Raw genomic sequence first — 55,837 nt, 5'->3', positions numbered from 1 at the left:
CGACCCGATCGACCCGCTCACCGGCCGCCCGCTCGCGGGCAAGAAGGCCAAGGGCTGGACCGCGGTGTTCTCCGAGGAGCTCATCGAACACGGCTCGCGTCGCGAGGACATCGTCGCCATCACCGCCGCCATGCCGGGCCCCACCGGCCTCGCCGCGTTCGGTGAACGCTTCCCGGAGCGCATGTTCGACGTCGGCATCGCCGAACAGCACGGCATGGCCTCGGCCGCCGGGCTGGCGCTGGGCGGCATGCACCCGGTGATCGCCATCTACTCCACCTTCCTCAACCGGGCGTTCGACCAGCTCTTGATGGACGTGGCGCTGCTGAAGCAGCCCGTCACGGTCGTGCTCGACCGCGCGGGTGTCACCGGTCCCGACGGCGCCAGCCACAACGGCATGTGGGACTTCTCGCTGCTCGGCATCATCCCCGGCATCCGCGTCGCCGCCCCCCGCGACGGCGCCACCCTCCGGGAGGAATTCGCCGAAGCGCTCGCCGTCTCCGACGGTCCGACCGTGCTGCGTTTCCCGAAAGGCAGTGTCGCCGAAGACATCACGGCCGTGGAACGGCTCGACGGCCTTGATGTGCTTCGACTGGCGGTGCCCAGTGCGGGGTCCGCGCAGTCCCAGCACGGCGACGTCCTGATCGTCGCCATCGGCCCCTTCGCCGAAACCGCCATGCGGGTCGCCGAACTCCTGGAGCCCCAAGGTATTTCGGTCACCGTCGTCGACCCGCGCTGGGTCATCCCGGTCTCCGACACCCTGGTCAAGCTCGCCGAGAACTACCGTCTCGTCGTCACCGTCGAAGACGGCGGCCTGCACGGCGGCATCGGCTCCACCGTCTCCGCCCGCCTGCGCGACGCGGGCCTCGACGTCCCCACCCGCGATCTCGGTGTGCCCCAGCAGTTCCTCGACCACGCCTCCCGCAACGAGATCCTCGAAGAGCTCGGCCTCACCCCCGACTCCATCGCCCAGCGGATCGGCGGCTGGCTGCAGTCGCGCTAGGCATCGTCGCTGTCGTCGCCCGGCCGCCGGGCGACGACAGCGAAGTTGAGCGGGATGCGTGGTTTGCCTTCCGCCAGCTTCCATCCCTGCTCGCAGGGCACCAGATCGGGAAACGCGGGCCAGTCCATATAGGGCAGTTCCGCCATCGACTCGATGACGAGCCCGGCCCCGATCAGCGCTCCGACGATCTCGCCCAGATCGTGGCGCCACTCGTGGTTGATGGTGTGCGCGACCTGCCCCGCCGAATCCTCGGTATAGGTACCCGAATCCGAGTAGATACGAGCACCGCCACCGCCGAGGTAGTCGTCGTCGATTTCCCACGGTTCGAACTGCATCGCGCCCAGAATCGGATGGTCGTCGCGGATCACGAACACCCCGCCGGGCTCGAGCAGGTCATGGATCGACCGCGCCCACGCGGTGAGCTCCGGCAACCAGACGATGGTTCCCGCGCTCGTCACGATGGTGTCGAAACGCCGGTCGATCAGAGTCGAGGCGAACCGGGCATCCCCTTCGATCCAGGTGATGTGCCGACCGTCGGCCTCGGCGATCCGCGCGGCGTGGCGCAGCGAGTTCGGCGACAGATCCAGTCCGTGCACGTCGACTGCACCCAGCCGCGCCCAGGACACGGTGTCCGTGCCGATGTGGCACTGCAGGTGCAGCAGGGACCGCCCCGTGATCCCGGATCTCGGCAGGTGCGGCGCGAGTACCGCGAGATCGTTGCGCACCACCGAGGAGATATCGCCCGGATCGGCCAGGAAGGCATCGACGTCGTACATCTGCGACCGCGCGTGCACGTCGGCCCGGTCGTCCCAATTCGCGCGGTTGGCGGCGATCGCTTCGGCTTCGAGCACGGCGTGACCCTTCGACGGCAGTGTGATGGCGAGGATCGACGCTACCGATGGGCACCCCGCCGGGTCGACTGGTTTTCGTGCCGCGCCCGCAACGTGACCCGGCGACACGTCGCCGAGACAACCGGGCCAGGCAGGACTAGTCGGACGCGGGAGTCAGTGCGCTTGTCAGAGCGGGGACCGCGAGGGCGCGCTGCCATGGACGGGCGCCGCCGGCGCGGAGGAAGGCTTCGATCCTCGCGGACAACTCTTCGGGAGTACCGACGTTCTTGTAGTCGGGGAGTCCGTCCCAGCACAGTCGGCGAACCAGCTCGGGAGACAGCAGGTTCTCGACCGGGATGGCGTGTGTGGTGGAGAGTTCGCCCATGGCACCGCGGGCGGTGGTGAGGCGGGCGGCGGCGATGGGGTCGCGGCGTTCCCAGCGGTTGACCGGGGGTGGGCCGTCGAAGGGGAGGGTCAGTGGGGGCAGTTGTTTGTCGGGGAGGGAGCGGCCTCGTTCGACGGCGGCGAGCCAGTCTCGGGAGTAGCGGCGCTGGCGGGGACCGCCGAAGACGGGGAGGGTGCGCAGTTGGGCGATCGAGCGGGGTTCGCTGGTGGCGGCGGTGACGATCGCCGAGTCGGGGAGGATGCGGGCAGGGGCGACGTCGCGGGCGCGGGCGAGTTCGTCGCGGGTGGTCCACAGTTCGCGGACGATCGCCAGCTGGCGGGTGCGGCGCAGGGTGTGGATGCCGGAGGTGCGGCGCCAGCGGTCGGCCTTGGGGGCGGGCGGGTCCATCGTGCGGACGTGCTCGAATTCCTCTGCGGCCCAGTCGAGTTTGCCCTGGGCGGTGAGGTCGGCGGCGACAGTGTCGCGCAGTTCGAGCAGCAGTTCGACGTCGAGGGCGGCGTAGTTGAGCCATTCGTCGGGCAGCGGGCGGCTCGACCAGTCGGCGGCGCCGTGGCCCTTGCGCAGGGTGCGGCCGAGCAGGTTTTCGACCATCGCGGCCAGGCCGACGCGTTCGTAGCCTGCGATGCGGCCGCCGAGTTCGGTGTCGAACAGGCGCGCGGGGCGAAGGCCGAGTTCGGCGAGGCCGGGGAGGTCTTGATCGGCGGAGTGCAGGACCCATTCGAGGTCGTTGATCGCCTCGGCCAGCGGGGTGAGCGCATCGGTGATGGGTATCGGGTCGATGAGGAACGAGCCCGCGCCCTCGCGGCGGAGCTGGATCAGGTACGCCCGTGCCGAATAGCGGAAACCGGACGCGCGTTCGGCGTCGACAGCGAGGGGACCGGTGCCCGCGGCGAGAGTTTTGGCGGCCGCGGCGACCTCTTCGGCGGTCGCCAGCACAGGTGGAACCCCCTCGGCAGGGACGAGCAGTGGCTCTGCTGCGGTGGGTTCCTCGGCGACCGACATAAACGTGAACTCTACGTGGCGATCAAGGGTGTTCGGTGCGGGTATAGGAGTCCGGTCGTAAATGGGTGACCCCGGCGGGCGGCAACCCGGCGGCAAAGGCCAGCACTTCGCAGAACGCTTCGACGTGTCGTCGCATCTCGGTGGTCGTCGGTGTCCACGAGGCGCGCAGTTCGAGCTGGTGCGCGCGAGGCGGGCCCGCGATATCGCCGTAGCGGACCGAGCTGGTCGCGGTGACCGTGCCGCCGAGGGCGGTGAACGGTTCGCCGCGCGATTCCAGGGAGTCGACCAGCCAGCTCCATGCCACCTCGGGTAACAGCGGGTCGGCTGCCAGCGCGGCGTCGATATCGGCCTGGATGTAGGCGACGAGCCGGAAAACACCGTTCCAGGCCTCGTCGCCGTCGGGGTCGTGTAGCAGGATCAGCCTGCCGAACGCGTCGCCCTCGGAGTCGATGGGCACCACCGGGCTGTCGGGGTGGCTGACCTCCGCTCCGAGCGCATAGGAGAACGGCGCCAACCGTTGCGGAGGACGGATAGGCGCCAGCTCGATTCGAGGGTGCACTGTTGCGGTGCCCATCGCATCGACCGCCGCCCGAAAAGGAGCAGGCTCGCGGGGCGTTCCCCCGGTCGGTGCGGCGCCGTCGCGGATGTCGAGCGGTGTCACGAGGAGGAACGGTAGACGGTGGGTGCCCGGCGCCGTCGGAGGCGCGCCGCCGTGCGCGTTGCGTGCGGGTCACGTTGCGTAGGGCGCATTCTCGAGGTCGGTGCGATGCACGATGTGCGACAGAAGTGCCACGGGAGTCCTGTGTGGCCGCCTCGTCCACGATGCATCGGCGAGGAGACCGCGCAGCGGTGCCCGGTGCGCTCAGGAGCGCGTCCACAGCACTGTGTCGGGAAGACACGGCTTCCGGGTCACTACCCGCTGAAACGTGTTGTCGGTCCCACACCCGCCAGGGGGTGAGGTTTGTCCGGGCTCGACGCTTAGGATGAACGGCGATGAGCACTTACACCCGCCGCCGGTTGACCGATGCCCCTTTCCTGGCCGCCGCCACCGGCGCGACGCCCAGCAGGCGCCCGGTGTGGTTCATGCGTCAGGCCGGCCGGTCGCTGCCGGAGTACCGCGAACTGCGCAAGGGCATCGGGATGCTCGAGTCGTGCTTCGACCCGGAGCTGGTGTGTGAGATCACCATGCAGCCGATCCGCCGCCACGGCGTCGACGCGGCAATCCTGTTCTCCGACATCGTTGTTCCGCTCAAAGCGGCAGGCATCGACCTCGACATCGTGCCCGGCGTCGGCCCGGTCATCGCCTCGCCGATCCGCACCGAGGCCGACGTGCGCGCGCTGCCGCGGCTGCGCCCCGAAGAGGTCGGCGCGGTCGCCGAAGGCGTGCGACTGCTCACCGCCGCGCTCGGCGACACTCCGCTGATCGGCTTCGCAGGCGCACCGTTCACCCTCGCCTCCTACCTGGTGGAAGGTGGGCCGAGCAAGCAGCACGAGCGCACCAAGGCGATGATGCACGCCGACCCGAAGACCTGGCACGCCCTGCTCGGTGCCCTCACCGACATCACCATCGCCTTCCTGCAGGCCCAGCTGGCGGCCGGGGTCGACGCGGTGCAGCTGTTCGATTCCTGGGCGGGCGCGCTCTCGCTGGCCGATTACCGCGAGTATGTGCTGCCGCATTCGGAGCGGGTGTTCGCCGAAGTCGCCTCGGCGGGGGTGCCGCGCATTCACTTCGGTGTCGGCACGGGCGAACTGCTCGGTGCCATGGGTGAGGCCGGTGCGGATGTGGTCGGGGTGGACTGGCGAGTGCCGCTTACCGATGCCGTGCGACGGGTCGGCGCCGGAAAAGGCTTGCAGGGCAACCTGGATCCCGCGATCCTGTTCGCCGGATTCGACGCGGTCGAGGCCGAGACGCGCCGGATCGCCCGGGAAGCGGACGAGGCGATCACCCTCGGCGCGACCGGGCACATCTTCAATCTGGGCCACGGCGTGCTGCCCGACACCGATCCCGGCGTATTGACCGCGCTGGTCGAGTTGGTGCATTCGCTGTAGAGCTCGATCCCCTCGATGCCGCCGGCGGCGAGGGGAGTCCACGGACAGTGACTCGGCCGACATCGGTCAGGGCGCGCGTCGGCAGCCGGTGCGCGCGCGGCTACGGTCGAGGCATGAGGATCGCGATCGTCGGTGGCGGAATCAGCGGGCTAGTCGCGGCGTACCGGTTGCGACAGCGGCTGGGGGAGGACGCCGACATTGTCGTGCTCGAGCAGGGCGGTCGGGTCGGCGGGGTGCTGCACACCCGTGAATTGGCCGGGGACCCAGTCGATCTCGGGGCCGAGGCATTCGTCGGGCGCAGACCCGAGGTGATCGAGTTGATGAGTGAACTCGGCCTGGACGACCAGTTGGTGCGGCCTGCGGGGAAGCGGCCGCTGATCTGGTCGCAGGGGGCGGCGCATCCGCTGCCGGGGCGCACTCTGATGGGGATTCCGTCTGATGCGGAGTCGCTGCGCGGGCTGATCGACGATGCGACGCTCGACCGGGTCGCGACCGAGCCGCAGCGGCCGCTGCATTGGGAGCCGGGCTCCGACGTCGACGTGCAAACCCTGGTGGGCGACCGTTTCGGCAGGCAGGTGGTCGAGCGGAGCGTCGATCCGTTGCTCGGCGGGGTGTATGCCGGGATCAGCGCTTCCATCGGCGTCCGCGCCGCGCTGCCCACCCTCGCCGAAGCACTCGACAACGGCGCTTCGAGCCTCACCGAGGCTGTCTGCGCAGCGATGCCGGCCCCCAGTTCGGCCCCGGTATTCGGTGGACTGCGCGATGGCTACGGAGCCCTGCTCGCCGCACTGACCGAAGCGTCGGGAGCACGTTTCGTCACCACGATGGCCGCGACGCGGGTGGCCCGCGCACCCCGTGGCTGGGTGGTCGACCCGCTCGGCGCCGTCGACGCCGTGGTCATCGCGACGCCCGCGCCGATCACCGCCCGCCTGCTGCACCACGTGGCACCCGTAGCCGCGCAGGCTGCCGCCGGTATCGAGCTGTCCTCCTCGGCGCTCGTCGCCATGGCGATCCCGCGCGACACCCCACTTCCGGACAACTCCGGCATCCTCGTCGCCACCGGAGAACCCTTGCGCGCCAAGGCCTTCACCCTGTCCAGCCGTAAATGGCCGCATCTGGCCGAACGCGACGTCGCCCTCGTCCGAGCCTCGTTCGGCCGCCTCGGCGACGACCAACCGCTGTCCTGGACCGACGACGACCTGATCGCGGCCGCCGTCGCGGACCTGTCCACCGTCACCGGCATCCCGATCACCCCACTCGAAGCCGTCGTCCAACGCTGGCCCGGCGGCCTCCCGCAGTACGCCCCCGGCCACACCGACCGCATCGCCACCCTCGAATCCGCTCTCGCCCCCCTCGACGGCCTCGCTGTAGCGGGCGCCTACCTCCACGGCGTCGGCGTCCCCGCCTGCGTCGCCTCGGGCACCGCCGCCGCGGAACGTGTGGCTGACGCTTGTATCCAGAGCACACAGCGCTGATCCGGATGCTGGATGGGCGATCTCGAAAGCACCGATCGGGGTAGCGCGCACTGACCAGCGGCGTGTCGTGGAGCGTCGGCGATAGCGATATTGCATGATCGCTCGCTGTGGCCATCAACGGCGAGCAGAACAGCGGACGGATCCTGATTCTCGATCCCGATCTCGGGCCCGTCGAACTTCACGACGGTGCGGTGACGACGGTTACCTCGGTGTTCGGGAGTGACGAATCGTCGCCGTGGCGGGCGAGCAGGCCGAACCTGGACTGAGCCCGAGCGGTACGCGAAAACGCCGCAGTGGCACCATGGATGCCATGGCGCGACTCGACTACCAGGCTCTCAACTCCACCATCCGTTACCTGATGTTCTCGGTGTTCCAGGTTCAGCCGGGCGTGCTCGGTGAGGATCGGGCGGAGGCGATCAAGCAAGCGCGGGCGTTCTTCGACGGGCTCGCTGACAAGGGCGTGGTGTTGCGGGGGATCTACGACGTGGCGGGGCTGCGGGCCGACGCCGATTTCATGCTGTGGACCCATGCCGAACGGGTCGAGGATCTGCAGGCCGCGTACGCCGATTTCCGGCGGACCACCGAGCTGGGACGGGCGAGCGCGCCGGTCTGGAGCAATGTCGCGGTGCACCGGCCCGCGGAGTTCAACAAGAGCCACATTCCGGCGTTCCTGGCGGGCGAGGACGCGGGGAATTACATCTGCGTCTACCCGTTCGTGCGGTCCTACGAGTGGTACCTACTCCCCGACGAGGAGCGTCGCAAGATGCTCGCCGACCACGGCAAGGAAGCTCGCGGATATCCGGACGTTCGCGCGAACACCGTGACTTCGATGGCACTGGGCGATTACGAGTGGATCCTCGCGTTCGAGGCGCCCGAACTGCACCGGATCGTCGATCTGATGCGTGACCTGCGGGCGACCGAGGCTCGCCTGCATGTGCGCGAAGAGGTGCCGTTCTTCACCGGACCGCGGGTCGAGGTCGAACAACTGGTCACCGCACTGCCGTAACGCCCGGGAAGGGCGATTCCGCACACTGTCCAGCTCGGCCGCCGACCGTAGTCAGTCCATCCGCACCCCTGCCGTTCGCATCGCGTGTAGTAAAGCGGTGTGAGAAGTCGGAGGACGAGCATGGAACGCGAGATCACCACGCCGGTCGATCTGTGCCGACCCGGCGGTCGGCTCGACCCGGCTGCCGTCGGGTGGACGCGGCAGCCGTTGCATCGGACCGATCTGCGTGGCTGGGGGCGGTGTAAGCGCTGGGAGTACTGGGGCATTGTCACTCCCCGTCATATTGTCGGCGTTGTCGTATCGTCGCTGGATTACGCTGGGGTGCACGGGATTTACGTGCTCGACCGGGAGAGCGGCGAGGAAATCGCGCGCGATGCGGTGGTGCCGCTGGCGCGCGGCACGGTGATGGCCGCGCGCAGCGGTGTGGGTATCACGTCCGCGCGCGGTGGTGGTGTCGAGATCGACATTTCCGAGGACGAGGGCGGTAGCGCGATCGAGGCCAGTGCCTCGGGCGTACGGCTCTCGGCGCAGTTGCCGTTGCCTCCCGGTCATGAGTCGCTCGGCGTGGTGGTGCCGTGGAGTACGCGGCGCTTCCAATACACGGTCAAGGATGTGGGGCGTCCGGTGTCCGGGACGCTGACCGTGGGCTCGCAGGTACATCGGATCGAGGAGGGTTTCGCGGTACTCGACCACAGCCGGGGAAAATGGCCGTACTCGATGACCTGGAATTGGGCGGCCGGTGCGCGGCCCGGATTGGGAATCCAGTTCGGTGGCAAGTGGACCGCCGGGACCGGTAGCACCGAGAACGCCCTCATTGTCGACGGTCGCCTCCAGAAGATCAGCGATGAGCTGCGCTGGGACTACGACACCGCCGATTGGCTGCGGCCGTGGTCGATCACCGGCGATCGGGTCGAGGTCGAGTTCCGGCCGTTCCATGAGCGCGTCGCGGTGTCGAACCTGCTGATCGTCGCCGGTGAAACGCATCAGTGTTTCGGGGACTTCGCCGGCCGTGTGCGCGGCGAGGACGGTCGCTGGCTCGACCTGGACGGTGTCGTGGGATGGGCAGAGGAAGCCCGGAACCGGTGGTGACTCGCAGGCGGTAACCAGGGCAGGGGTATTTACCCGATGATTCAAACAGTGATTGAAATATCGATTGAAACGTGTTTCACTTCTGTGTATGGTCGATGAGGTCAAGACGGGGACACGGCAGCGACTGCTGATCGCCGCCGAATCACTGCTGCTGACCGAGCCGTACGACGAGGTCTCCGTGCGCGGCATCTGTGCCGCCGCCGGTGCGAACACCGCCGCGGTGCACTACCACTTCGGTTCGAAGGAAGCCCTGGTCGGTGCGCTGATCGAGGACCGGTTGGGACCACTGTGGGCCGATGGTCTGGCCCGCGCGAGCGCCGGACGCGATTCGCTCCCCGCTGTCGTCGACACGATCCTGGCCCCCTTCGTCCAGCTCGCGGGAGATCCCTTGGGCCGCTTGCATCTTCGACTGCTGTCGAGGTTCGTGCTCGGACGGCATCTCACGACGTGGCAAGGCCCGTGGTTCCGAATGTCCACCTGGGTCACGCTGCTCCCGGAGCTGAGTGGCCAGGAGGGCCGCCGCCGGTGGATGCTCGCCTTCGATCTGATCATCATGCGTTTCGGCAGCCCCGAAATCGAGGAACACGGAATGACGCAGCCGGACCTCGAGACACTGCGAGATTTCGTGGTGGCCGGTTTGACCGCGCCGACGGGAGAACAGTGATGAACGACATTTTCGCACCTGCCACCCTGGGTCCGATCACCTTGCGCAACAGGGTGATCAAGGCCGCGACCTTCGAAGGCCGCACGCCGGACGCCCTGGTCACCGAGGAGCTGATCGACTTCCACCGGGAGGTCGCCGCCGGCGGTGTCGGCATGACCACCGTCGCGTATTGCGCGGTCGCACCGGGCGGTCGCACCGATCGGCATCAGATCTGGATGCGCCCGGAAGCCGTTGCGGGACTGCGGAAGCTGACCGACGGCGTGCACGCGGAGGGCGCCGCCGCCTGCGCGCAGATCGGTCATGCCGGACCGGTGGCCAACGCCGCTTCCAATCGAGTGCCCGCGCTCGCGCCGAGCCGGATGTTCAACCCGCTCGGCATGCGATTCACCAAGACTCCCACCATCGCCGAGATCGCCGACACCGTGGCCGCGCACGCCGAGGCCGCACGCCTGGCCGAGCAGGCCGGATTCGACGCGGTGGAGATTCACTTCGGCCACAACTATCTGGCCAGCTCGTTCCTGAGCCCGGTGCTGAACCGCCGCAAAGACGCCTACGGCGGATCACTGCTCAATCGGGCTCGGATGGCACGTGAAATCGCCTGTGCGGTAAAGGATGCCGTGGGTGATCGGATCGCGGTCACGGCCAAGATCAATATGGAGGACGGTCAGGCCGGTGGCCTCACCATTCCCCAATCGCTCCAGTTCGCCGCCTGGCTCGAGGCCGACGGCGCGCTCGACGCCCTCGAATTGACCGCCGGTAGTTCGCTACTGAACCCGATGATGTTGTTCCACGGCACACCCCCGCACCGCTCGTTCGCGAAAGTCTTGCCCGCCCCCGCCCGCATGGGCTTCCGCCTGGTCGGGAAGTCCTTCTTGAAGGAGTACCCGTACAAGGAGGCCTACCTGCTCGAGCGGGCTCGCCACTTCCGGCGCGCACTGTCCATGCCGCTGATCCTCCTTGGCGGCATCACCAACCTCGACACCATGCAGCTGGCACGGACCGAGGGCTTCGAATTCGTCGCCATGGGGCGGGCCCTGCTGCGCGAACCGGATCTACTGCACCGCATCAAGGTAGATGAATCGACGCGCTCGGCGTGTGTGCACTGCAACGAATGCATGCCCACCATCTACTCGGGCACGCGCTGCGTATATCGCCCCACCCTTTCGCACGAGCCGATCCAGCTGACCCTCGGCTGACACACCCGAGGGAGGAGACATCATGAGTAGACCGCTGTCCGCGACAACTGGGAGATCGCGCAGGCAGATCGAGGGACGCGTCTTCGTCGTCACCGGAGCGGGGAACGGCATCGGACGATGCGTCGCCTTGGAGCTGATCGCCCGCGGTGCGGTCGTGGTCGGCGCTGATCGTGATGAGCAGGCGCTGGCCGCCACCGCCGCACTGGTCGCGGACCGCGAGCGCTTCACCGCCCACCCGATCGATATCTGCGACCGCGCCGCCGTGGCCGCCTTCCCGGACAGCGTGATCGCCGCCCACGGACAGGTCGACGGTCTGTTCAACATCGCGGGAATCGCCCAGGAACTGCAGACCGTCGCCGACCTCAGCGACGCTCGCATCGAGACGCTGATGCAGGTGAACTTCTTCGGCGCGGTGTGGATGTCGCGGGCTTTCCTCCCGCACCTGCTGCAACGACCCCGGGGCGTCATCATGAACACCTCGAGCCTGTCGGCGATCGTTCCGGTGCCCGGCTCAGCGGTGTACGGCGCGTCCAAGGCCGCGCTCGCCCTGTTCAGTTACGGTCTGGCGCAGGATCTGCGTGGCCGCTCGAATGTCACGGTGACCACGGTGCTTCCTGGTTCGGTCTGGACCGACCTGGTGCGCAAGGTAGCCCAGCAAATGGGTGCGCCAGAGTGGCTCGCCAAGGGATTCTCCGCCAAGCCCGAGCAGGTGGCGCGCCGCATCGTCGATACGACTGTGAAGGGTAAGGGCCGTGTCGTGATCGGCAAAGACGCCCACGGCTACGACGCCCTCCGACGGCTCAGCACCCGGCTGGCCGATCGGCTGTCCTACTTACAGGTCGGCCACGGTGTCTACCCCAAGCGCACCGCACCCACCCGCGGCAACTGACCACACCTGGCCGCGGTGGGCTTCCCGAGCGATTGAGCTTCAGGTGTTTCAGCTGGTAGACCCCTCCGTGGGCTGCAAGCGCAACGAGATCGAGTTGATGCAGTAGCGCTGGTCGGTGGGGGTGGGGTAGCCCTCGCCCTCGAACACATGTCCGAGGTGGCTGTGGCAGTTGGCGCAGATCACCTCGACCCGGCGCATGCCGAGCGTGTCGTCGGCCTTGAGGATCACCGCGTCGGAATCGGCGGGATCGAAGAACGACGGCCAACCGCAGTGCGAGTCGAATTTCTCTGTGCTGCGGAACAATTCGGCGTCGCAGGCACGACAGGTGTAGACACCTTCGGTCTTGGTGTCGGTGTATTCGCCGATGAACGGGCGCTCGGTGGCCGCCTCGCGCAGGACGGCGTATTCCTCGGGGTCCAGTTTCGCCCGCCATTGCTGCGGCGTCAGCTGGATGCGCGGCGTGGGCAACGAAGTATCGGAACTCATGGCTCCACGCTAATGGTTTCGGGCGGTGCGCGCCGTGAGCGGTGCGTCACCAGCCGAAAACTACTTGAGCGCGGGCTCGCGATCCTCGACCGGCGCCACCGGATCCTCGCGGTGCGGCGGGGTATCCGCGACCGGCGCGACCGGCGCGGGCTCATCGGTGCCGTCGCGCGAATCGGGCGCGTCCTTCATCCACGTCGGGTCGATCCCGAACTGCAGCCTGCCCTCGCGACGCGCGGCCAGATAGCGATCGCCGAGCACGCAGAACACGACGATGAGCAGCAGCCCCCAGCCGAAGGTCACCCGCAGGTATTCGAGGTTGCGGCCGACACCCTGCCAGCGATCCGAGAGCCACTTGTCGTAGGTCATGAACCCGAAGATCGCCAGCCACGCGGGCCAGTTGCGCAGCACGGAATTGCGCAGCACCACTGTCATCAGGAACGGGAACAGCATCATCGAGTAGTACATCTGGCCCAGCGAGGGCAGCACGAACCACGCGGTGAGCAGCACGCCGGAGAACGTGGTGACGAAGAACAGTTCGTCGTGGCGGTAGTAGCGCCACAGCAGCCACAGCGAGACTGCGACCACACCGGCGATCAGGACCTGGGTCAGCAGGATCATCCAGTGCGGCAGCCCGTAGTAGAGCCCGATGCCGCCGACCGAACTGTTGAAGTAGTCGCGCGTCTCACCCAGATACGGCACGACATGGGTGAAGAATTTCTCGGGGTCGGCCGACAGCGGCCAGGCGATCGCGGTGAGCGCCAACGGCACACCGAGCGCGGTGATGAACACCTTCCACTGGCCACGAACGGCCGCGACCAGCAGTAATGGTGCCAGCGTCGGTTTCACCGCGATGCTCAAACCGAGCGCCACGCCGGCCCAGAGGTCCCGACGCGCCAGTAGCAGCGTGATGAACAGCAGCTCGGCCAGTAGCAGGCAACCGTTGACGTTGGTGAAGACCAACGTGTTGGTCACGGTCTCGGAGGTGAACATCGCCAGCAGCAGCGCGGGCGCGGCGATGGAGCCGAGACCGAACTTGAACAGGCGCAGCAGCAGGTACCACGCGAGCAGAATCGCGACAGCGTTGAGCCCGATGAACAGCCATCGCGACAGTTCGTAGTCGATGATCGCGACCGGCGCGATCAGCAACGTTCCACTCGGATAGTAGAGATAATGCGGGTCGACCGACGAGAAGTCGGCGGTGTACAGCGGCCTGCCGTTCAGGAACTCGAACGAGGCGTTGTAGACCGGCCGGTAGTCGTCGGTGACGAAACCGTTGATCGCCTTGATGAAGACGCGGTTCAGCACCATCATGACCGCGAAGGGCCAGAGCGCGAACTTGATCACCTCGGCGGAGGTGCGAGCGGTACGAGGCTCGAGCTGTCGGAACAACACTGGGGCACGGTACACCGGATCGGGTAGCGATGGTGTCGCCGGACCCGGATGACGCGCCGGAACCGGGTGGTTGCCCCGACCCGGATCAGGCCGGGCAGGCGCCGCCGTCGGCGGGGAGTTTGCCCTCAGCGAGGTAGTCGGTGACCGCCTTCTGCGCACAACCGGAGTGCCCGACGACCGGATGACCCCAGCCCTGCCAGGTCATCGTGGCGTGCCGGGCCCCGGCCGAGCCGAGCGCGCCGGTCACCGAGGCGGCGGCCCCGCCGACGATCGGATCGGCGGCACCGGCGAACACCAGCACCGGCAGTGCGAGTTTCGACGGCAGCGGCGCCGCGGTGGAGACCGGCCAGGCCGAGCAGACCATCAGCCCGATGGCCGCGGTGCGCCCGAACACCGGATATTTGCCGGACCAGGTCTCAGCGAGTTCACGGGCCTTGTCCGCGGTCGGTGGCTGCTGGCTGTCGGTGCACCGGTTGACGAACTCGCCGTCGGAGGTGATCGCGGCGGCCTCGCGCACGATCATGGCCGACAGTGGTCCGCGGTCACCGCGGTCGGCGGCGGCCAGGATATCGGCCATCGCGGTGACCCGATTCGCCTGGTCACCGCGGGGACTGGACAGGAATCCGGTGAGCGCGGTCGACAGGTCCGCGGCCGAGATGTCGCCCAGCCCGCCGCTGTTGGCCTTGTTCATCAGCGCGGTGATCGCGGCGCGTGGATCGGCCCCGAGCGCGCAGTCGGCCGCCTTGCAGCGCTGCGCGAACGCGGTGAGGGCCGCTTCGGCGCCGGTGACGCGCGCCTCGGCCATGGTGGCGGCGTCGGCGCCGACCGGCTCGGGGGCGTCGAGCACGAGCCGGGCCAGGTGGTCGCCATAGCGGCGGGCGTAGCTCAGGGCCACCTTGGCGCCGTTGCCCGCGCCGAGCACGTTGATCTTGTCGACCTGCCACTGCTTGCGCAGCTGTTCGATGTCGTCGGCGGCGTGCGGCGCGTCGAAGGTGCCCTCGTAGGGCTGCAGGAAATCGCGGCAGGCGATGGTGGCGTCCTGGCTGAAACCCGCGACGGCACCGACCTGATCGGCATTGCCGGCGCCGGTCTGGCCGAGGTCGGTCATCACCGCGCGCAGCTGCGCCGGAATGCAGTCGATGGGCTGGGAGGCGCCGATGCCGCGCCGGTCCACCGCGACGATCGGCTGCGCGGCCAGCAACGCGCTGTTGGGCCCGATCGCCAGCCCGGCCAGCGTCGAGGCCGACGAACGATCCGAGCCGGAGGTGAGTACCAGCGGGGCGGCGTCGGCGGGCGTCTGCGGCAGGCGGGCACGCAGGGCGCCCGCGCGGAAGGTGCCGAGCACGGTGCCCGCGGTGTCGATCGGGGTGGAGAACTCGGCGCACTCGAGGACCAGGCCCGCGGGGGCGGCACCGAAGTCGAGCGAACTCAGGGTGGCCGCGGTGCAATCACGCCAGGCGAGATCGGATTTGGGCACCTCGGCCTTGGCCAGGTCCTGCGGCGCGGGGGCCTCGGTCTGCGCGCCACCGGCCCCGGGGCGTTCGACCGCGACGACAGGCCGATCCGACGGCCCGGCCCCGCAGCCCGCGAGCATGATCGACAGTGTCGCGGCCGTTGCCGCGGCCCGAGTCCAACGCATGCGCTACACACTGCCAGGTTCGGCGCCAGGTTTCATCGACGGGCCCAGCGGGCCAGGACAGTGCCGTCCTCGTCGAGCACCAACTGCTTGCGCGTCATCGGCAGGTCGAATGTGCTCGCCGACAGTGAGATTCGCCCGCCCGCGCCCCCGACCAGCAGCGGGGCGGTGGTCAGGCACAGTTCGTCGACCAGGCCGGCCTCGGCCAGCTGCCCGAACAGGTGCGGTCCGCCTTCACACAGCACGCGGTGCAGCCCGCGCTCGGCGAACACCCTGATCAGCGCGGCGGGCATGATCGAGGCAGTACCGGCGATCACGATCTCCGCGCCCGCGTTCTCCAGTGCGGCGATCTGCTCGGGCGCCGCGTGGCTGGTGGTGATGATCAGCGGCGCGACCTCGGCCTCGGTGAAGAACTTCGAACCGGGATCGAGTTGCGCGGTAGCGGTGACCACCGCGATCGGTGGGGCGGCGCCGTCGGGGTGACCGCCGATTCCCTGCTGGTGGTGGGCGATGCGGCGTTGCGGGTCGGTGCCCGCGCCGCCGTAGTTCTCCGCGCGCACTGTGCCCGCCCCGATGACGATCACGTCTGCCAGCTCGCGCAGGACCTTGAACACCCGCTTGTCGGCCGGGGTCCCCAAGCCTTCCGAAACCCCGTCCACGGTGAACGCCCCGTCGATGCTGCTGACGAAGTTCGCCCGCACCCACGGCTCGTCCAGATGGCGCGGGTAGGCGTAGCACCTGGCCAGTGCGTCATCGTCGAGGTCTGCGAGCTGGGTCACATTGTGGATACGCTGCATAGGGATCGATGGAACCACGTCCCTAAGCTTCGTATATGCAAGAACGCCTTGTCGATCGCCATCCGGAGGTCCCGGCCGACCAACTAGTCGCGCAGATGGTGCCCCCGCCCATGTTCGACGAGGTCAGCTTCGCCTCCTACATCCCGGACCCGAACGAACCGAGCCAAGCGGCCGCGGTCGCCAAGGCCGAGGCCTTCGCAGGTCAGGTGGCGAAAATCCACAGGGCCGCCTCGAAGAAGAGCCTCTTCGGCAAGAAGAAGGCCATCTCCGGCGCCGGCCTGTATCTCGACGGCGGCTTCGGTGTCGGCAAGACCCACCTGCTCGCCTCGATCTTCCACAGCTCCCCGGCGCCCAAGTCGTTCGGCACCTTCGGTGAGGTCACCAACCTGGTCGGCGCGCTGGGCTTCAACAACGCCGTCGAACGGCTCTCGGCCAACAGCGTGCTGTGCATCGACGAGTTCGAACTCGACGATCCCGGCGACACGATGCTGGTCTCGCGACTGCTCACCGAGCTGTCGGCCCGCGGCGTCTCCATCGTGGCGACCTCGAACACCCTGCCCGGCCAGCTGGGCGAGGGTCGTTTCGCGGCCTCGGACTTCCTGCGCGAGATCAAGAAGCTCGGCTCGATCTTCGATCCGGTCCGCGTCGACGGCCCCGACTACCGTCACCGCGACCTGCCGCCCGCTCCCGAACCCACCTCGAACGAGGTGCTCGTCGAGCGCGCCGCGGCCACCCCGGGTTCCACGCTCGACGAATTCGATGTGCTGCTGAAGCATCTGAGCACCCTGCACCCGTCCAAGTTCGGTGCGCTGATCCAGGGCGTGACATCGGTGTTCATCTCCGACGTGCACACCGTGACCGATCAGGCTGTCGCGCTGCGCGTGGTCGTGCTGGCCGACCGCCTCTACGACGCCAGCATCCCGGTGACGGTCTCGGGCGTGAAGCTCGACGAGATCTTCTCGAAGGAGATGCTCGACGGCGGTTACCGCAAGAAGTACCTGCGCGCGATCTCGCGTCTGCTGGCCCTGTCCCGTTTCGAGGCAGCTGTGTAATTTGCGGTCGTGGAGGGCTAGAGCGCGCGTTCGAAGACGAAATCGGCGTGCAGCTGGCTGCCGACCATGTTGGTCTTGGTGCCCACCTGCCGAAAACCGTGCTTGGCGTAGAACTTCTGCGCGCGCTCGTTGGCCTGGTTGACCCCCAGCCACACCGTCCCGGCGCCCGAGTTGCGCGCGGTGTCGACCGCGGCCTCCATCAGCGCCGCGGCGACACCGCTGCCGTGGTGTCCGGGCAGCACGTACATCTTGCTCAGTTCGACCACCTCGCCCGCGCTCACCTGCGCGTCGACCTCGGGATCGCTCGGCCTGCCCGCGATGAGCATGGCGTAGCCGACGATCTCGTCACCCTCGACGGCCTTGAGTACGGTTCTGGCCGGGTCGGACAGGTATTCGCCGAAGCGTTCGCCCGAGAGCATCTGCTCGAGGAAGATCTCGATGTCGCTCGCGGTGGCCTCGGGCGGGCAGGCGAGCGGGAAAGTCGCGGCGGCGACATCGCTGAGCGCCTCGGCGTCCCAGAGTCCGGCCCGGTCGACGATGACGGAACTGTTGGTCATCCTTCCAGTACAGCACGGGTCACCCCGGCTGCCGAGCGACTATGACCTGTCCAGCGCGGTGGCAACTTCGGTGTCTGTCCGAGTAGTCTCCTGCGCATGACGAGCGGTAGCCGCATCGGGATCGTCGGTGCGGGAGTGGCGGGTTTGGCCTGCGCGAAGGTATTGAGTCAGGCGGGGTTCCCGGTCGAAGTCTTCGACCGGGCCCCCGACGTCGGCGGTGTGTGGAGTGCCACCCGCCGGTATCCGGGACTTCGTGCGCAGAACAGCAAGTCCACGTACGCCTTCAGCGATCACCCGATGCCCGAAGATTTCCCCCGCTGGCCCGACGGTCAGCAGATGCAGGCCTACCTGGCCGGATACGTGCAGGAGTTCGGCCTCGGCCCGCACCTGCGGCTGGGCACCGAGGTGGTGGCGGCCGACCCGGTCGACAGCGGCTGGCTGCTCGAGATCCGCGACGAGCGGGGCGGGCACCGCACCACCTGCGACCACTTGATCGTCGCCAACGGCGTCTACAGCGACCCGGTGCTGCCGAACCTGCCAGGGGCCGCGGCATTCCGCGCCGCGGGCGGGCGACTGTGCCACGTCTCGGATTTCCACGATGTCGAGCAGGCGCGTGATCGCTCGGTGGTCGTGCTCGGCTACGGCAAGTCCGCGTGTGATGTGGCCGAGGCCGTCAGCCATATCGCCGACGAAACCACCGTGGTGGCACGCAGACTCACCTGGAAGATGCCGCGCAAACTCGGCTTCGGCGCCGACTACGAGCGTCTGCTGCTGACCCGCGCGGGCGAGGCGCACTTCCCCTCGCGCTTCCCGCACCGCGCCGAACGACTGCTCGACCGCCTCGCGCTGCGCCAGGCGAACATGGACCTGCTGCAGGAGCGGGTGACGCGCAAGCTGCGGCTGCGTGAGCTCGATCTGGTGCCGACGGGCCCGATCTCCGAGATCGGCACCAGCAGCGCGAGCCTGGCCACCGAAGGCTTCGCCGAGCAGGTCGAGGCGGGCCGGATCAGCGTGCACCGCGACACCGAGATCACCGAACTGATCGGCGGGCCACACGGGCCCGCGGTGCGCTTGGCCGACGGCAGCCTGAAACTGGCCGAGATCGTCCTGTGCGCTACCGGGTATCGCCAGGAGGTCCCGTTCCTCACCCCGTTCGTGCGGCGCGCCCTCACCGACGAGGTGAGCGACTTCCGGCTCTACCGCCACATCCTGCCGGTGGAGATCCCCAACCTGAGCTTCGCCGGCTACAACAGCTCCAATGTGAGCGCACTCAGCGCCGAGGTGAGCGCGCACTGGATCGCCGGGCTGCTCACGGGCCGGTTCGTGCCGCCGATGGCCGAGCTGATGAACAACGAGATCGACGCGCGCCTGGAATGGTCGCGGCTGCGCAGCGACGGCAACCACGCGCACGGCGCCTCGGTGGTCCCGTTCTCGCTGGCCAATATCGACGAGATGCTCGACGATCTCGGCACGCCGCTGCCGTTCCTGTCGAGGCTGGCACAGTGGGTGCGACCCGTGCGGCCCTCGTCCTATCGGGGGGTGCTGCGCAATCGCGCGGTGGCCGCTCCCGAGGCGCGGACCCCGGCGCCCGTAGCGGAGCGGTAGCCGACACGCCGGATCGCCGTCGGCTTCGCTTGGCGGCGATCGGTGCGTTGGTGATAATCCTCGCGTGGACGCGCTGGATCTGAACCTACTGCTCGCTCTCGACGCGCTGCTCGACACCAACAGCGTGACCGAGGCGGCCCGGCGGCTGCACACCTCCACCTCGGCGATGAGTCGCACCCTCACCCGGTTGCGCGAGGTGCTCGGCGATCCGCTGCTCGTGCGCTCCGGTCGGCAGATGGTGCCGACGCCACGGGCACTCGAATTGCGCCACGATGTGGCGAGCCTGGTCGATCAGGGCCGGTCGCTGCTCACCGCCCGCGACGGACACGGTCCCGGCAGGCACCGCGATTTCGTTGTCCGCGTGGGTGATTCGGTGGGGGCCCGGCTGTCCGGACCGCTGCTGGCCGCGGTGCACGCACAACTGCCGGGGGTGACGGTGCGGTTGCTGGCCGCCGATGCCGCCGACGGCGCGGTGGCCCTGCGCGACGGCCGGGTCGATGTCGAAGTCGGCATGATCGGGCAGACCGATCCGGAAACGGTGGTCAAGCGCCTGTTCGCCGACCGCTGGATCGGCGTCGCCGCCCCCGACCACCCGTTCGCCACCGAGCGTCCCACGGTCGCCGCCTACGCCTCGGCTCGGCACCTCGAGGTTTCCCCCACCGGCCGCACCCACGGCCCGATCGACGACCGCCTGGCCCTGCACGGCCGCACCCGCCGCGTGGTGGCCACCGTCCCCGACCTCCCCACCGCCCTGCTCACCCTCGCCTCGACCGAGTTGGTCTGCCCCGCACCGGAACTGCTGTCCCGATCCGCACGCACCGCACTCGGCCTTGCGATGTTCGAAATCCCGCTGCCACTACCCGCCCCCGTCGTCGCCATGGCGTGGCACCCACGCAACACCGCCGACGCGGGCCATCGAGCCCTGCGCGACCTCATCGGCACCGTCCTGCACGAACCCCCGAAACCGGACGTGGACCCCGGCCTCGTCACGCTCGCTACGCCCGCCTGACAGACGTTGCCACGAAGGCGGGCGGTTATCCGAGTTCCGGGGTCGGCGGGCCGAAGACGTCGCGGCGGCCCGGGGGGAGGCCCGCCGAGCGTTTCAGTTCGTCGAGCATGGCCTGGAGCTTGTCGACGTGGGCGCGTTCGATGTCGAAGGCACGATAGGTGCCGGTGACGGTGATGCCGGCCGCGTCGGTGTCGGTGGGCGGAATCGGGTCGGCGACAGGGCGTTCGAGGGGGTCAGGGGTGCTCGTCGCTGCGTCACGCCCGGTGGGCAGGCCGAGGGTCGGGGGATCGAAGTCGTGGTTCGTGAGCGCCGCGTGGTTCGCGGGCGGTGCCTGGCCGGACAGGCCGGCGGGGTCGGGTAGCCTGCCGCCGTTCGCCGGCCGGTCGGTGTTCGACAGACTCGGGTGGGCAGGGCCGTCGCTCGAGCCGTTGACGGGCGATGGGCCCGCGGAGTGCGTCGGAGTCACCGGGAGGTGGTTCGGCTGGGTGGTGAGTTCTGCCGGTGGCGTGAGGCGTGCGGGCGGGCCGGGGGCGGCAGGCGGCTCGGCCGTTTCGCCGGTGGTGAGGCGCTCACGCGGGGTGAAATCGTCGAAGAGGGAATCGGTGCGATGCGCGGAGCCGGTGGTGAAACCGTTGCGGGCGTGTCCGTTTCGGTCCGGGTCCGTCGGTGTCGGCGCTGGATCGTCGGTGAACGACCAGTGGATTCCGTTGGCGGTGTTGACCACAGGCTGTGCGTCCGAGGTGTCGGGGCGGGGCTGGAATTCACCTGCCAGCGGGATGTTTTCGCCGCGAGGCAGCACTGCGTCGGGGGTGTGCGGGTCGAATCCATTGACCGGCACGCCATTCGAACCGGACCGCTCGCCGGTGAATCCCGAGGACGGGAGGTCATGGGTCGAACGCGACGGCGCGGGCCGTGCGGCACCACTCCCATTGCCGGACAGCGCATCCGGCGACGCAGCGCCGAGTTCGATGGCCGAGCTCTCCGTCGGCTTCTTGACCGGGCGAGCCCGCTCGATCACGGCATCGGCGCTGATGTCCGCCGTCAGCGGATCACCGGCCGCCGCGCTCCGCACCGGTGGTTCGACCGGAACCTGCTTCATCGCACCGGAACTGGGCCCCAACCCGTTCACGCCACCCTCACGCACGACGGCGCTCAGCTCCGAGCTCCCCGGCAGGGTCGAGCTCGCGGCGGCCGACGGTGTGGCGCGGTCGGCGCCGTCGAGACCTGACGTGGGCACACGACCTTCGAACGGCGCCGCCGCGCCATGTTTCGTCGGGGAAGGCGCACCTGTTCCCGATGTGTGATCGCCGGTGGGGGCCGTGAGCACCGTTCCGATCACCGCGGGCACCGGTGTGCCGTTGCGTGGGGAAGCGATGTCACCGGCCACGCCGTTGGTCCCGCGCGTCGACGGCGCGTTGCCGGTCGAGGCAGGCGCGACCCGCTCACCGGGCCCAGCGCTGGTGGTTGCCCCGCTGAGTCGCGCGGGCGCGGGTCGCCGGCTCGGTGCCGGCGCTTCGCTACCGGCGTCGACCGCGGGGAACGAAGCACTGTCGAACGAGACCGGTTGGCCGAAGGGCGCCTCGGCCGGTGCGGTGCGCGGGACCGGGGTCGCGGCTAACGCGGTGGGGTCACCGAGGTGGTCGGTGGCCGGCCGGGTGGGGGAGTTGCGGCGTTCCAGCGGTGGCCGGGAGCCGTCGGCGTCGCGGTCCTGGTGCGCCGGTAAAGGATCGGGAGCCGGTAGGTGGTCGCCGAATCCGTCGACGGCGCGTTCGGCCGCCTCCGCGGCTTCGCGGACCTCGCGGCGGCTGCGGGTGTCCCGGACCGGACCGGAATCGGTCTCACCGCCGTTGTCGAGAGCGTCGAGCCGGGAGCTCAGGCGTGAAATGTCCTGTGACGCACGGAAGGCCCAGGATTCCAGCCGCCGGATCCGGGTGTGGTCGGGCAGATCCTCGTCGACCGGGAAGATGGGCACATCGAGCTGGACCCGCGCGGCGACGATATCGAGCTTGTCGCTGACTTCACGCAGCGCCGTGGCGATACTCGCCAGCATCGACCCGATGGATTCGTCGTGCTCAGCGTGGTTCATGCACACCCTACTTCCCGTGGTCGCCCGAGCGTGCCCGCCTCGGCCGCAGCGATCATATCCATCGGGGCAACAGCACGTGTTGTCGTGACCTCCTCCACGACGCGCCGAACTGATTCGCAATCAGGATGAAACGGACATGCAACAGGCCGGGTCTGTGTATCGAAATGATCAAGATATAGGCGGCATCGTGCGACGTTGGCACAATGAAATGGCTTGATATACAAGCAGAGTCGCGTTTGTGATCTCGATCACCGATCGGTGACGCACCCGAACGCGGGTCAAGGGGGCTGGCGCCTTTTCGGCGGCTGCGGGAACCTGGTGTCCAGGACGTGCGCGTGAGCCTACGGCAGGTCCCATGGTGAGGGAGTGATGGTGTGAGGACGAAGCGGCTGAGCGAGACCCAGGTGGCGTGTGGACGCCGAGCGTTGCTCGACGAACTGGGTATTTCCGAGGGCAGCCGTCGCGCCGTCACCGAACGTACCGGCTACGGCTGTGGGTGCCCCGAATGCGCCGCCACGCAATGGAATACGCAGCGTCTCGAACACTGGATCTGCGGCAGGCTCACTGCTGCGGGCGCCGACGAGGCCCAGGTCGACGCGCACATCGACGATATCCCGGTCGACATCTACTGGCGCCGCGGCGACCGGCGCTGCGTGGTCGAGGTGCGCAGTGGGCCCCTCGACATCACCGCGGCACGCGCACACCGGAAACGCTTGCAGGCCGCCGGAATCGACGACGTGCTGTGGGTGTGTCCACAGGGTTTCTGGGTGCCCCTGGTCCCCGCGGTCGGCATCGCCGATTTCGCGCCCGCGGCCGCCGACTATCGCATCGACCAGGGCATACTCGCCGCGGGCGACACCGGTTTCGCCGCCCCGGTGCGCGCCGGCGCGGAGTTGCGCGATTTTCTCGCAGGCTGGGTGTCCGGCGAAATCCATTGGGGGCACGCGGATCTCACAACAGGAGGGTGGGCCGACGTGGGCACCTGGGAACGGCACACCGCAGCGCAGGCCGCGATGATCGAGCATCAGCGCACCGAGTTGCGCGATCAACGCGTGCAGCTGGCGGTCTCGCGTCAGGCCGTGCGCGACAAGCAGCGACTGGTCGGGCGCCTGCACAACCGGATCGATCGGGCGGGCGTGAATGCCGACGCCGAGGCCATCACGATGGCCGGGCTGCGCAGCGAACTCGTCGCCCAGCAGCGCGTCGCGGCGAGCCTGCGCGCGAGCATCGGCCGGATGGATCGCACCCTGAATCAATACCAGTGGCTCACCTGCTGCGCGATGCTGCTTGTCCTCACGGTGATGGTCGGCGCGATGGTGATGCGCTGAGCCGCATCGGCACCCGGTCCCACCGCCAGTCGTTGCGTAAGACGAGACCGGCCAGGTCGAGCAGATCCAGGCCGGTCTCCGCGCTCACCGCGGCCAGCGCGGGCCGATCGTAGGGTCCGTGTTCCAGCTCGGTGGCGAGGCGGTCCTCGATCGAGGTATCGACCGTGCGGTCCGCGAGCTGGGTCGGGCCGAGCGCACTGCCGGTCCAGACGAGCCAGCCCCAGCCGTGCTCGTGCGCGTAGGTGCGGCCGAGTTCGGTCTGGACCCGATTGTGGTGGAAGGCGATGCGGCCCAACGGGACCACATCGATGAGCACGGCGCGACCGTCGGTGAGCTGCGCGGCGACCGCCGGATAGTGCACCTGCTCCGCGTCGCCGAACCGGTAGGTCAGCGCGGTCGGTTCCTCCTGGAACGCCGCCACGGCCGGGTCGGCATCGAGGGTCCGGAGCAGCCGGGCCACCATGGCCGAGTCGTAGGCGACGTCGCGGCCCACCTTCGCCAGGTAGAACCGCCCGCGGCCGTCGTCGTCACCGTCGGCCACCCGCGCCGATTCGGTCGGCAGCGGTGCGGCGGACCCGGTCGGCCATTCGACGTGATCCAGCAGCAGCTCGTCGGTGCCGTCCTCGGGCACGTGCAGCTTGGCCAGAATGCTGGCGGTCTTCTTCTGCCAGCCCAGGATTCGCTGCATCACGTAGCCCGCGACCCGCTTGGCGTCGCCCGGCTCATGGCCGGCCAGCCGCAGCTTCAGATACGACCATTCCATGGCCACCAGGTCGGTATCGGTCGCGTAGGTCTCGGCCAGTAGCATGCGCACCAGGCGCAGATCACCCGCCTCGACCGGATAGCGGCGCGCGAACACCCGTGCCGACCGGTGTCCCGAGCGCGCGGCATCGCGCACGATCCGCCCGACCGCTTTGGCGTAGAGCTGGCGGACCCGGTCGCGGGCCAGGTCGTAGCGCGCGCCGATCCGGGTGAGGGTTTCCGGGCGCTGCCCGCCGATCCCCAGGCGCAACGCGACGATCCGCGCGTCGCGGGCCGCGCGTTCGGCATGGTCGGTGAGCAGTTCGCCGACCAGTTCGTCGAGCTCCTCGAGCTCGAACGAGACGTCGGCGGCGATATCGTGGCCCGGTTGCACGACGATCTCAGCACTCACTGCGGCGACCTCCCTCGCTCGGTCGGGTCAGCGTAGCGGCAGCGTCCGACAACTAGAGCGAAGTCATGTACTCGCCGTAGAACAGGCACAGTCCGGTCGCCGACGCGATCCCGGCCAGCACCCAGAACCGGATGATCACCGCGGTCTCGGGCCAGTTGTTCAGTTCGAAGTGATGATGGAACGGCGCCATCCGGAACAGCCGCGTATGGGTCGTGCGAAACACCACGATCTGCAGCACCACCGACATGATCTCCGCGACGAACAGCGCCCCGATCACCACCGCGAGCAGCTCGGTGCGGCTGGTGATCGACAGGCCCGCCAGCAAACCGCCCAGCCCGAGCGAACCGGTATCGCCCATGAAGATCTTGGCCGGCGCCGCGTTCCACCACAGGAATCCGATGCACGCCGCCGCGCCCGCCGCGCTGACCATCGCCAGGTCGAGCGGATCCCGCACCGTGTAGCAGGCCCGTCCCGGGCTGATCTCGCACGAGTTGTCGTACTGCCAGAGCGTGATCACCACGTAGGCGCCGAGCGTGAGGCTCATCGAACCCGCCGCCAGCCCGTCGAGCCCGTCGGTGATGTTCACCGCGTTCGACCACGCCACCACCAGCAACACGATGAACGCGATGAAGAACAGCGACGCGAAGGTGATGGTGCTGATATCGCGAACATAGGACAGGTTGCGCCCGGCGGGCGTGAGCCCCGTGGCACCGGGGAAACGCAGCGCCAGAACGGCGAACACCACCGCCGCCCCGATCTGCCCGATGTACTTACCGGCCGCGGTCAACCCGAGATTGCGATGCTTGCGCAGCTTGATCGAGTCGTCGAGGAAGCCGACCATGCCCAGCGCCGACGCCAGCAGCAGCACCAGCACCCCCGACGCGCTCGGCCCCGGCGCGTCCCACAGCAGCCCGATCAGATGCGATCCCAGATACCCGGACCACACCCCGGCCCCGATCGCCAGCCCGCCCATCGTGGGCGTCCCGCGCTTGGCCTGATGGCTGGCGGGCCCGTCGATCCGGATCTCCTGCCCGAACCCGCGCCGCGCGAAGATCCGGATCAGCCCGGGCGTGAGCGTAATGGTGACGACCAGGGCGATCCCGGCCGACAACAGGATCTGCCTCACTAGATTGCCCTCCATGCCGCCGGTCCCGCACCGGACCGGCCCGGCGATACCGTGTGCCGATACTAGGGGAGCGCACTGCGAAACCGTACGGAGAGTGAGCTGGGTTACAGGCGGGGGGCCACGGCGGTCCGCAGAATCCCGATCGGCGGCCGATGCAGAGCGGCGCCCAGCTGCGTGAGGGCGACCGGCTCGGCGACGACCTCGTCCCACGGGTACTCGCGCACAGTGCGAACCAGGAAGTCGACGGCTCGCCGCAGATGCCGCGGTTCGTAGTTGTGCACGCCGGTGATGGTGAGCCAGCGACGGACCAGTGTTTCCGGGTCGACCGGCAACGGCGGCGTCGGGGCGACCGAACCCGCTAGGACGAGGACGCCGCCGATGTCGAGCCGGCGCAGCGCCGCGTCGATGGCGCTCGCCGACCCGGTGTAGTCGATGGCGACGTCCACGGGATCGGTGTCTGCGGTCGTGGCGCCGAACCGGTGCGCCGTGGTCAGCCGGTCCGGATCGATGTCGACCGCCTGCACCTCGGCGCCGGCCTCGGCGCACGCGGCGACGGCGGTGAGGCCGAGCATGCCCGCGCCGACGACGAGGACACGGCGGCCTCGCAGGTCACCGGCGGCGTCGATGGTGGCCATGACGGTCGCGGTGGCGCACGCGGCGGGCGCGGCCACCGCATCCGGAAGATCCGGTGGCACAACGGCTATCGTCGTTCCGCGCGGCAGGATGATGTGCTGGGCATAGGCGCCCGACAGCGGCCAGTCGCCGTGGAACGGCTCGTGCCCGACCTTGCGCACCGACTCGCACTTGGCGGTGCGCCCGGACCGGCAGCGGGCGCACTTGCCGCAGGTGACGGTCACCGACCAGATCACGCGCTGCCCGACCACGGCCGTCGTGGCCGCACCGACGGCGACGACCTCACCCACGGCTTCGTGGCCGAGGATCGATGGGCACGCGCCGGACCGGCGGCCGGTGACGGTGTGCAGGTCGCTGCCACACACCGTCGCCAGGCGTACTCGCACCAGGGTTTCGCCATCGGCCAGGTCGGGGATCTCGACCTGGCGCAACTCGATGTCCGAGCCGCCGACCCAGATCGCGGCGGTGGTCAGACGAGACGAGAGCGGATCCATCCGGACAACCTTTCGATGGCGTAGACGATCACGAAGATGACGATCACGATGGCGCCCGCGACGTCGAAGTTCAGCGTGCGGATCGATTCGAACAGGAGGAAGCCGATGCCGCCCGCCCCGACGATGCCGAGAATCGTCGAGGTCCGCACGTTGACGTCGAGCAGATACAGCCCGGCCCCGACGATCGCGGGCATCGACTGCGGGAGCACCGCGGCGAACAGCGTCGCCCACCAGCCACCGCCGATCGACCGCACCGCTTCCATCGGTCCCGGCTCGATCTCCTCGACGGCGTCGGCGACCAGTTTGGCGAGGAACCCGACAGACCCGATCGCCAGCGCACAGGTACCGGCTACCGGTCCGAGCCCGAGCGCCGCGACGAAGACCACGGCCAGAATGAGTTCGGGCACCGCGCGGACCAGCAGGATCCAGGCCCGCGCGAGCCAGTACAGCGCGGCGTTCGGGGTCACATTGCGCGCGGCGAGAATACCGACGGGCAGTGAGAACACGATCCCGATCGCCGTGGCGACGACGCCGATCGCGACAGTCTGGGCGGCAGCCTCGAACAGGTCCGTGCCCAGCGCGTCGAAATCGGGCGGAATCATCCGCCCGAAGATCTCGACCGATGGCCCGATCCAGGTGAACAACGAGCCCGGGTTCAGGTCGAGGACCACGAACGCGGCGAGAACCGCGCCGATCAGCAACCCGCTGAAGCCGAAACGCACCGCACGGTCGAAGCCGGGGCGGGTGTGCGCAGGGTCGAGGAGCATCCGCCGGATCGCAATCGACAGCAGTTCCATCGCGGTGATGACGACCAGGATGACCCCGACGATACCGAGCGCCCGCGGATAGATCAGCCCGCGCAGCGCGTCCTGCAACGCGAATCCGATGCCACCCGCACCGACGAATCCGAGCACCACCGACATCCGCAGGTTGATGTCGATCCGATAGACGAAGGTGCCGATCCACGACGGAACAACCTGGGGAACAACAGCATTGAGCATTTCCCGGAAATAGCCGACGCCGGTGCTCCGTACCGCTTCGCGCGGCCCGGGGTCGGTGGCCTCGATGGCGTCGGCGAAGAGTTTGCCGAGCATGCCGATCGAATGCAGCGCGAGCGCGAGGATGCCGGGCAGCACGCCGATGCCGAGAGCCCGCACGAACAGCACCGCGAACAGCAGGTCGGGCATGGCCCGGCAGAAGGTGATGATCGCCCTGGCCACCGCGTAGACGGCCGGGTGCGGACTCGTGTTCCGCGCGGCCAGAAAGGCCAGCGGCACCGAGGCGATGGCGGCGAGAACCGTGCCGAGGACGGCCATCAACAGGGTCTGCACCGCCAGGTCGGCGATCCGCCCCGGATTGTCGAGCCGCGGCGGCAGCATCCGTTCCAGCAGTGCCACCACGTCGTCGGCGCCGTCGAGCAGCGCGGCGGGCGCGAAGTCGATCAACCACGCCGAGATCAGCGTGGCGGCGAGAAAGGCGAGGGCGATCAGGTGCAGCAGACCAGGCCGCGGCCGGATCGGGGGCTTGTCGAGCGTGGTGGTCATGACGGTTCCGGCCGCGCCACGACCGCGGGGTCGACGCGCTGGTAGACACTCATCACGTCGTCGCGGGTCATCCCCACGGCAGGCCGGTCGAGCACCTTCTGTCCATTGCGCAGGCCGACGATGCGATGGGCCCAGCCGAGCGCGAGGTCGACCTGGTGCAGGGTGCACACCACCGTCAGCTTCTCCTCGATGCACACCCGGAACAGCAGATCCATGACGATGGCGGCATTCTCGGGATCCAGCGACGCGACCGGTTCGTCGGCGAGCAGCAGTCCGGGCTGCTGCATCAGGGTGCGCGCGATGGCTACCCGCTGCTGCTGCCCACCCGACAACGTGTCGGCGCGCCGCTGCGCGAAGTCGGCGAGCCCGACCCGATCCAGATGCGTGAGGGCCGCCGCCCGCATCTTCGCCGGATAGGTCAGCGCGCCGTAGCGTGGCAGGGCCAGCTGGGCCAGACCGCCGATGAGCACGTTCTCCAGGCAGCTGAGTCGGCCAACGAGATTGAAGTCCTGGAACACGAACCCGACGTTGCGGCGCAGCGCCCGCAACTGCCGCTTGGACGCTTGGTCGACGCGAGTTCCGCCGACTTCCACGGTTCCCGAACTCACCGGTTGCAGGCCGTTGAGGCACCGCAACAGGGTGGATTTGCCGGACCCGGACAGGCCGAGCAGGACGAGCAGTTCGCTGCGGTGCACGTCGAGCGAGACGTTGTCGAGCGCGAGGGTGTCCCCGAATCGTCGGGTGACCTCACGTGCGGTGATGACCAGATCGTCTCCTGCGACGACCTGTCCGGGAGTGGTCATGCTGCTCAGCCCTTGCACTTCTCGGAGCCGGTGACCGTGCAGACCTTGCGGACGCCGCTGTAGTCGGTGTCGGTGACGGGGACGAAACCCCACGCGCGCTCGTCGGTGATGCGGCAGGCATCGCCGGCGCAGTACCCTTCGCGCTCCAGATTCTCGACGTTGACCTTCTCGGTGAACAGCGCCGCGAGCGTTTCGACGGCCGCGGTGCCCAGCGCGTTGTTGGCCGCGAACACCGACCCCGCGATCATCTCGGACTTCCACACCGTCTTGAGTTCGCCTGCCTTCAGATCGCCCTTGTCGATCATGGTCTTGTCGACCATGGTGTCGAAGGCGAAGCCGGCGTCGCAGTCACCGTGGGCGATGGCCAGCGCCGAGGAATCGTGTCCGCCGGCGTAGATCGGGGACATCCCGGCCGAGATGTCGGCCTCCGCACCGGATTTGATGACCCCGGCCTCGATCAGACCGGCGGTCGGATACAGGAATCCCGAGGTCGAACTGGGATCGACAAAGCACACCTTCTTACCCGCGAAGTCCTTCAGCCCCGTGATCGAACTCGCGTCCGAGCGCGCCAGCCCGTAGGACTGGTAGCCGGGTGTGGCGCCCTTGTTCTTGATGACCGCGCCCACCGGCGTGATGTCGGCACCGTTGACACCGGCAACGACATAGGCGAACGGGCCGAAGAAGGCGAGGTCGACGTTGCCGGCGATCATGCCCTCGACCACACCCGCGTAGTCGGACGCCTGGACGAACTCGACCTTCGAGCCGGTCTCCTTCTCGAGTATCTTGATCAGCGGTTCGTAGCTGGCTTTGAGGTCAGTCGAGTTCTCTGCCGGGATAGCTGCCAGAGTCAGGGTTTCGGGGAATCCCTGCGCGGTCACCGCGCCGGAATCGGATCCCGAACAGCCTGCGAGGGCGAGTAAGAGTGTTGCGGCGAACGCCGCGGCGATCAAGGCGGGGCGGCGCATGCGAATCTTCATGCCCATGACGGTGATCCTTGGTCTATACCAAGACGTGCATGCCGGGGAAGCAGCAGGTAAACAGCAATCGACTTTCTTGGTCTAGACCAAGATTTGATACGCTCGTGCAATGACCGCACCCGCTGAACCCCGAGTGCTCAAACATCAAGTCGTCCGCGCGCAGCTGGATCGAATGCTCGATGACATGCAGGTAGGTGACCCGTTTCCCGCCGAGCGTGAGATCGCCGAGACCTACGATGTCGCTCGCGAAACGGTGCGCCAGGCGCTGCGCGAACTCCTGCTCGCGGGCCGGGTCGAACGCCGCGGCCGCACCACGATCGTCGCGCGGCCCAAGATCCGTCAGCCCCTCGCGATGGGCTCCTACACCGAAGCCGTCAAGTCGCAGGGCCTGACCGCGGGGCGCATTCTGGTCGGCTGGCTGGACCTGGCCGCCGACGAAACACTGGCCGCGACCTTGGCCATCGAGACCGGTGCGCCGATCATCCAGCTCGAGCGCGTGCTGACCACCGACGGTGTGCGGGTCGGCCTCGAGACCACCAAACTCCCCGCCGACCGTTACCCCGGTCTGGCCGATACCTTCGACTACCGCGATTCGCTGTACGCCGAAATCCGCAGCCGCGGAATCACCTTCGAGCGCACCGTCGACACGATCGAGACCGCGCTCCCCGATGCCCGCGAATCGGCCCTGCTGTCGGTGGACACCCGAACCCCGATGTTCCTGCTGAACCGCGTCTCCTACGACCAGAACAACATCCCCATCGAACAACGTCGATCCCTGTATCGCGGCGACCGGATGACGTTCACGGCGATCATGCACGCCGATCAACACCCGCCGAACTGACCGCAACGCAAACAAGTCAGGCCCCCTCGAAAGGGGGCCTGACTTGGTACGGTGGTGCGCGATACTGGGATTGAACCAGTGACCTCTTCCGTGTCAGGGAAGCGCTCTCCCGCTGAGCTAATCGCGCGAGGTGGAGACGGGAATCGAACCCGTGTGCACGGCTTTGCAGGCCGTTGCCTCACCACTCGGCCACTCCACCGTACAAAGGAGGATGGGGCTAGTGCCTTACCTACCTCTCGAGCGGATGACGAGATTCGAACTCGCGACCCTCACCTTGGCAAGGTGATGCGCTACCACTGCGCCACATCCGCATTTACTTCACACTTAGGGGAGCGGCTCGGCCTAGCGGCTCTGCTGCTCTCTGCGGTGCGATGAGAACATTAGCCGACGTTCGACGCAGACTACAAATCGCCTGGTAAACAGGCCTAAATATGAATTACACCCGTGTCACCCACGCCCACCGGACCGATCCGCAGCCCACCGACGCCACCCACTCACATCATGAAACATAGATATGCGCATCTATATGATGCCAGGGTCTTCGGAGCGGAACGTCGATCGCGCGCTCACGCACACACGCGCGCAAGCGCGGGCATCGACTGCCAGGCCCAACCCCGAAACCCCGCTTCACAAGGCGATTTGGTGTCATCCCGGCCCCCCGTGCTAATGTTCCATCTCGTTCGAGCGGCTCAAAACCGCCCGGCGAAGTGTTCGGTCCCATAGCTCAGTGGGAGAGCGTCCGCCTCACACGCGGAAGGTCGCTGGTTCGAAACCAGCTGGGACCACCACAAAGTGCAGGTCAGGCCCCTTTTGGGCTCGGCCGTGCAATACGTGCAATAGCGTTCGGGTGTTGGGCTTGAACGCTGATGCGTAGGGGTACCGAGCACGCTCGACAGGCACGCGGATGTGTGGCGCCCGTCATAATCGCTATCAACTGCCCGCTCCGCTCGATGCGTTGACGCGGGGCAACTTCGGCCAACAAACTGCCGCGACTCGACGCAACTAAGTGTCGAAATGTGGTGTGTCTCAACATATTCCGTTGGGTCGGTCACATTTGCTGCGTTGATGTCGTCGATCGCTATCTGGATCTGCTGTCGGAACCCCCGTCGAGCGTCGGCACGCCGCCGAGATCCGCGCCGCGGCGGAACCGCTGGTCGCCGAGGACATCGCTCACGCCATCGCCTACGCGGTAGCGGCTCTCGCACGGGTGAACCGTGGCCGAGCTCTTGCCCACGCGGATAAGTAGCTCTTACCGGAGCTAGCGCTGATTGTGTCTGTCGCCGCGAAGTGAGATGAACGCTATCGTGCTGCGGCGGCGAGAAGGCCACGTCCAGCAACACCGAGATGATCCAGTAGGCTGCGTGGGAGGTCGTCGTGGACCGCAGGCCAAAGGTGAGCTGATGGTTGGGGCGAGACCCGTGGGGCCGGTCATGACGGTCGTTTCACATCCCGCAGGATGTCACGACGGGTCAGGGTGCGGGCAATGCCAGCGGCCGCGGCGCGTACGGCGTGGATATGTGCGTCGGGCCGGAATCGGGTGCTCGGGCCGGCGATGCTGATGGCGGCGACCGGCGTGTTGTCGCTGCCGAAGATGGGCGCGGCCACGCAGACAAGGCCGATTGCGGATTCCTCGTGCTCGAATGCGTAGCCGGTCTTGCTGACCTGCTGGAGTTGACGGCGCAGTATTCCGGGCGCCACGACTGTATGCGGCGTTCGTCGGGTGAGTGGCTCCGACAGCACCGCCCGGCGCAGCGCGGGATCGGCGTCGGCGAGCAGGGCTTTGCCGATGGCCGTGCAGTACAGGGGGAGCCGGCCGCCGGTGCGCGATGGAGCGCTGGTCTGTTTGTGTCCGCCTATCTTGGCGAGATACACCACGTCGTGGCCGTCTCGTACGCCGAGATGGACCGTTTCGTGGGTACGTTCGTAGAGGTCCTGGATGAACGGCATCGCAATCTCGAGCATGCTGCGTTCCACTGACGCGCGCATGCCGAGTTCGAACAGGCCGCCGCTCAGTCGGTACCCCTCATCGCTCCGATCGAGAAGGCGATTCGTGACCAGGTCCCCGGCGAGCCGGTGGACGGTTGCTTTGTGCAGGCCGGTCCGCCGGACCAGTTCAGCCAGCGGGAGCGCCTGGTCATCGGTGCGAAATGCGCGCAGGATCGTTACCGCCTTGCCCAGGACGGTGCCGACATCGGCGCCAGCGGTCATGGTGTCACAGTATCGCTCAGCGAGACGAAACGGTGGTGGCGTCGAATTGCGGCACGGAGAGTGGGTGCCATGAACGTCTCAAAAAACCCAACGACCTCCGCGACCGCAGGCCGCACTGCCGACGCGGTCCAGGTGCAACTGCGGGCGGTGGCCCAGTTACATTCGGTCGAGCCCGGCCCGACACTGTCCGGTCACCGTACCGTGACCGTGCGCCTGGGAGCCGGAGCATGAGCAAGATCAAAGTCGCGGTTATCGGCTCGGGAAATATCGGCACCGACCTGATGATCAAGGTGCTTCGCACCTCGGCTCACCTCGAAATGGGCGCGATGGTCGGCATAGATTCGGCGTCGGATGGGCTAGCACGTGCTGCCCGCTTCGGCATCCCGATCACTGCCGAAGGCGTCGAAGGTTTGGTTGCGATGCCAGGATTCGACGAGATAGAGATCGTCTTCGATGCCACCTCGGCCAAGGCGCACCTCGCCAATGAGGCACGACTGCGGCCGTTCGGGAAACGGATGATCGACCTGACGCCGGCGGCAATCGGGCCGTACGTTGTGCCCGCGGTCAACGCCGACGATCACGTGGACGCTCCGAACGTGAACATGGTGACCTGCGGCGGCCAGGCGACGATCCCGATCGTGGCGGCGGTCTCCCGCGTTGCTCATGTGGCCTACGCCGAGATAGTCGCCTCGATCGCGTCGAAGTCTGCCGGCCCGGGAACCCGGGCCAACATCGACGAATTCACCGAGACCACCTCCGCCGCGATTGTGTCGGTTGGTGGCGCACGGCGGGGGAAGGCGATCATAGTACTGAATCCGGCCGAGCCGCCGCTGGTGATGCGCGATACCGTCTTCTGCCTCGTCGATGCGCCAGATCCCGTTGTGCACGAACAGATCCGGCAGTCGATCCGGGAAATGGTGGCCGACGTTGCCGCCTACGTTCCGGGTTACCGGCTCGAACAGCAGGTGCAGATCACCGAGATACCGGCAGACCAGCCGGTGCACACGTTGTTCGCCGATGGTCGCCACCCCACCCATCAAGTGTCGGTGTTCCTCGCAGTTGAGGGCGCTGCCCATTATCTGCCCGCGTACGCGGGCAATCTCGACATCATGACCTCCGCGGGCTTGCAGATCGCGGAACGGATCGCCCAGCGGAAGGAACTCGCGCGATGAGCACCACCGTTTTCGTCCAGGACGTCACCTTGCGCGACGGCATGCACGCCGTGCGCCACCGGATCCGGCCCAGCGAGGTACGCCGCATCGTTGCTGCGCTGGATGCTGCCGGGGTCGACGCCATCGAGGTGGCCCACGGTGACGGCTTGGCCGGGGGATCGCTGAACTACGGGCCGGGATCGAATACTGACTGGGAGTGGATCGAGGCCGCCGCCGAGTCGATCGACCGTGCACGCCTGACTACGCTTCTCCTGCCCGGTGTGGGTACGGTCCATGACCTGCGACGCGCATACGACCTCGGTGTGCGCTCGGTGCGGGTGGCGACTCACTGCACCGAAGCCGACGTCTCGGCCCAGCACATCGCCACCGCCCGTGAGATCGGGATGGACGTCTCGGGCTTCCTGATGATGAGCCATATGGCACCCGCGGACGAGCTCGCCAGGCAAGCGATGTTGATGGAATCGTATGGCGCGCACTGTGTTTACGTCACCGATTCCGGTGGGCGTCTGACACTGACCGGTGTGGCCGAACGGGTGCGCGCGTACCGCGACGTGCTCGATCCCGGCACCGAGATCGGCATCCACGCCCATGAGAACCTGTCGCTGTCGGTTGCCAATTCCGTCGTCGCCGTCGAGAACGGCGTCACCCGAGTGGACGCCTCACTAGCAGGGCACGGTGCCGGCGCAGGCAACTGCCCGCTCGAGGCATTCATCGCAGTCGCCGAACTCTACGGGTGGGACCACGGCTGTGACCTGTTCGCTCTGCAGGACGCCGCCGACGACATCGTCCGTCCATTGCAGGACCGCCCGGTGCGCGTGGATCGGGAAACGCTCACTCTCGGCTACGCCGGTGTGTATTCCAGTTTCCTCCGCCATGCCGAGACCGCATCCGAGCGCTATGGCGTCGACGTACGATCTCTGCTGATGGAGGCCGGTAAGCGACGTCTGGTTGGCGGGCAAGAGGACATGATCGTCGATATCGCGCTGACGATGATGGCCGAACGTGACAGTGGTGCAGGGGAACTCGCGGTCTGATCGGTGCGGCGTACAGCGAGCTGGTATTGATGGCTCGCGTGCAGGCGCCGTCTGATCTGTAGTTGCGGCTGATGCGGGCTCGGGCGGAGTCGGCTCGTAGGCCGCGGCCTCTTTCAGGCCGCGGCCGTGGGTGCTGCCCAGACTCGGTGGAACGCTATGGAGTCATTGTGGTTCCAACATCAGCCACTGCGAGGATGGGCTCCACGAGCAATCGATGGCTTCGACGACCACACGGACATCGACGACCGGCTTCGGGGCGCATCCGAACGGCCGAATTCGTCGCGCTGGCAAGCGTTCTGGCTGAACAGTCGAGCTGCCCGAGCCAAGGCGTGTCGTTCGCCCGAATAGGTCGAGCCTCGCGGTAGATCAGGGCCTCGCGCAAGCGCTGGTTCCGGTGGGGGTACTGCTACCAGACGGGTCGGCTGAGCGCCTCCCGACGACGAGCACGGCCGAGCCTGTGGATGCCTCGAGCGGATTCGCTCGGGTCCCACGGGCTCGGCCGTGCCGGTGCGCAATCGGATTGGGAAATGCTAGAACCAGTCGTCGGGTCGGCACGCTAGCTGATCGATGGCAATCGTTGCCGGGGTGGTCTCGTCGATGGCGGCGTAGGCGCCGCGGTAGAACAGCAGGGGAGCGGTTGGGCCGCCCGCCGACAGGGTGGTGACGCGGCCGGTGACTATGTGGTGATCGCCGCCATCGAGGACGTCGCCGACCTCGCAGTCGATCCAGGCGAGAACGTTATCCAGTACAGGTGCGCCGCCGGGTGAGGGGGTCCATCGAGTCTTGGCGAACTTGTCCTCGCCGCGCCGGCCGAAGACGGTGCTCACCTCATGCTGATCGGCTGCGAGCAGATTGACTGTGAAGTGCCCGACACGTTCTATGGCGGCCCACGCGCGTGAACTCTTTGCTGGGCAGAACAGGACCAGCGGCGGGTCGAGCGACAGCGCGGAGAACGACTGGCATGCGAAGCCGACCGGTTCTCCGTTTTCGACTGTCGCGATGACCGCAACGCCGGTGCAGAAGTTGCCGAGAACTCGGCGGAAGTGTGTCGGATCCACGGTGTTCGCTGCAGGTGTCGGGGTGGCCTCGGTGACGGTCGCGGCGATCATGACGCTCACAGCATCCCGCCGTCGATCGTCGCGCCGAACTCTTCGTCGCCAAACATCTTCAGCGCGGCCTCCGGGTCGTTGACGGCATGTACTCGGCCCGTATGCGCGTCCCGCCAGAAGCGCTGGATCGGTGCGCCGGTGGAGATGGCTGAGGCGCCGGAGTTCTCGAAGAGCCGGTCGATGGCGTAGATGGCGCGTTCTGATGCTCGGACCTGGTCGCGGCGCACCTTGGTGCGCAAGGGCATCGGGACCTCGCCGGACCGTGCGGCGGCCTCGATATCGGTGATGTTCGTGGTCAGCTGAAGCCAGGCGGCGTCGATTTCGCTGGCGGCCTGGGCCACCCTGACTTTGGCGAATGGATCATCCTTGGACCGTGCACCACCGTAGACGCGGACCCGTTCCTTCTGGTGTGCGACGTGGGCGTCGTAAGCGCCGACTGCCATGCCGACAATGGGTGTGGTGATCGTCGTGCTCATCAGTGAAAACAGTGGAACGCGATACAGGGGATTGGTGTTGACTGCCTGACCGGGGCACTCGCAACGGAAGGAATCTGCGAAGCTCAGGACCCGATGCTCCGGCACGAAGGCATCATCCACGATGATGTTGTTGCTGCCGGTGCCGCGAAGTCCGACGGTGTGCCACACGTCCTCAATGGTGTAGTCCTCGGCCGGCACCAGCATGGCCAGATTGTCGACGGGCTTGCCGTCTTCACCGAGAATGAGGGCGCTGAGAATAGCGCCGCCGGCATAGGCGGAGCCCGAGGAGAAGCTCCACTTACCACTGAGCCGATATCCGCCCTCGGTGGCGGTCGCCCTGCCCATCGGGGCGTACGCCGACGACATCAGGACATCGGGATCGTCTGCCCACATGTCATCCTGTGCCTGCTCCGAAAATGTTGCGAGGTGCCAGTTGTGGGCGCCGAGGACCGAGGCGACCCAGCCGGTGGATCCACAGGCGCTCGCGATCAGCTTGACGGCGGAGTAGAAGGGCACGAGGCCGGATTCGGATCCACCGTAGCGGGCAGGCTGGAGCATCCGGAAGAAACCGGTCTCGCGGATTTGCTTGATGGATTCGTCCGGAACCATGCGGTTGTCCTCGGATTCCTGCGCGCGTTCGCGCAATGCTGGCAGAAGATCCCTGATGCCGTCGAGAACTTGTTCGGTCATGGCGTGCTCCTGTTCGGTGGCCGTGCAGTGTGTCGGAGGTCTCACTCCTTGTTGCACTAAGCATCACGCTTGGGAGCCATGCCGGACAAATGCCTATTGATCCTTGATCAATGCCCCCAGTGCATAGGCTAGGGGTAATTTTTGATCGACCATTGCCGCTCAGCTGCAGGTAGGTGCCATCTCGCCCGCGATTATCCTCAGGTTGTCGACGAGGGCTGCTGTTGATGGGCTCAGGGTTCGGCTGGCGGAGAGTGTGAGGCCGACGCTGTGTCCGATGGGCTCCAGCGAAACAGGAAGGGGCGTCAGTCTGTTGTCGTCCCTGGCAATGAGACTTGGGAGCGCCGCGATCATGTCTGTTTCCAGGAGCAGTCGCCGCACGGTGAGGAAGGAAGTTGCCTCGACACGATTGTCCGGCAACGCCATTGCATTGCGTACGAAATACTCCTCGAGCTCGCGCCGCAGCGAAGTCTCGGTGCCGGGCAGGATCCAAGGAAACCCACGTAGGTCTTCGAGCGTGAGATCAACGCGATCGGACAGCGGATGGTCCGAGCGTGTGACGAGTTCGATGGATTCCTGATATAGGGTCTTGCGCGTCAAAATTTCGTCGGTCGCCGCCGTGAGTCGGCCGACGATGAGATCGACGCGCCCAGCCTCGAGTTCGACGAGCAACGTCTCGGGAGTTCCTTCTCGCACGATCACGGTGAGCAAGGGGCGCTGGGCTTTGAGTCGGGCAATCGCGACCGGGAGCAGCACGTTGGAGCCCGCAAGGTGTGTGCCGACCGCTACCGTGCCGCGGTCGGCATCGGCTAACTCCATGACATGCCGACCCGCCTGACTCAGCTGTGCCATCACGGCCCGGGCATGCGTGGTGAATGCCTCGCCGAAAATGGTGGGGGTGATACCGCGTGCGCCCCGCTTGTACAGCGAGACACCGAGGATCGTCTCCAGGTCGTGCAGGCTGCGGGTCGCGACAGGCTGGGTCACGTGTAGTGCGGCCGCAGCGCCGACCACGCTACCCTGCCTGGTCAGGGCGTCGACGAGGACGAGGTGTCGCAGCTTCAGCCGCCCGTCCAGCAGTTTGGGCATGTCCACGAGCCGAGCGTATCGGTAAGCCGAGCGCTGCGATAGGTGAAATCGGCGAGTTCGCTGTGAAGCCATGTCCGTTGGGGCATGAGTCCGGAACGAACAAGCATTGGCATGACCCTCGTCACGTGACGACGATGTACGGATGAGCATGAGAAGAACTGTCATCACGGGCGGAACTGTCATCAGCATGGACGACGAGTACGGCGACCTCCCGGACGGAGCTGTTCTCATCGAGGGTGACCGGATCACGGCCGTCGTGCGGTCCGCCGACGAGTTCACTGGTATCGACGCTGAGGTCATTGATACCGAGGGTGGCTACATCCTGCCCGGAATGATCGACAGCCATCGGCACACGTGGATGGCATTGCTGCGAGGGATCTCAGCGGACCAGTCCCTGCTCGAGTTCCTGGCCTCGACCTTCTACGGGATCGGCTCGATCGTCCGACCGGAGGATGCGGCTGCGGCTTCGACGGTCGGCGCGCTCGAAGCCCTCGACGCCGGGGTAACGACGATCATGGATTGCCACGACTGTGTGAACAGTCCGGATCACGCGCGCGCGGACATCGAGGCATTGCGCGCCGTCGGAATCCGCTCGGTCTATGCGTATGGCATGCAGCAGTACGACTACCGGCCGCCTGTCTTCGAATCTCATGAGCACCGCCTCGGCGAAGCGGAGCGGCTGCGGTCGGAGTACTTCGCTTCGGATGACAGTCTGTCCCGAATGGGGATGCTGTACAGCGATTTCGGCACCGTCGCGTTCGCCGAAACCGCAGCGGAGATCCGAAAGGTCCGCGAGCTGGGAATCCTCGGCGCCTCACACACCGGTGCCGCGACGAACTCGATCCTGCTGAGGGGGCTGCACGAACTTCATCACCATGGACTGCTTCTGCCCGGGCACCTGCACATCCACTGTCCAGCCCTCGACGATGGGGAATGGAGGCTACTCGCCGACACCGGTGCGAAGGTCACCATCGCGCCCGAGACCGAGATGCAGATGGGCATGGGACATCCGCCGTTCCGGGCGGCACTCGATCACGGTCTGGCCCCGGCGATCAGCACAGACATCGTGTGCGTCGGCTCGGGCGACCTGTTTTCTCAGATGCGTCTGGGTCTGCAGTTCCAGCGAGCGCTCGACCACGCCGTCACCCATGCGATCGGGACTGTGCCCGCAACAGTGCAACTCGGTGTCCATGATGCACTCAGCTGGGCAACGCGCAACGGCGCCGCCGCGCTGGGGCTCGGTGACGCTGTCGGTTCGATCACCGCCGGTAAGAAGGCCGACGTGATCGTCGTCAAACCGCGGATGGACCTGGTGCGGTCGAGCTACCCGGCCGGCTCGGTGGTGCTGCAGTCCACCGCAGCAGACGTGGACACCGTCATGGTCGACGGCGTGATCCGCAAGCACAACGGTCGCCTTGTCGGTCAGGATCTAGCCGCGGTTCGATCCAACGCGAACGCCGCACTCGACCGGATCGAGAAGGCGGCCGCGGGCCTGGCCACGCACAGCACCGAGGAAATCTACGGTTGGTTCACTGCGGCCGAGCAGACGGCCTCCGCCAACTTCGCCCAGGCCTACGTCGAGGATTGACCTGAGCCGTTCGGCGCTGTGGCCATGGCCGGCGCGGAATCTGCGATGCCAGGCGCGCCCGCCGGCGGACAGCACCGCGCCGCCAGAGATCAGCGTTAGGTTGGCGCATTCCACAACGCGATTCGTCGGGAGCTCCTCGGGACCCGAATGACGGATCGTACCGATCGCCGCTTCGCTCAGCTGTGAGAACCTGGGTATTTCGTCCGTACCCGCACGCGCGGCCACCGCGGCGATACCGGCCTTGGCCGGACTGCGCGGCCTTCGCTTCGACGGTGATCGCGAGCTGAGCCGAGCCAGGGTCCTGGTCGCGGCATGATGTCGCGGCATTGATGGGGGCGAATCCGGCGGACTGGACCAGGACCAATACCGCGAACCGCCCGGGCCGGCTCTGCGCGACCCGGATGGTAGCGGCCGACACTGTTGCCGATGATCGTGGTTCGGCGGAAACCGTTCGCCGACAGCGCATCCCACACCCACAGGGCGACCTCGGCGAGCCCGTCTGCGGTGACCGCGGTCGGATCCCTTGCCAGGCGCTGCCAGGTGTGCGTCACAGACCTGACCGAACGGTGTGGGTGGAGCCGTCAGCGACTGTGGTCCAGTGGTCCGGCCGAACCCAGCATCGGCCTTCCCGGACGGCTAACCCGTCACTCGTTTGCGGCCGGTGACACGATCCTTGACGGCGTCCCGTTTCCCAAGGTCATCGATCACGCGGACAAGGGCGATGGTGAGGTCCGAACTGGGGTCGGCCAGGTCCAGGAAGACGTCATAGTGATTCCGGTTCGGGATGACGAGCAGTTCGCTGGGGGAGTGGGCCGCCCACATCCGGTGGAACTTCCGGCTCTGTTCGAGGAATCCGGCTCCATCGCGTTCGGCGACGGCGAAGACCGCCCTCGGGCCGGTACCAGATGCATGGAGCATAGGGCTGAGTAGCTCGGCGCGACGGATATCGAGACCGAGCCACTCATTGGCAAACGAGTCGATCAGGGGACGTAGATCGAAGAGGCCGCTGATCGGCATCGCTGCGCGGACAACGTGATCCGGTAGGTCGAAGTCACGTTGCCAGCCGGCCGTCATGACGGAACCGGTGAGATGACCGCCGGCCGAACTGCCGCCCACGACGATGCGCTCAGGGTCGAGCCCATGTGCTGCTCCGTGGTGATGCACCCAGGCCACGGCGGCCCGGACCTGGCGGACGATCTCCTCCAGCGAGGTCCCGGGTGCGAGGCCATAGTCGACCGAGACGGTAGCGATGCCGGCGGCATCGAGAGTACGTGCCATGAAGGCCGTGTCGTGCCGCGACAGTGCCCGCCAGTAGCCTCCATGGATGACCAGAAACACGGGGCGCAGTTCGTCGGTGGCCGTGCCCCAGACGTCGAGCTTCTGCCGACTGTCCGGGTCGTAGTACAGGCCCTCGAACCCGTGCAACCCTGCGACTGCCCGTTCGGATTGGGCTCGGTACTCGGCCATTACCTGGTCGAACAGTTCCGGGGTGACTGTGTTGCGGACGTTGTACTCGACGTCGACCTGGGGATCGGACATCGAACGGTCAGAACGTGGAGCGAGCGAGGGTGCGAACTTCCTCGGCGACCAGGGCAGGCGAGTCGAGGGTGGGGAAGTGCGTCTCGCCGCCGAGCATGCGGAAGGTGAACCACTGATGGGCGTCATGGAAGTCCTGCTGTGCCTGCAGGTATTCCGGCGCGGTCGGCTGGGAGAACAAGTGCCTGATGGGCCGGTGCTCGGCCACCTTGTCCATCCGCTGCAGGGGCGATCCCCACTGACGGTAGGCGGCGGCGATGACATCGCAAGAGCGGGCCCACATCTCGTGGTCGAAGGCTGCCATCTCATTGTCGAGATGGTTGCGGACCAGCTCGTTGGAGCTGCCATTGAGCCAGATGTCGAACAGCTCGCGCTGGGCTGCCTGCCAGTTGTCCGGGTCGTGGCTGCCGGCGAGGCCGGCAAGGAACTCCGCCGAGGCAGGCGTCATGAGCCAGTCGATGACTATTGCTGCCGGCGCGCGATCGGCACCGACGTGATCGGTGAGCTCGAGGTTCGCCCAGCCGCCGTGCGAGGTCGACAGCGGCAGGAACCGGTCGACGCCGATTGCGTCCAGGACGGCCAGGGTATCGCCTGCCTGCTCGGTCGGGCCGAAATCCGCTACCGGGGTGCGGTCTTCGCCGTGGCCGCGCCAGTCGATTCGGACGACATGGTGGTCTTCGGCCAGCAGCGGGACCAGCGGGTCGAACAGCCGGTGGTCCTGGCACCAGCCGGTAAGAAGGGCGATCGTCGGTGTGCCGCGATCGCCGTGCTCATCGTACGAGATCGCATGTCCGGCAACATCGAGGCTCTTCATTGTGGAGGTCATCAGGCTTCCTTTCGATTCGGGTCGGTGCCGACGAAGTGGCAGGTCCCGTTTTGGATAGTCCGGGCGGCGCGCAAACGTGAGGGCCGAGCCCGCGTGCTTCGAGCGATGCGAGACTTCGCCCCGAATGTAAATGCCCACACCCCACCTACGTCCGCGCCGATGACTGCGGCAGTGCTGGTCTCCGTCACAGGTCCGTGACCTCCGGTGTCGTGCCGTGTATGTGACGCGGCAGGGGTAGTCCACCCATCTTGTGTCTCAGGGCACATACCTGTCGAATGCAATTCGGCACCTGAGGTATGCCGTTTATGGAATAGGCTGGGTGCGCCCTCTTGCACCGTCAACTGTTGCTGCGGTCAGCGCGGCGCGCCCGGTAGGCCTGCTGCCGACACCGGTGTGAGCAATAGCGTCGGTGGCGTCCGTGTGTGGGTTGGACGAGTGGGTCGGCGCACGTGGGACAGACAGCGCGCTGGCCGTCATTTTCGTCACAGGCGTCGTTGTTTCGAGATGTTTCGTCACCGGGTTCCCTGGTCGGCCGCGGTACGTGCAGATCTCCCATTGTGCGTGCGGCGGATATGAGATCCGGATCTGGGGAACCGCCACGAGGCGTGCGCCTGACGAGTTCGATCTCGAGCATCCGGCAATCGGCGACGATGTCGTCGGCCTCGCATCTGAGCAGATGTTTCAGGTAGCTACGCGCCGAATCCAACCGCTCCACCTCCCGATCGAGTCGGACGATGTTCTCCCTGATGACGTTCTGCCACTCGTCGAGACCCGTTGAGCCGGAGGTGACCACGCCTGCGCGGTCGAGCGGCATCCTGCCGATCACGCAGCACAGGTATGCGAGCCCAATCCGCCGGAGGTCATCCCGGCCGTACACCCGCCGTCCGCCAGAGCGGTCCGGAGTCGGCAGCACGCCCTGTCGCTCCCACCACCGCAGCGTTGAGGGGTTCAATCCGAACAACGCGGCTGCGCCGCCGATCCCGACGCGCATTTCAACGCACTCCTCCGCGTGTTGACATCAAGTCGACTTCACTAGTCAAGATAAGGGTAGCCTAATTTACTCGAAATCGTTGGGAACCGACCATGAACGAGTTGATCAGCACCACAGACATGTATTTGCGCACCCTCGTCGAGTTCGAGGAGGAGGGAACAGTCCCGCTGCGTGCGCGTATCGCCGAGAGGCTCGGTCAGAGCGGCCCCACTGTGAGCGAGACAGTAGCCCGCATGCAGCGGGATCGACTAGTAGTTCTCGCTGACGACCGGCGGGTAGAAATGACCGACAAAGGCGCAGGAGTAGCGATTTCGGTGATGCGTAAACACAGAATTGCCGAGCGGCTGCTTGCGGACGTGATCGGGGTGCCGTGGGAGCGGGTGCATCCCGAGGCATGCAGGCTCGAGCATGTGATCAGTGATGCGGTCGAACGTCGCGTCCTCGAACTCCTCGATTATCCAAACACGTCGCCATACGGAAATCCGATACCCGGGCTGGCGATGTTGGGCATCGAGCCGTTCCTGATGCAGCGCGCACCCGCGCGGTTCGGCGCGGTCGTACGGGCAGGAGAGGTAGTCGTCCGGATCGAATGGATCGCCGAGCACTTGCAGGCCGACTCCGATCTTCTGGCGCGGATGCGTGCGTGCGGATTCCTCCCCGGCAGCATCGTCGTGATCTCTGGTACCGCCGGCGACGTGGTCTCCATCGATACGGGCTCAGCAACAGTGGAGTTCGGTGCGGAAGTCCTCGAAGGTGTGTTTTGCTCGTCGATCGACGCAGAGGATCCCTGCGATCTCTCTGCACGGGGGAGTCCGGCCGAATGCCTCCGGGTTGCGCGATCGTCGCATCCGGTCCCCACGCCTGAATGTATTTCCCGAACCAACGCCGAGAACTGAGGAACGAACGATGTCACAACCACCGACAACGCCCCGAACCGGGTCGCGTCCGCGACTGGTCACCTATCGGGCGATCGTCACGCGGGTGCGCCATGTAGGCCCGCAATTCGTCCGCGTCACCCTCGGCGGACCCGAGATGCGTAACTACGAAACCGGCGAAACCGCGGCGAGGGTGAAGGTTTTCGTCCCGACCGACCCGGACGCGGATCCGGTGGCGCCCACTCTCCCACCGTCAAGCTTCGAGTTTCCGGCCGGAGCGGATGCGCCGGTCGCCCGGACCTACACCGTGCGCGCTCACCGGCCCGAGTCAGGGGAGATCGACATCGACTTCGTCGTGCACCCGAATGGGCCGGGCGGGAGGTGGGCCGCAGGAGCTCGTGTCGGCGACGTGATCACGATTTCCCATGGCGTCGGGCAGTCCCTACCCGGCGGAATTCGTGACCTCCTGCTCGTGGGCGATCCGTCGTCGTTACCCGCGATCATGACCATCCTGCACAGCGCCGATCCATCGATCGCCCGCCGCGTACTGCTCCTCGCCGACGGCCCGTCGGATGTTCTTCCCCTCGAACCTGCCGCCCGGGATTGCGGTCGCTGGCTGTATCCGAATGGCGCCTCGAACGCGGGCACGGCCCTCGCCGACGCGGTTCGCGGTGAGCTATCCGCTCGCCACCCGGACTACGTGTGGGTGGCGGGCGAGGCGACTACCCTCATACAAGTACGCCGAGTACTGCGCGACGACGGCGCCTACACGAAAGCGACATCCAAAATCGCAGGGTACTGGCGACGGTCGAGTACCGCCGACGAATTCGAGCGAGACACCTACGCCCGTATGCGGGCACTGGTCGATGGCGGCATCGAGCCCACCGAACAGGATTTGGAGGAGTTGAGCGTGCCCGGATCCGGCTGACCACCGCGGTTCGCCTGCGAAGCCGCCGCAAAGCCCATCGTGCGGACAGGCGAGGGCGGGCCCCTCAGAGGCCCAGGAACCGTTCCGCATTACCACGTGTGATCAGTTGTCGCGCAGTACTGTCGAGGAACTCGCTCTTGCGGACGACCTCGCCGACCGGCCGTTCACCGAGGGGATAGGGGTAGTCGCTTCCTACCATGACCCGGTCGACGCCGATTGTTTCGACCAACAGGCGCAGGGCGCGCTCGTCGAACACCACAGAGTCGACGTAAAAGCGGCCGATGTAGTGAGATGGCGGGAATTCCGACGTTCCGATCACATCGTTGCGTCCATGCCAGGCGTTCTCCATCCTTCCCAGCCAGAACGCGAATGATCCGCCGCCGTGGGCGAAGCCGATCTTCAGGCGGTTGTCGATCCGGTCGAAGACCCCCCCGAGAATCAGCGCGAGGATCGACAGGTGCGTCTCGGCCGGCATCGCGGTCAGCCATTGCGCCATCCACCGGTCCAGGCGTGGCGAGCTCGCCATATCCCAGGGGTGTACGAATACTGGAACGTCCAGGGAGGCGCAGTGCTGGAGGAAAGTGACCACGCCCTCGCTGTCCAGGTCGCTGTCCCCGACATGATTGCCTATCTCGACGCCACGGTGGCCGTTGGACAGGCATCGCTCGAGTTCGCGACAGGCGGCGTCGGTGTCTTGCAGTGGCACTTGGCAGAAAGGGATCAGCCGGTCGGTAGCCGGCGCGACGATCTCGAGTGCCAAGTCGTTGAAGATCCGGGCGATCCGCGAGCCCTGGTCGCCCGAGCGGCCGTAGTTGAAGAACGCGGGTGTTGGTGAGACAACCTGGGTATGCACCCCATCGGCGTCCATGTCGCGCAACCGGTGCTCGGCGTCCCAACAGTCCGCTTGGATCCGGCGGAACTCCCTGGTGCCCATCATGAGCATTGCGTCCGACTCGGTCTCGAACCGCAACCATGGTGCCTCCGGTCCGCCGTCTTCGGTCAGATCGGGCCAGCTCCTCGGTACATAGTGGGTGTGGATATCGATCATTCCGGACACTGCCTCACCCCTTGCCTGGATGAACAGTTCCGCAGTTCCCGCAGGTACGGGCCTTGACACTGTCGTAGAACTGGGTGAAGACGGGCGGAAGGTCGGCCACGATGTTGCGGACCTGGAGCTCGACCTCATGGATCAGCGCGCTGCACTTCTGGCAGTACCATTGGAACTTCTCGAGCGTACCCTCCCGACGCACCCGCTCGATCACAAGACCGATCGAGCCGGCCTCCGGACGCTGCGGCGAATGTGGCAGGTTTCCCGGCAGCAGCCAGGTTTCGCCCTCGTGGATGTGCACTGTTTCGGGACCGTTGTCGGTCATCACGTTGACGTGCATATCACCCCTGAGCTGGTAGAACCACTCCTCATACGGGTCGAGATGAAAGTCGGTCCGCTGGTTCGGGCCGCCGACGACCTGCACGATGAAGTCGTCGCCTAGCGCCATGGTCTGGTTGTTGACCGGTGGCTTGAGCAGGTGCTCGTTGTCGGCGATCCACTGTTGGAAGTCGATGGTGGGCGGGATGTGGGTCATGACGTGGCCTCCGTGGTCGGGGTGTGCTGGCGGTGGGCGGGCAAGTAGGCCACGCCCTGCATCTCGATGAGCAGATGTGGGTGCGGTAGCTGGTGCACCGCGAGGGTGGTGCGTGTTGGTCCGCTCTCGTCGAACAGTTCGGCGTAAACCTCGTTGTAGCCGCCGAAATCGTTCATCGAGACCAGATAGGAGGTGACCTGAACCAGGTCCGACAGCTCGGCGCCGACCTCAGCGAGGATCGAGCGCATGTTCTCGATGACCGCGCGGGTCTGCGCCCGGATGTCCAAATCGGTGGTGCCCATCTCGTCGACCTCGACACCGACGAAGGTATTGTCGGGCTGCCGGGAGCTGGTCCCGGAGACGTACACGAAATCCCCGGCTACCTTCACGTGTGGGAACCGACCGCGCGGGGTCGCAAGACGATCGATCACCTTGGCACTGTTTGCGCTGCGGCTCATGCGATTCCCTTCACTGTGACGCGGCCGAGTCCTGCAATGTCGCATTGCGCAGTGCCTGCGGTCAGCGGGATCGCTGCCGTTGCAGCACCCGCGAGAATGACCTCGCCGGCGCGCATCGGAATCTTCCTGCGGCGGCTGATATCGAGCAGCGCATGCAGCGCCCGGACCGGATTGCCGAGGATTGCGGCTGTCGATCCGGTCACGGTCTCGGCTCCGACCTCCAAGCGGACCGCGCGGTTCGCCACGTCCTGTAGCTTCAGCCACGTGCCGATCACATAGCCTGCGGCCGAGGTGTTGTCGGCGACGACATCGGTATAGGTGAACCGGAAGTCCCGATATCGCGAATCGATGATCTCCATAGCCGGCGCAACCGAGTCCACATACGATTCGATGTCCACCATCGGATCGTCCGGGTCGATATCGCGAGCAATCCGATAGGCGATCTCGGGCTCGATCTTGGGGTGGATAAAGCGCGACAACTTCACCTCGCCTCCGTCATCGATCCTCATCTCATCGGTGAGTCGGCCGACGATCACCTCCGACACACCCATTTGCGACATCTTCGCCCTGCTGGTGAAGCCGAGCTTCACCCCGACAAGTGACTCGCCCCGGGCAAGTCGGCGGCCGATCAGTTCGTTTTGGATTCGGTACGCGTCGTCGATGCCGATGTCATCGGTGTCAGCCAGGCTGGGCGTATCGGTCACAGTGCACTGAGCCTCATCGAGGCGGGTGGCTAAACTAGCGATATCGATTGTTTTGGTATTCAACGAGATTCACTCTCCAATGCTGCTACACCCCGCTGCCGAACGGAGCCCGGCTCGATGCCGAGGAACATGCCGTCGTGGCCGCCCTCGATGACGGCGTCGACTTCGCCGAGGCCGTCGAGTCGTAGCCGGAATGTGCCCTCGGCTGAGATCGGTACCATCGGACCCAATGCGCCCGACATGATCACGTCGCCTGCGCGGAGTGGATGTCCGCGTCGGGCGAGTTCCCGAGCCAGCCAGGTCACAGCAACGACCGGCGACCCCAAACAGGCGTGCCCCGCGCCGAAGGAGACCGGCTCACCGTCGCGCTCGAGCACCATCCCGACCCGAGCCAGATCGAGTCCGGTCGGCGAAACCGGAGTGACGCCCAGGACGACGGCCCCGCTGGAGGCGTTGTCCGCGACCGTATCGGTGATAGTGAGGTCCCAGTTCGCGATTCGGGAGTCGACGATCTCGATCGCCGGCAGTACGAAGTCGGTGGCGCGTAGTACGTCTGCCGCAGTGGCGCCGGCCTTTTCGATGTCACGGCCTAGGACGAACGCAATCTCGCCTTCGGCCCGCGGCTGGAGGAATCGTGAGTACGGCACGGGTTCGCGGTGACCGTAGATCATGTCGTCGAGCAACATGCCGAAGTCGGGCTGGAAGACTCCGAACTGCTGTTGAACTGCCGGTGCGGTGAGACCGATCTTCGCGCCGACCACCCGCGCGCCTGCGGCGACTCGCGCGCTGATCACCTCGCGTTGCACCGCGTAGGCCGCGTCGAGATTTGTTTCGCCCACGAACTCTCGCACGGGAGCGGTAGCTCTCCTGGTCTCGGCTGCGACGCGTAGCCGGTCGGCTGCGGCAGCGATAAAGTCGGTGTTCACGATCGTCTCCTGCTCGGTCATAGCTGCACGCACACATTCGTCGGTTCCGTGTAGAAGTGCAGCGAGGATTCGCCACCCTCGCGCCCGATACCGGAGAGCCCGGCACCGCCGAAGGGGGAGCGGAGTTCTCGGGTGAACCAGGTGTTGACCCAGGAGATGCCGACTCGCATCTGCTGCGCGACACGGTGACCCCGCCGAATGTCATTGGTCCACACCGCAGCGGCCAAACCGTACTCGGTGTCGTTGGCGAGTGCGATCGCCTCGTCCTCGGTGTCGAAGGGGATCAGCGCTGCGACCGGACCGAAGATCTCCTCCCGTACCGGGCGGTCCGCATTCGTCAGACCCGTCCACAGGGTGGGCTCTATCCAGGATCCGGCGTCAAGAGCAGCACCCAGGTCGGGAACGCCGCCACCGGCGATGACTTCGGCGCCGGCCTGCTCCGCTAGTTCGAAGTAGCCGAGTACTTTGTCTCGGTGCGCCTGGGAGATGAGTGGCCCTGTGGTAGTCGCGGGGTCCGAAGGTGCACCCAGACGCAACCGGGCGGCCCGCTCGGCGAGACCTCCTGCGATGTCGTCAAATATTCCCCGCTGGACGTACACCCGCTCGGTGCACAAGCACACCTGTCCGGTGTTGGTGAACACGGACCGGGTCAGCCCGGTCAGCGCCTCATCGAGGTCCACGTCGTCGAACACAACGGCCGCGTTCTTGCCACCGAGTTCGAAGGACACCGGCCGCACCCGCGGGGCGACTGTTCTCATCACATGTGCGCCGGTTGCGGACGACCCGGTGAAGGTCACTCCATCGATTCCCGGGTGCGCTGTCAGAAGCTCCCCAGCCGAGCCCGATCCGAAACCATGGACCACGTTGAATACACCGTGCGGCAGCCCCACCTCTTGGAGCACATCGGCGAGCAGAGTCGCTGTCGAAGGGGTTTCTTCACTCGGCTTGACAATGACAGCGTTGCCGCAGGCGAGTGCGGGCGCCACCTTCCAAGTCAGCAACAACAGTGGCAGGTTCCAGGGCACGATCACCGCGACCACTCCCAAGGGCTTGCGTACCGCGTAGTTCAAGGCCTGTTTGCCGCCGGCGAGGTCGGTGAGGAAGGACTCTTGCCCGGCTGCTGCCGCGGTATCGGCGAAGGCTCGGAAATTGGCCGGCGCCCTCGCGACATCGAGTTCACGAGCCTGCGTGATCGGCTTCCCGGTGTCGGCGATCTCGGCGGCCACGAACTCCTCGAACCGTTCCTCGATCCGATTCGCGGCCCGCCGCAGCAGCTCTGCGCGCTCGCGGACCGGCGTATCCGCCCACCCCCGATGTAGTGCCCGGCGCGCCGCAGCGACGGCTCGGTCGACCAGCGGCGAATCGGCCTCGTGCACACGCCCCACCAGCGCGCCGGTAGCGGGGTCAAGATTGTCGAAGCCGCGTTGCGGGTTGGGATCGACAAATTCGCCATCCACGTAGTTGCGAATCCAACGTTCGGTCGATGTGGTCATGAACACATGATTGAGGAATCTCCTATGTTGAACAAATGCAAATTCTGGCGTTTGCTATGCCTATCTTGAAGGTGCTCGGTCGCCTGATCTACAGGAATGGCGGAAAGCTGCCGCCGCCAACACGTCGATGGAATCCGCGCTCAGAGCTTTGTCGTCGACATCGCGGTCTTGGTGTGGGCGTAGCGGAATGCTGTGGGCGTCATCGTCGTACGACGCAGGAAGAATTTGCCGAACGTGGCCGAGTCGTGGAAGCCGAGCCGCCGACCGACCGCCGCTACGGTGTGGTCGGTTTCCACCAGGAGCCGTTTGGCTTCCAGCAGGACTCGATCGTCGAGGACCTGTTTGGGGGTGCGGCCGACCGCGGATTCGGTGGCCCGGGCGAGGGTACGGACCGAGTAGCCGAGCTGGGCGGCGTAGTCCTCGACAGTGCGGCGCTCGGCGAATCCCTCTTCGACAGCTCGTTCGAAGTGTTGGTACGTCTCGCCGCCGGAGGTGAGGATCTTTTCCCGGTCCGGCCGGGGCAGGTCGGCGATTCGCAGTATCACCGCGGCGAGGTGATGGGCGAGGCGTTCGGCATGGCGAACGCTGTCGGAGGCGGTTCGGTAGGTCTCGTCGAACAGCGCGATCGCGCGGTCGATCTCGTGATGGGTGGTGGGATCGAGGAGCCAGTTGACCTGGCCGTACCGGTCGTTGATGAGGTCCGATGCTGTTGCCAGCGACGGTAAGAACTCCTCGGTGAAGAGGATGACGCGCCCATCGAGTGCCGGGTCGTCGCCGTCGGGGAGTTTGGAGACCTGCCCGGGACGCGCGTGAAACAAGGTGCCCACCGCGCAGGGATAACCGATGAAGTCGAACTGCGCCTTGCCGGTGCCGGAGGTGATCAGGATGATCTGGTGAAAGGCAAGTCGCTGAGGGGCGCGAAACGTGGCCATCGAAACCCGGCTGCGGATCTCGGCCAACGTCAGGGCCTCGACGCCGAGCCGTGGTCTACGCGGGTTGCGGTAGTCGAGACGATGGGCGACCGCTCGGTCCTGTTCCACTGCCTCAGAATAGTCCGCGAGCGTCGCCTAGAACGATTCGTTGTCGTGTGGCAGCGCGGCGGGCAGCGCGGCCATCACATCCCAGTGCTCGGCGATCTTGGCGTCCTCGATCCGGAACAGGTCGTAGAACGCGTGCGGGCACCCGTCGAAGGTCCCCTCCGACTGAGTGAACACGAACTGTCCCTCGGCGACGACGCGGTGCAGACGGTGATATTCCATCATGATGCCGTGACGTGCATTCTCGGCCAGAAAGGCCCGCATCCCCGACATGCCGTCCGCGATCACCGGATTGTGCTGGTGGTATGTATCACCGGCGAGGTACTGCGCCATCGCCAGGTATTCCCCACCCACCAGCACCCGCGCCATGAATTCCCGTACCAGGGACCGGTTCTCGTCGGTCCGATCACGATCGGTGACCACAGTGGGACCGTCGAGCTGGCCGCGCCCGCTCACCGTGCTCGACACCAGCGGGGTCGCGGCGTCCCACTGCTCGTCGAGCTGGTCGTTCTCGATACGGAACAGGCTGAACGCCACCATCGGCTCGGGTGCCACCCCGTGGAACACGCCATGCGTAACCACAAGATCGCGGTCTGCGAGCACGCGAACGATCTCGTAGTCGAATTCGTCGGGGATGTTCAGGAGGAAATCACGGACCCCGTCGGGTCCGTCTGCCACCGAACCGCTGTGTTGAATGTAGTTGGGCGAAATGTGAGTATCGACAGCGTCGATGTCGCGCTTCCCGAGTAGGTCGGACAGCGCGTTCTCGACTATCAGCTTAGGTTCTGTCATCGATTCTCCGCGGGCTTCGGCGGCCATACGCCGAGGTCGATCGCCAGGAGCAACAAATCATAAAAGAGGTATTCCTCGGCGATCTTGCCGTTGTCGAATCGGGCGATCGTCGCCAGCGTGATCTCGACCTCGCGGCCGGTCGGCGGCACACTGAGCCCGTACAGGTTGAACGTGCCGGTATGGGTACCGGTCATCACGCTGATGCCCGCCATCCAGTCACCGGACCCGAACTGCACCTTGTACTCAGGAAACCCGTCGTCACCGACCGGACCGATCGTGATGTCGGCGAAAGCGTCGAAGAAGACCTGCATATCGGCCTCGTGCATACCGACACCGGCCCGGGGCACATGCGATCCGGGCTGGTGAACGACGACATCATCGGTATGGGCTCGGAGAAACTCCGCAGTTCGGGCATTCCAGGAACGGTCGCCCCGGCGAAAGATGTCCATGTTCTCGGATACTTTGTCCATGGATCCATCGTGGCAAGCTGTTTCCGTGCTGACGACGGCGATTCTGGACAGGTTGTCGTCAAAACCGGCCAGGGGCGACCGAAGTCATTCACTCATGAAGCCCGACTCGTGCCCGCGGATCGCGTCGCGAAAAGTGATGGGAGTCTGCCCGGTGCGCTGGTGGAAGTACTTGCTGAAGTGGGTCGCGCTGGTGAAGCCGAGGCGGTCGGCGATGCGGGTCGCGGTCTGATCACTGTGGGCCAGTAGGCGTTTGGCCTCGAGGACCACTCGGCGATCGATGAACTCCTTGGCTCCCAGCCCGGCCACGGCGAGAGTGGCACGAGACAGGGTGCGGGGCGAATATCTGAGGTCTCGGGCGTAGTCCTCGACCCGGCGGGTGCGGGTGAAGTGAGCTTCCACAGCGTCTCGGAAGATCATGAAAGTGGGGCTGGGTTCGGTGACCGGGGCGCCGACCGGGACGGCGAGATAGGCCAAGCGCAGCACCAGGACCGACAGCAGGTGTCGTAGAGCGGCAGTGTGGATCTCGAGGGGAAGCCTGCCGAACGCATCGAACTCGTTGGCCAGGTGGTCGGTGGCCAGCCGCAAGGCCGCGACATCACCGGGGAACGGATGATGCAGAACCGGGGCATGTGGGTCGTCGATGCGGGCGCCCGCGACGGTGGCCGGGCTCAGGAAACTCTGCTGGAACAGGATCAGCGTTCCTTCGGCATGCGTGAGATCGCCCCACTGGTTGACTTGGCCGGGGCGGATCCACAGCCAGGAGCTGGGCTCGAGAATGTAGGCGGCGAAGTCGACTGTATGCCGCAGGGAACCTTCGGTGAGGGTGAGCAGGTGATGAAAGTCGGGACGCTGTGGTGTGGCGAGAAGGTCGCCGGGTACCCGATTTCGTAGCTCGGTCAGCGACAGCACTTCGATACCGGTTGGGGTACCAACAGGGGCGGAAAAGGGAACCTCGAGGAGTCTTTCGGCCCGAGGATGTCGTTTTTTGACCATATCCAGACCTCAGCGTATCCGAATCCAACTGCGCTTTCACCGTAGATTTGGGTTGTTCACTCATCCGGTGCCCGTTGAGTGTCGGATAAGAGTAAGCGAAGCAGCGTACGTTCCGATTCGCCACCTCCACTAGGAGTACAGATATGAGCAACCCCGAGAACATCGTCGTGACCGCCACCACCGAACTGTTCGGCAAGAAGGACCCGACCGCAGTGGATCGTTGGTTCGCCTCTGACTACACCCAGCACAGCGCGCTGGCCGCCGACGGCCCTGACGCCCTGCATCAGTTGGTTGCCGGCCTCGGCGACGATTTCCGCTACGACCCGGCTCGGGTGATCGCCGACGGAGCCTTGGTCGCCCTGCACGGCACCTACTACGGCTTCGGTCCCGATCCGCTGGTCGGGTTCGACATCTTCCGTGTCGACGCGAACGGCAAACTGGCCGAACATTGGGACGCACTCACCCCGCTCGTCTCCGGCACCGTCTCCGGCCGCAGCCAGACCGACGGGCCCGCCGAAGTCACCGAGCTGGACAAGACGGAGGCCAATCGCGCGCTGGTGACCGAGTTCGCGCAGAAAGTCCTTGTCGGCGCGGATTATTCGGTGCTGACCGACTACATCTCGACCGAGACCTACGACCAGCACAACCCGGAAGCCGCCGACGGTCTGGACGGGTTCGGTGCCGCCGCCGCGACGTGGGCGTCGCAGGGGAAGAACCTTGTGTACAAGAAGGTCCACAAGGTGATCGCCGAAGGCGACTTCGTGCTGCTCCAGTCGGAGGGCGAATTCGGCGACCCGGCCGCGTACTACGACCTGTTCCGCGTCGGCGGCGGCAAGATCGTCGAGCATTGGGATGTCATCGCCCCCATCCCCGCCGAGCTGCCGCACACCAACGGCCTGTTCTGATAGTCGCTGAGTCAGACTCCTACCGCGCGCCGGCCTGCGGTTGCCCCTCCATCGACGACCAGATCGTGACCGGTGACGTAGTTACCTTCGTCGGAGGCAAGGAACAGGACAGCTGCCGCCATCTGAGAAGGGTTCGCGGCGTATCCGATGGGCTGAAGTTTGTCCAGAACCTCGACGATTCCGTCCACGTCCGGCACCATTCCGGTGAGCATCGTTCCAGGTGAGATCGTATTCACCCGAACCCCTTCGGCCGCGAACTCGATGGCGCATGCTTTCGACAGTGCCACCACTGCTGCCTTCGTACCGCTGTAGACAGCCATTCCTTCCGAAGGGGAACACCCGCCGTTCGAAGCCGTGTTGACGATGACGCCGAACCCCTGCTCCACCATCACCCGCCCTGCCGCCCTGGTGCCGTAGAAGACTCCTCCGAAGTTGACGGTCACCATGCGATCGAACGCTTCGTTGGTCGTCTCGAGGACTGGCGTGGTCGCGATGACGCCGGCGTTGTTGCACATCACGTCAAGCCGCCCGAACCGGGCGACGGTGCCGGCGACCAGTGCGTCGACCTCCACCGGGTCGCCGACATCGGTACGGACGAATTCGGCACCGATCGCGTTCGCGGCAGCTTCCCCCTTCTCCCCGTCGATGTCCGCGACCACGACACGAGCACCTTCGGCGATCATCAATTCGGCTGTCGCTCGCCCCAGACCCGACGATCCGCCGGTAACAATGACGACCTTGTCCTGCATGCGGTTCGCCATCTCTCAACCTTTCCGAGTGATCGTGCCGGACCGTAGGTTTTCGCGACTGCGATCGGCATGGAGGGTCTCGC

53 protein-coding genes, 4 tRNA genes and 1 pseudogene (2 of these 58 running past the window's edge) are annotated in these 55,837 nt (G+C 66.5%); 21 read left to right on the top strand and 37 right to left on the bottom strand.

Annotated features, from left to right (window positions below):
- Nucleotides 1-1,000 carry the 3' portion of a 1-deoxy-D-xylulose-5-phosphate synthase gene (dxs, locus tag ACQHI0_RS18035; RefSeq protein WP_427903048.1) on the top strand. Its footprint begins 899 nt before the window's first position, so the window shows 1,000 of its 1,899 coding nt (coding positions 900-1,899); its start codon lies off the left edge, out of view; its stop codon occupies nt 998-1,000.
- Here dxs and ACQHI0_RS18030 read toward each other — a convergent pair.
- The 3 genes from ACQHI0_RS18030 to ACQHI0_RS18020 all read right to left on the bottom strand — a co-directional run bounded on the left by ACQHI0_RS18030 (nt 997) and on the right by ACQHI0_RS18020 (nt 3,812).
- A complete protein-coding gene (locus ACQHI0_RS18030) occupies nt 997-1,851 on the bottom strand; it encodes a class I SAM-dependent methyltransferase (protein ID WP_427903047.1) in 855 nt (284 codons plus the stop codon). The genes dxs and ACQHI0_RS18030 overlap by 4 nt on opposite strands.
- Before the next feature lie 136 nt (nt 1,852-1,987).
- Entirely contained in the window at nt 1,988-3,238 is a 1,251-nt protein-coding gene (locus ACQHI0_RS18025) for an HRDC domain-containing protein (RefSeq protein WP_427903046.1), read from the bottom strand.
- 22 nt (nt 3,239-3,260) lie between these two features.
- Nucleotides 3,261-3,812 (bottom strand): DUF3000 domain-containing protein, encoded by a 552-nt coding sequence (locus ACQHI0_RS18020; protein ID WP_427909198.1) that lies wholly within the window; start codon nt 3,810-3,812, stop codon nt 3,261-3,263.
- Nucleotides 3,813-4,231: 419 nt separating this feature from the next.
- Here ACQHI0_RS18020 and hemE point away from each other — a divergent pair, with 419 nt between their 5' ends.
- The 8 genes from hemE to ACQHI0_RS17980 all read left to right on the top strand — a co-directional run bounded on the left by hemE (nt 4,232) and on the right by ACQHI0_RS17980 (nt 11,606).
- A complete protein-coding gene (gene hemE, locus ACQHI0_RS18015; protein ID WP_427903045.1) occupies nt 4,232-5,287 on the top strand; it encodes a uroporphyrinogen decarboxylase in 1,056 nt (351 codons plus the stop codon).
- Between the two features lie 113 nt (nt 5,288-5,400).
- Nucleotides 5,401-6,762 (top strand): protoporphyrinogen oxidase, encoded by a 1,362-nt coding sequence (locus ACQHI0_RS18010; RefSeq protein ID WP_427903044.1) that lies wholly within the window; start codon nt 5,401-5,403, stop codon nt 6,760-6,762.
- 107 nt (nt 6,763-6,869) lie between these two features.
- Nucleotides 6,870-7,028 carry a hypothetical protein gene (locus tag ACQHI0_RS18005; RefSeq protein WP_427903043.1) on the top strand — a complete coding sequence of 53 codons (159 nt, stop codon included), beginning with the start codon at nt 6,870-6,872 and terminating at the stop codon, nt 7,026-7,028.
- A 44-nt stretch (nt 7,029-7,072) separates the two neighbouring features.
- Complete coding sequence (gene hemQ, locus ACQHI0_RS18000) at nt 7,073-7,768, top strand: hydrogen peroxide-dependent heme synthase (protein ID WP_427903042.1); 696 nt, start codon at nt 7,073-7,075, stop codon at nt 7,766-7,768.
- 120 nt (nt 7,769-7,888) lie between these two features.
- A complete protein-coding gene (locus tag ACQHI0_RS17995; protein ID WP_427903041.1) occupies nt 7,889-8,857 on the top strand; it encodes a DUF2804 domain-containing protein in 969 nt (322 codons plus the stop codon).
- Nucleotides 8,858-8,945: 88 nt separating this feature from the next.
- On the top strand, nt 8,946-9,521 hold the full coding sequence (locus ACQHI0_RS17990; RefSeq protein WP_427903040.1) for a TetR/AcrR family transcriptional regulator: 576 nt from the start codon (nt 8,946-8,948) through the stop codon (nt 9,519-9,521).
- Nucleotides 9,521-10,717, top strand: a complete 1,197-nt coding sequence (locus ACQHI0_RS17985) for an NADH:flavin oxidoreductase (protein WP_427903039.1) — start codon at nt 9,521-9,523, stop codon at nt 10,715-10,717. The genes ACQHI0_RS17990 and ACQHI0_RS17985 overlap by 1 nt, the downstream gene beginning before the upstream one ends.
- Nucleotides 10,718-10,739: 22 nt before the next feature.
- Nucleotides 10,740-11,606: an SDR family NAD(P)-dependent oxidoreductase gene (locus tag ACQHI0_RS17980; RefSeq protein ID WP_427903038.1), complete on the top strand. Its 867-nt coding sequence runs from the start codon at nt 10,740-10,742 to the stop codon at nt 11,604-11,606.
- A gap of 48 nt (nt 11,607-11,654) precedes the next feature.
- Here the strand turns inward: ACQHI0_RS17980 and msrB are convergent, their stop codons facing one another.
- From msrB to ACQHI0_RS17960, 4 genes are all read right to left on the bottom strand, one after another.
- Nucleotides 11,655-12,092, bottom strand: a complete 438-nt coding sequence (gene msrB, locus ACQHI0_RS17975; RefSeq protein WP_427903037.1) for a peptide-methionine (R)-S-oxide reductase MsrB — start codon at nt 12,090-12,092, stop codon at nt 11,655-11,657.
- A gap of 60 nt (nt 12,093-12,152) precedes the next feature.
- Nucleotides 12,153-13,484: a glycosyltransferase family 87 protein gene (locus tag ACQHI0_RS17970; protein WP_427903036.1), complete on the bottom strand. Its 1,332-nt coding sequence runs from the start codon at nt 13,482-13,484 to the stop codon at nt 12,153-12,155.
- An 85-nt stretch (nt 13,485-13,569) separates the two neighbouring features.
- A complete protein-coding gene (locus tag ACQHI0_RS17965; RefSeq protein WP_427903035.1) occupies nt 13,570-15,123 on the bottom strand; it encodes an alpha/beta hydrolase in 1,554 nt (517 codons plus the stop codon).
- 32 nt (nt 15,124-15,155) lie between these two features.
- Entirely contained in the window at nt 15,156-15,917 is a 762-nt protein-coding gene (locus tag ACQHI0_RS17960; protein ID WP_427903034.1) for a pyrimidine reductase family protein, read from the bottom strand.
- 35 nt (nt 15,918-15,952) lie between these two features.
- Here ACQHI0_RS17960 and zapE point away from each other — a divergent pair, with 35 nt between their 5' ends.
- Nucleotides 15,953-16,969: a cell division protein ZapE gene (zapE, locus tag ACQHI0_RS17955; protein ID WP_427903033.1), complete on the top strand. Its 1,017-nt coding sequence runs from the start codon at nt 15,953-15,955 to the stop codon at nt 16,967-16,969.
- A 17-nt stretch (nt 16,970-16,986) separates the two neighbouring features.
- On the opposite strand, the gene ACQHI0_RS17950 is transcribed toward zapE, so the two are convergent.
- Nucleotides 16,987-17,526 (bottom strand): GNAT family N-acetyltransferase, encoded by a 540-nt coding sequence (locus tag ACQHI0_RS17950; protein ID WP_427903032.1) that lies wholly within the window; start codon nt 17,524-17,526, stop codon nt 16,987-16,989.
- A 96-nt stretch (nt 17,527-17,622) separates the two neighbouring features.
- On the opposite strand from ACQHI0_RS17950, the gene ACQHI0_RS17945 reads away from it, so the two are divergent.
- Both ACQHI0_RS17945 and ACQHI0_RS17940 read left to right on the top strand, forming a co-directional pair.
- Nucleotides 17,623-19,131, top strand: coding sequence for a flavin-containing monooxygenase (locus tag ACQHI0_RS17945; RefSeq protein ID WP_427903031.1), 1,509 nt, complete (start codon nt 17,623-17,625; stop codon nt 19,129-19,131).
- 64 nt (nt 19,132-19,195) lie between these two features.
- Entirely contained in the window at nt 19,196-20,140 is a 945-nt protein-coding gene (locus ACQHI0_RS17940) for a LysR family transcriptional regulator (RefSeq protein ID WP_427903030.1), read from the top strand.
- A gap of 25 nt (nt 20,141-20,165) precedes the next feature.
- On the opposite strand, the gene ACQHI0_RS17935 is transcribed toward ACQHI0_RS17940, so the two are convergent.
- The gene (locus tag ACQHI0_RS17935) at nt 20,166-22,226 is read right to left on the bottom strand and encodes a hypothetical protein (protein WP_427903029.1); all 2,061 of its coding nucleotides are present in this window, start codon (nt 22,224-22,226) and stop codon (nt 20,166-20,168) included.
- A 374-nt stretch (nt 22,227-22,600) separates the two neighbouring features.
- On the opposite strand from ACQHI0_RS17935, the gene ACQHI0_RS17930 reads away from it, so the two are divergent.
- On the top strand, nt 22,601-23,554 hold the full coding sequence (locus tag ACQHI0_RS17930; RefSeq protein ID WP_427903028.1) for a hypothetical protein: 954 nt from the start codon (nt 22,601-22,603) through the stop codon (nt 23,552-23,554).
- Here ACQHI0_RS17930 and ACQHI0_RS17925 read toward each other — a convergent pair.
- The 6 genes from ACQHI0_RS17925 to ACQHI0_RS17900 all read right to left on the bottom strand — a co-directional run bounded on the left by ACQHI0_RS17925 (nt 23,520) and on the right by ACQHI0_RS17900 (nt 30,284).
- Nucleotides 23,520-24,707: a hypothetical protein gene (locus tag ACQHI0_RS17925; RefSeq protein ID WP_427903027.1), complete on the bottom strand. Its 1,188-nt coding sequence runs from the start codon at nt 24,705-24,707 to the stop codon at nt 23,520-23,522. The two genes, ACQHI0_RS17930 and ACQHI0_RS17925, sit on opposite strands and share 35 nt — an antisense overlap.
- Nucleotides 24,708-24,759: 52 nt before the next feature.
- Nucleotides 24,760-25,833 (bottom strand): phospho-N-acetylmuramoyl-pentapeptide-transferase, encoded by a 1,074-nt coding sequence (gene mraY, locus ACQHI0_RS17920; RefSeq protein ID WP_427903026.1) that lies wholly within the window; start codon nt 25,831-25,833, stop codon nt 24,760-24,762.
- A 104-nt stretch (nt 25,834-25,937) separates the two neighbouring features.
- Entirely contained in the window at nt 25,938-26,960 is a 1,023-nt protein-coding gene (locus tag ACQHI0_RS17915; RefSeq protein ID WP_427903025.1) for a zinc-binding dehydrogenase, read from the bottom strand.
- Nucleotides 26,936-28,504, bottom strand: a complete 1,569-nt coding sequence (gene phnE, locus ACQHI0_RS17910; RefSeq protein WP_427903024.1) for a phosphonate ABC transporter, permease protein PhnE — start codon at nt 28,502-28,504, stop codon at nt 26,936-26,938. Before phnE ends, ACQHI0_RS17915 begins: the two co-directional genes overlap by 25 nt.
- A complete protein-coding gene (gene phnC, locus ACQHI0_RS17905; protein WP_427903023.1) occupies nt 28,501-29,307 on the bottom strand; it encodes a phosphonate ABC transporter ATP-binding protein in 807 nt (268 codons plus the stop codon). Before phnC ends, phnE begins: the two co-directional genes overlap by 4 nt.
- Before the next feature lie 5 nt (nt 29,308-29,312).
- The gene (locus tag ACQHI0_RS17900) at nt 29,313-30,284 is read right to left on the bottom strand and encodes a phosphate/phosphite/phosphonate ABC transporter substrate-binding protein (RefSeq protein ID WP_427909197.1); all 972 of its coding nucleotides are present in this window, start codon (nt 30,282-30,284) and stop codon (nt 29,313-29,315) included.
- Between the two features lie 109 nt (nt 30,285-30,393).
- On the opposite strand from ACQHI0_RS17900, the gene ACQHI0_RS17895 reads away from it, so the two are divergent.
- A complete protein-coding gene (locus ACQHI0_RS17895; RefSeq protein WP_427903022.1) occupies nt 30,394-31,125 on the top strand; it encodes a GntR family transcriptional regulator in 732 nt (243 codons plus the stop codon).
- Between the two features lie 52 nt (nt 31,126-31,177).
- On the opposite strand, the gene ACQHI0_RS17890 is transcribed toward ACQHI0_RS17895, so the two are convergent.
- From ACQHI0_RS17890 to ACQHI0_RS17880, 3 genes are all read right to left on the bottom strand, one after another.
- Nucleotides 31,178-31,252, bottom strand: a tRNA-Val gene (locus ACQHI0_RS17890).
- 1 nt (nt 31,253) lies between these two features.
- A tRNA-Cys gene (locus tag ACQHI0_RS17885) sits at nt 31,254-31,324 on the bottom strand.
- Nucleotides 31,325-31,364: 40 nt separating this feature from the next.
- Nucleotides 31,365-31,436, bottom strand: a tRNA-Gly gene (locus ACQHI0_RS17880).
- 402 nt (nt 31,437-31,838) lie between these two features.
- Between ACQHI0_RS17880 and ACQHI0_RS17875 the strand changes: the two genes are divergently transcribed.
- A tRNA-Val gene (locus ACQHI0_RS17875) sits at nt 31,839-31,913 on the top strand.
- Nucleotides 31,914-32,553: 640 nt separating this feature from the next.
- Here the strand turns inward: ACQHI0_RS17875 and ACQHI0_RS17870 are convergent.
- A complete protein-coding gene (locus tag ACQHI0_RS17870) occupies nt 32,554-33,333 on the bottom strand; it encodes an IclR family transcriptional regulator (RefSeq protein ID WP_427903021.1) in 780 nt (259 codons plus the stop codon).
- 227 nt (nt 33,334-33,560) lie between these two features.
- Here ACQHI0_RS17870 and ACQHI0_RS17865 point away from each other — a divergent pair, with 227 nt between their 5' ends.
- Nucleotides 33,561-34,505 (top strand): acetaldehyde dehydrogenase (acetylating), encoded by a 945-nt coding sequence (locus ACQHI0_RS17865; RefSeq protein WP_427909196.1) that lies wholly within the window; start codon nt 33,561-33,563, stop codon nt 34,503-34,505.
- Nucleotides 34,502-35,539, top strand: coding sequence for a 4-hydroxy-2-oxovalerate aldolase (gene dmpG / locus ACQHI0_RS17860; RefSeq protein WP_427903020.1), 1,038 nt, complete (start codon nt 34,502-34,504; stop codon nt 35,537-35,539). Before ACQHI0_RS17865 ends, dmpG begins: the two co-directional genes overlap by 4 nt.
- A gap of 530 nt (nt 35,540-36,069) precedes the next feature.
- Here the strand turns inward: dmpG and hsaB are convergent.
- The 3 genes from hsaB to ACQHI0_RS17845 all read right to left on the bottom strand — a co-directional run bounded on the left by hsaB (nt 36,070) and on the right by ACQHI0_RS17845 (nt 38,906).
- The gene (gene hsaB / locus ACQHI0_RS17855; RefSeq protein ID WP_427903019.1) at nt 36,070-36,648 is read right to left on the bottom strand and encodes a 3-hydroxy-9,10-secoandrosta-1,3,5(10)-triene-9,17-dione monooxygenase reductase subunit; all 579 of its coding nucleotides are present in this window, start codon (nt 36,646-36,648) and stop codon (nt 36,070-36,072) included.
- 5 nt (nt 36,649-36,653) lie between these two features.
- Nucleotides 36,654-37,814, bottom strand: coding sequence for a 3-hydroxy-9,10-secoandrosta-1,3,5(10)-triene-9,17-dione monooxygenase oxygenase subunit (gene hsaA, locus ACQHI0_RS17850; RefSeq protein ID WP_427903018.1), 1,161 nt, complete (start codon nt 37,812-37,814; stop codon nt 36,654-36,656).
- 159 nt (nt 37,815-37,973) lie between these two features.
- Entirely contained in the window at nt 37,974-38,906 is a 933-nt protein-coding gene (locus tag ACQHI0_RS17845) for a LysR substrate-binding domain-containing protein (RefSeq protein WP_427903017.1), read from the bottom strand.
- A 142-nt stretch (nt 38,907-39,048) separates the two neighbouring features.
- Here ACQHI0_RS17845 and ACQHI0_RS17840 point away from each other — a divergent pair, with 142 nt between their 5' ends.
- Entirely contained in the window at nt 39,049-40,488 is a 1,440-nt protein-coding gene (locus tag ACQHI0_RS17840; protein ID WP_427903016.1) for an amidohydrolase family protein, read from the top strand.
- 636 nt (nt 40,489-41,124) lie between these two features.
- On the opposite strand, the gene ACQHI0_RS17835 is transcribed toward ACQHI0_RS17840, so the two are convergent.
- From ACQHI0_RS17835 to ACQHI0_RS17825, 3 genes are all read right to left on the bottom strand, one after another.
- Nucleotides 41,125-42,027 (bottom strand): alpha/beta hydrolase, encoded by a 903-nt coding sequence (locus ACQHI0_RS17835; protein WP_427903015.1) that lies wholly within the window; start codon nt 42,025-42,027, stop codon nt 41,125-41,127.
- A gap of 7 nt (nt 42,028-42,034) precedes the next feature.
- Complete coding sequence (locus tag ACQHI0_RS17830) at nt 42,035-42,850, bottom strand: alpha/beta fold hydrolase (RefSeq protein ID WP_427903014.1); 816 nt, start codon at nt 42,848-42,850, stop codon at nt 42,035-42,037.
- A gap of 337 nt (nt 42,851-43,187) precedes the next feature.
- A complete protein-coding gene (locus tag ACQHI0_RS17825; protein ID WP_427903013.1) occupies nt 43,188-43,841 on the bottom strand; it encodes a MerR family transcriptional regulator in 654 nt (217 codons plus the stop codon).
- A gap of 92 nt (nt 43,842-43,933) precedes the next feature.
- On the opposite strand from ACQHI0_RS17825, the pseudogene ACQHI0_RS17820 reads away from it, so the two are divergent.
- A pseudogene (locus ACQHI0_RS17820) lies at nt 43,934-44,351 on the top strand (metal-dependent transcriptional regulator); the annotation flags it as partial.
- Between the two features lie 396 nt (nt 44,352-44,747).
- A complete protein-coding gene (locus tag ACQHI0_RS17815; RefSeq protein WP_427903012.1) occupies nt 44,748-45,644 on the top strand; it encodes a siderophore-interacting protein in 897 nt (298 codons plus the stop codon).
- 64 nt (nt 45,645-45,708) lie between these two features.
- On the opposite strand, the gene ACQHI0_RS17810 is transcribed toward ACQHI0_RS17815, so the two are convergent.
- From ACQHI0_RS17810 to ACQHI0_RS17765, 10 genes are all read right to left on the bottom strand, one after another.
- On the bottom strand, nt 45,709-46,701 hold the full coding sequence (locus tag ACQHI0_RS17810; RefSeq protein ID WP_427903011.1) for an amidohydrolase family protein: 993 nt from the start codon (nt 46,699-46,701) through the stop codon (nt 45,709-45,711).
- Between the two features lie 4 nt (nt 46,702-46,705).
- Nucleotides 46,706-47,227: a 3-hydroxyanthranilate 3,4-dioxygenase gene (locus ACQHI0_RS17805; RefSeq protein ID WP_427903010.1), complete on the bottom strand. Its 522-nt coding sequence runs from the start codon at nt 47,225-47,227 to the stop codon at nt 46,706-46,708.
- Nucleotides 47,224-47,685, bottom strand: a complete 462-nt coding sequence (locus ACQHI0_RS17800) for a RidA family protein (protein ID WP_427903009.1) — start codon at nt 47,683-47,685, stop codon at nt 47,224-47,226. Before ACQHI0_RS17800 ends, ACQHI0_RS17805 begins: the two co-directional genes overlap by 4 nt.
- Nucleotides 47,682-48,452, bottom strand: coding sequence for a 2-keto-4-pentenoate hydratase (locus ACQHI0_RS17795; RefSeq protein WP_427903008.1), 771 nt, complete (start codon nt 48,450-48,452; stop codon nt 47,682-47,684). The genes ACQHI0_RS17800 and ACQHI0_RS17795 overlap by 4 nt, the downstream gene beginning before the upstream one ends.
- Nucleotides 48,449-49,336: a 2-keto-4-pentenoate hydratase gene (locus ACQHI0_RS17790; RefSeq protein ID WP_427903007.1), complete on the bottom strand. Its 888-nt coding sequence runs from the start codon at nt 49,334-49,336 to the stop codon at nt 48,449-48,451. Before ACQHI0_RS17790 ends, ACQHI0_RS17795 begins: the two co-directional genes overlap by 4 nt.
- Nucleotides 49,333-50,808: a 2-hydroxymuconic semialdehyde dehydrogenase gene (locus ACQHI0_RS17785; RefSeq protein WP_427903006.1), complete on the bottom strand. Its 1,476-nt coding sequence runs from the start codon at nt 50,806-50,808 to the stop codon at nt 49,333-49,335. The genes ACQHI0_RS17790 and ACQHI0_RS17785 overlap by 4 nt, the downstream gene beginning before the upstream one ends.
- Nucleotides 50,809-50,948: 140 nt before the next feature.
- A complete protein-coding gene (locus ACQHI0_RS17780) occupies nt 50,949-51,848 on the bottom strand; it encodes a helix-turn-helix transcriptional regulator (RefSeq protein ID WP_427903005.1) in 900 nt (299 codons plus the stop codon).
- Nucleotides 51,849-51,875: 27 nt separating this feature from the next.
- On the bottom strand, nt 51,876-52,637 hold the full coding sequence (locus ACQHI0_RS17775) for a nuclear transport factor 2 family protein (RefSeq protein ID WP_427903004.1): 762 nt from the start codon (nt 52,635-52,637) through the stop codon (nt 51,876-51,878).
- Complete coding sequence (locus tag ACQHI0_RS17770; RefSeq protein ID WP_427903003.1) at nt 52,634-53,107, bottom strand: ester cyclase; 474 nt, start codon at nt 53,105-53,107, stop codon at nt 52,634-52,636. Before ACQHI0_RS17770 ends, ACQHI0_RS17775 begins: the two co-directional genes overlap by 4 nt.
- A gap of 84 nt (nt 53,108-53,191) precedes the next feature.
- The gene (locus ACQHI0_RS17765) at nt 53,192-54,016 is read right to left on the bottom strand and encodes a helix-turn-helix domain-containing protein (protein WP_427903002.1); all 825 of its coding nucleotides are present in this window, start codon (nt 54,014-54,016) and stop codon (nt 53,192-53,194) included.
- A 227-nt stretch (nt 54,017-54,243) separates the two neighbouring features.
- Between ACQHI0_RS17765 and ACQHI0_RS17760 the strand changes: the two genes are divergently transcribed.
- Nucleotides 54,244-55,005 (top strand): nuclear transport factor 2 family protein, encoded by a 762-nt coding sequence (locus ACQHI0_RS17760; RefSeq protein ID WP_427903001.1) that lies wholly within the window; start codon nt 54,244-54,246, stop codon nt 55,003-55,005.
- An 11-nt stretch (nt 55,006-55,016) separates the two neighbouring features.
- Here ACQHI0_RS17760 and ACQHI0_RS17755 read toward each other — a convergent pair whose 3' ends face one another.
- Both ACQHI0_RS17755 and ACQHI0_RS17750 read right to left on the bottom strand, forming a co-directional pair.
- Nucleotides 55,017-55,766 carry an SDR family NAD(P)-dependent oxidoreductase gene (locus ACQHI0_RS17755; protein ID WP_427903000.1) on the bottom strand — a complete coding sequence of 250 codons (750 nt, stop codon included), beginning with the start codon at nt 55,764-55,766 and terminating at the stop codon, nt 55,017-55,019.
- Between the two features lie 3 nt (nt 55,767-55,769).
- On the bottom strand, nt 55,770-55,837 hold the 3' portion of the coding sequence (locus ACQHI0_RS17750) for an SRPBCC domain-containing protein (protein WP_427902999.1). It continues 463 nt past the right edge of the window; only the last 68 of its 531 coding nucleotides appear in the window; the start codon falls outside the window, past its right edge; it ends in the stop codon at nt 55,770-55,772.

This window comes from Nocardia sp. FBN12 (assembly GCF_050320175.1).
Classification (GTDB): Bacteria; Actinomycetota; Actinomycetes; order Mycobacteriales; family Mycobacteriaceae; genus Nocardia.
Note: the sequence above shows the minus strand (reverse complement) of the source record. Positions and strands in the feature narration are given on the sequence as shown.

Bases quoted from the DNA above. Each gene is read 5' to 3' on its own strand.
- ACQHI0_RS18025 (WP_427903046.1), bottom strand. From the start codon at position 3,238: ATGTCGGTCGCCGAGGAACCCACCGCAGCAGAGCCACTGCTCGTCCCT.
- ACQHI0_RS18020 (WP_427909198.1), bottom strand. From the start codon at position 3,812: ATGGGCACCGCAACAGTGCACCCTCGAATCGAGCTGGCGCCTATCCGT.
- hemE (WP_427903045.1), top strand. From the start codon at position 4,232: ATGAGCACTTACACCCGCCGCCGGTTGACCGATGCCCCTTTCCTGGCC.
- ACQHI0_RS18010 (WP_427903044.1), top strand. From the start codon at position 5,401: ATGAGGATCGCGATCGTCGGTGGCGGAATCAGCGGGCTAGTCGCGGCG.
- hemQ (WP_427903042.1), top strand. From the start codon at position 7,073: ATGGCGCGACTCGACTACCAGGCTCTCAACTCCACCATCCGTTACCTG.
- ACQHI0_RS17995 (WP_427903041.1), top strand. From the start codon at position 7,889: ATGGAACGCGAGATCACCACGCCGGTCGATCTGTGCCGACCCGGCGGT.
- ACQHI0_RS17990 (WP_427903040.1), top strand. From the start codon at position 8,946: ATGGTCGATGAGGTCAAGACGGGGACACGGCAGCGACTGCTGATCGCC.
- ACQHI0_RS17985 (WP_427903039.1), top strand. From the start codon at position 9,521: ATGAACGACATTTTCGCACCTGCCACCCTGGGTCCGATCACCTTGCGC.
- ACQHI0_RS17980 (WP_427903038.1), top strand. From the start codon at position 10,740: ATGAGTAGACCGCTGTCCGCGACAACTGGGAGATCGCGCAGGCAGATC.
- msrB (WP_427903037.1), bottom strand. From the start codon at position 12,092: ATGAGTTCCGATACTTCGTTGCCCACGCCGCGCATCCAGCTGACGCCG.
- ACQHI0_RS17965 (WP_427903035.1), bottom strand. From the start codon at position 15,123: ATGCGTTGGACTCGGGCCGCGGCAACGGCCGCGACACTGTCGATCATG.
- ACQHI0_RS17960 (WP_427903034.1), bottom strand. From the start codon at position 15,917: ATGCAGCGTATCCACAATGTGACCCAGCTCGCAGACCTCGACGATGAC.
- zapE (WP_427903033.1), top strand. From the start codon at position 15,953: ATGCAAGAACGCCTTGTCGATCGCCATCCGGAGGTCCCGGCCGACCAA.
- ACQHI0_RS17950 (WP_427903032.1), bottom strand. From the start codon at position 17,526: ATGACCAACAGTTCCGTCATCGTCGACCGGGCCGGACTCTGGGACGCC.
- ACQHI0_RS17945 (WP_427903031.1), top strand. From the start codon at position 17,623: ATGACGAGCGGTAGCCGCATCGGGATCGTCGGTGCGGGAGTGGCGGGT.
- ACQHI0_RS17935 (WP_427903029.1), bottom strand. From the start codon at position 22,226: ATGAACCACGCTGAGCACGACGAATCCATCGGGTCGATGCTGGCGAGT.
- ACQHI0_RS17915 (WP_427903025.1), bottom strand. From the start codon at position 26,960: ATGGATCCGCTCTCGTCTCGTCTGACCACCGCCGCGATCTGGGTCGGC.
- phnE (WP_427903024.1), bottom strand. From the start codon at position 28,504: ATGACCACCACGCTCGACAAGCCCCCGATCCGGCCGCGGCCTGGTCTG.
- phnC (WP_427903023.1), bottom strand. From the start codon at position 29,307: ATGACCACTCCCGGACAGGTCGTCGCAGGAGACGATCTGGTCATCACC.
- ACQHI0_RS17900 (WP_427909197.1), bottom strand. From the start codon at position 30,284: ATGAAGATTCGCATGCGCCGCCCCGCCTTGATCGCCGCGGCGTTCGCC.
- ACQHI0_RS17895 (WP_427903022.1), top strand. From the start codon at position 30,394: ATGACCGCACCCGCTGAACCCCGAGTGCTCAAACATCAAGTCGTCCGC.
- ACQHI0_RS17870 (WP_427903021.1), bottom strand. From the start codon at position 33,333: ATGACCGCTGGCGCCGATGTCGGCACCGTCCTGGGCAAGGCGGTAACG.
- ACQHI0_RS17865 (WP_427909196.1), top strand. From the start codon at position 33,561: ATGAGCAAGATCAAAGTCGCGGTTATCGGCTCGGGAAATATCGGCACC.
- dmpG (WP_427903020.1), top strand. From the start codon at position 34,502: ATGAGCACCACCGTTTTCGTCCAGGACGTCACCTTGCGCGACGGCATG.
- hsaB (WP_427903019.1), bottom strand. From the start codon at position 36,648: ATGATCGCCGCGACCGTCACCGAGGCCACCCCGACACCTGCAGCGAAC.
- hsaA (WP_427903018.1), bottom strand. From the start codon at position 37,814: ATGACCGAACAAGTTCTCGACGGCATCAGGGATCTTCTGCCAGCATTG.
- ACQHI0_RS17840 (WP_427903016.1), top strand. From the start codon at position 39,049: ATGAGAAGAACTGTCATCACGGGCGGAACTGTCATCAGCATGGACGAC.
- ACQHI0_RS17835 (WP_427903015.1), bottom strand. From the start codon at position 42,027: ATGTCCGATCCCCAGGTCGACGTCGAGTACAACGTCCGCAACACAGTC.
- ACQHI0_RS17830 (WP_427903014.1), bottom strand. From the start codon at position 42,850: ATGACCTCCACAATGAAGAGCCTCGATGTTGCCGGACATGCGATCTCG.
- ACQHI0_RS17825 (WP_427903013.1), bottom strand. From the start codon at position 43,841: ATGCGCGTCGGGATCGGCGGCGCAGCCGCGTTGTTCGGATTGAACCCC.
- ACQHI0_RS17815 (WP_427903012.1), top strand. From the start codon at position 44,748: ATGTCACAACCACCGACAACGCCCCGAACCGGGTCGCGTCCGCGACTG.
- ACQHI0_RS17805 (WP_427903010.1), bottom strand. From the start codon at position 47,227: ATGACCCACATCCCGCCCACCATCGACTTCCAACAGTGGATCGCCGAC.
- ACQHI0_RS17800 (WP_427903009.1), bottom strand. From the start codon at position 47,685: ATGAGCCGCAGCGCAAACAGTGCCAAGGTGATCGATCGTCTTGCGACC.
- ACQHI0_RS17790 (WP_427903007.1), bottom strand. From the start codon at position 49,336: ATGACCGAGCAGGAGACGATCGTGAACACCGACTTTATCGCTGCCGCA.
- ACQHI0_RS17785 (WP_427903006.1), bottom strand. From the start codon at position 50,808: ATGACCACATCGACCGAACGTTGGATTCGCAACTACGTGGATGGCGAA.
- ACQHI0_RS17775 (WP_427903004.1), bottom strand. From the start codon at position 52,637: ATGACAGAACCTAAGCTGATAGTCGAGAACGCGCTGTCCGACCTACTC.
- ACQHI0_RS17770 (WP_427903003.1), bottom strand. From the start codon at position 53,107: ATGGACAAAGTATCCGAGAACATGGACATCTTTCGCCGGGGCGACCGT.
- ACQHI0_RS17760 (WP_427903001.1), top strand. From the start codon at position 54,244: ATGAGCAACCCCGAGAACATCGTCGTGACCGCCACCACCGAACTGTTC.
- ACQHI0_RS17755 (WP_427903000.1), bottom strand. From the start codon at position 55,766: ATGGCGAACCGCATGCAGGACAAGGTCGTCATTGTTACCGGCGGATCG.